Annotated in this window: 48 protein-coding genes (2 of these 48 only partly in view); 35 read left to right on the top strand and 13 right to left on the bottom strand. The window is 31.6% G+C overall.

Features of this window, described 5'->3' with window-relative positions; all coding sequences use genetic code 11:
- The 7 genes from EOV51_RS05990 to EOV51_RS14955 all read left to right on the top strand — a co-directional run.
- On the top strand, window positions 1-1,392 hold the 3' portion of the coding sequence (locus tag EOV51_RS05990; protein WP_128150883.1) for a M13 family metallopeptidase. Its footprint begins 630 nt before the window's first position; only the last 1,392 of its 2,022 coding nucleotides appear in the window; its start codon lies beyond the left edge, outside the window; its stop codon occupies window positions 1,390-1,392.
- Window positions 1,393-1,396: 4 nt separating this feature from the next.
- Window positions 1,397-1,681, top strand: a complete 285-nt coding sequence (locus EOV51_RS05985; RefSeq protein WP_128150881.1) for a rhodanese-like domain-containing protein — start codon at window positions 1,397-1,399, stop codon at window positions 1,679-1,681.
- Window positions 1,682-1,747: 66 nt separating this feature from the next.
- Complete coding sequence (locus EOV51_RS05980; protein ID WP_128150878.1) at window positions 1,748-2,206, top strand: META domain-containing protein; 459 nt, start codon at window positions 1,748-1,750, stop codon at window positions 2,204-2,206.
- A 141-nt stretch (window positions 2,207-2,347) separates the two neighbouring features.
- The gene (gene rpsO / locus EOV51_RS05975) at window positions 2,348-2,617 is read left to right on the top strand and encodes a 30S ribosomal protein S15 (protein ID WP_128150875.1); all 270 of its coding nucleotides are present in this window, start codon (window positions 2,348-2,350) and stop codon (window positions 2,615-2,617) included.
- Window positions 2,618-2,892: 275 nt separating this feature from the next.
- Window positions 2,893-5,049, top strand: coding sequence for a polyribonucleotide nucleotidyltransferase (gene pnp, locus EOV51_RS05970; protein WP_128150873.1), 2,157 nt, complete (start codon window positions 2,893-2,895; stop codon window positions 5,047-5,049).
- 124 nt (window positions 5,050-5,173) lie between these two features.
- Complete coding sequence (gene xrtF, locus EOV51_RS05965) at window positions 5,174-5,710, top strand: exosortase family protein XrtF (protein ID WP_128150871.1); 537 nt, start codon at window positions 5,174-5,176, stop codon at window positions 5,708-5,710.
- The gene (locus EOV51_RS14955) at window positions 5,700-6,146 is read left to right on the top strand and encodes an exosortase F system-associated membrane protein (protein WP_128150869.1); all 447 of its coding nucleotides are present in this window, start codon (window positions 5,700-5,702) and stop codon (window positions 6,144-6,146) included. Before xrtF ends, EOV51_RS14955 begins: the two co-directional genes overlap by 11 nt.
- Here EOV51_RS14955 and EOV51_RS05955 read toward each other — a convergent pair.
- From EOV51_RS05955 to EOV51_RS05940, 4 genes are all read right to left on the bottom strand, one after another.
- Window positions 6,136-6,405 carry a hypothetical protein gene (locus EOV51_RS05955; RefSeq protein ID WP_128150867.1) on the bottom strand — a complete coding sequence of 90 codons (270 nt, stop codon included), beginning with the start codon at window positions 6,403-6,405 and terminating at the stop codon, window positions 6,136-6,138. The two genes, EOV51_RS14955 and EOV51_RS05955, sit on opposite strands and share 11 nt — an antisense overlap.
- Before the next feature lie 27 nt (window positions 6,406-6,432).
- A complete protein-coding gene (rlmB, locus tag EOV51_RS05950) occupies window positions 6,433-7,176 on the bottom strand; it encodes a 23S rRNA (guanosine(2251)-2'-O)-methyltransferase RlmB (protein ID WP_128150865.1) in 744 nt (247 codons plus the stop codon).
- A gap of 178 nt (window positions 7,177-7,354) precedes the next feature.
- The gene (yihA, locus tag EOV51_RS05945) at window positions 7,355-7,972 is read right to left on the bottom strand and encodes a ribosome biogenesis GTP-binding protein YihA/YsxC (RefSeq protein WP_128150863.1); all 618 of its coding nucleotides are present in this window, start codon (window positions 7,970-7,972) and stop codon (window positions 7,355-7,357) included.
- A gap of 5 nt (window positions 7,973-7,977) precedes the next feature.
- Window positions 7,978-8,742 carry an alpha/beta fold hydrolase gene (locus EOV51_RS05940; protein ID WP_128150861.1) on the bottom strand — a complete coding sequence of 255 codons (765 nt, stop codon included), beginning with the start codon at window positions 8,740-8,742 and terminating at the stop codon, window positions 7,978-7,980.
- A gap of 186 nt (window positions 8,743-8,928) precedes the next feature.
- On the opposite strand from EOV51_RS05940, the gene mraZ reads away from it, so the two are divergent.
- Genes mraZ through EOV51_RS05870 form a run of 14 tightly spaced genes read left to right on the top strand, consistent with a single transcriptional unit; the run spans window position 8,929 to window position 24,698 of the window.
- Entirely contained in the window at window positions 8,929-9,396 is a 468-nt protein-coding gene (mraZ, locus tag EOV51_RS05935) for a division/cell wall cluster transcriptional repressor MraZ (protein ID WP_128150858.1), read from the top strand.
- Window positions 9,383-10,297, top strand: coding sequence for a 16S rRNA (cytosine(1402)-N(4))-methyltransferase RsmH (rsmH, locus tag EOV51_RS05930; RefSeq protein WP_128150856.1), 915 nt, complete (start codon window positions 9,383-9,385; stop codon window positions 10,295-10,297). Before mraZ ends, rsmH begins: the two co-directional genes overlap by 14 nt.
- Complete coding sequence (locus EOV51_RS05925) at window positions 10,281-10,631, top strand: FtsL-like putative cell division protein (RefSeq protein ID WP_128150854.1); 351 nt, start codon at window positions 10,281-10,283, stop codon at window positions 10,629-10,631. Before rsmH ends, EOV51_RS05925 begins: the two co-directional genes overlap by 17 nt.
- A complete protein-coding gene (locus EOV51_RS05920; protein WP_128150852.1) occupies window positions 10,624-12,588 on the top strand; it encodes a penicillin-binding protein in 1,965 nt (654 codons plus the stop codon). Before EOV51_RS05925 ends, EOV51_RS05920 begins: the two co-directional genes overlap by 8 nt.
- The gene (locus tag EOV51_RS05915) at window positions 12,585-14,045 is read left to right on the top strand and encodes a UDP-N-acetylmuramoyl-L-alanyl-D-glutamate--2,6-diaminopimelate ligase (protein ID WP_128150850.1); all 1,461 of its coding nucleotides are present in this window, start codon (window positions 12,585-12,587) and stop codon (window positions 14,043-14,045) included. The genes EOV51_RS05920 and EOV51_RS05915 overlap by 4 nt, the downstream gene beginning before the upstream one ends.
- The gene (mraY, locus tag EOV51_RS05910; RefSeq protein ID WP_128150848.1) at window positions 14,046-15,269 is read left to right on the top strand and encodes a phospho-N-acetylmuramoyl-pentapeptide-transferase; all 1,224 of its coding nucleotides are present in this window, start codon (window positions 14,046-14,048) and stop codon (window positions 15,267-15,269) included.
- A 1-nt stretch (window position 15,270) separates the two neighbouring features.
- Window positions 15,271-16,605: a UDP-N-acetylmuramoyl-L-alanine--D-glutamate ligase gene (murD, locus tag EOV51_RS05905; protein WP_128150846.1), complete on the top strand. Its 1,335-nt coding sequence runs from the start codon at window positions 15,271-15,273 to the stop codon at window positions 16,603-16,605.
- 15 nt (window positions 16,606-16,620) lie between these two features.
- Window positions 16,621-17,814 (top strand): FtsW/RodA/SpoVE family cell cycle protein, encoded by a 1,194-nt coding sequence (locus EOV51_RS05900; RefSeq protein WP_181951013.1) that lies wholly within the window; start codon window positions 16,621-16,623, stop codon window positions 17,812-17,814.
- A complete protein-coding gene (gene murG / locus EOV51_RS05895) occupies window positions 17,801-18,907 on the top strand; it encodes an undecaprenyldiphospho-muramoylpentapeptide beta-N-acetylglucosaminyltransferase (RefSeq protein ID WP_128150842.1) in 1,107 nt (368 codons plus the stop codon). The genes EOV51_RS05900 and murG overlap by 14 nt, the downstream gene beginning before the upstream one ends.
- A 4-nt stretch (window positions 18,908-18,911) precedes the next feature.
- Window positions 18,912-20,273: a UDP-N-acetylmuramate--L-alanine ligase gene (gene murC / locus EOV51_RS05890; RefSeq protein ID WP_128150840.1), complete on the top strand. Its 1,362-nt coding sequence runs from the start codon at window positions 18,912-18,914 to the stop codon at window positions 20,271-20,273.
- Window positions 20,257-20,985, top strand: a complete 729-nt coding sequence (locus tag EOV51_RS05885) for a cell division protein FtsQ/DivIB (RefSeq protein ID WP_128150838.1) — start codon at window positions 20,257-20,259, stop codon at window positions 20,983-20,985. The genes murC and EOV51_RS05885 overlap by 17 nt, the downstream gene beginning before the upstream one ends.
- Window positions 20,986-20,987: 2 nt before the next feature.
- Window positions 20,988-22,376, top strand: a complete 1,389-nt coding sequence (gene ftsA / locus EOV51_RS05880; protein ID WP_128150836.1) for a cell division protein FtsA — start codon at window positions 20,988-20,990, stop codon at window positions 22,374-22,376.
- A gap of 12 nt (window positions 22,377-22,388) precedes the next feature.
- The gene (ftsZ, locus tag EOV51_RS05875) at window positions 22,389-24,224 is read left to right on the top strand and encodes a cell division protein FtsZ (protein WP_128150834.1); all 1,836 of its coding nucleotides are present in this window, start codon (window positions 22,389-22,391) and stop codon (window positions 24,222-24,224) included.
- 27 nt (window positions 24,225-24,251) lie between these two features.
- Entirely contained in the window at window positions 24,252-24,698 is a 447-nt protein-coding gene (locus tag EOV51_RS05870) for a GatB/YqeY domain-containing protein (RefSeq protein ID WP_128150832.1), read from the top strand.
- A gap of 99 nt (window positions 24,699-24,797) precedes the next feature.
- Here the strand turns inward: EOV51_RS05870 and EOV51_RS05865 are convergent, their stop codons facing one another.
- Window positions 24,798-31,178 carry a T9SS type B sorting domain-containing protein gene (locus EOV51_RS05865; protein ID WP_128150830.1) on the bottom strand — a complete coding sequence of 2,127 codons (6,381 nt, stop codon included), beginning with the start codon at window positions 31,176-31,178 and terminating at the stop codon, window positions 24,798-24,800.
- Window positions 31,179-31,435: 257 nt separating this feature from the next.
- On the bottom strand, window positions 31,436-33,565 hold the full coding sequence (locus EOV51_RS05860) for a Tex family protein (RefSeq protein WP_128150828.1): 2,130 nt from the start codon (window positions 33,563-33,565) through the stop codon (window positions 31,436-31,438).
- Window positions 33,566-34,340: 775 nt separating this feature from the next.
- On the opposite strand from EOV51_RS05860, the gene EOV51_RS05855 reads away from it, so the two are divergent.
- From EOV51_RS05855 to EOV51_RS05830, 6 genes are all read left to right on the top strand, one after another.
- Window positions 34,341-35,093 carry a carbonic anhydrase gene (locus tag EOV51_RS05855; protein ID WP_128150826.1) on the top strand — a complete coding sequence of 251 codons (753 nt, stop codon included), beginning with the start codon at window positions 34,341-34,343 and terminating at the stop codon, window positions 35,091-35,093.
- Between the two features lie 176 nt (window positions 35,094-35,269).
- Window positions 35,270-35,890 (top strand): 16S rRNA (guanine(527)-N(7))-methyltransferase RsmG, encoded by a 621-nt coding sequence (gene rsmG, locus EOV51_RS05850; RefSeq protein WP_181951012.1) that lies wholly within the window; start codon window positions 35,270-35,272, stop codon window positions 35,888-35,890.
- Window positions 35,891-35,908: 18 nt separating this feature from the next.
- Window positions 35,909-38,884, top strand: coding sequence for a tetratricopeptide repeat protein (locus EOV51_RS05845; protein ID WP_128150822.1), 2,976 nt, complete (start codon window positions 35,909-35,911; stop codon window positions 38,882-38,884).
- 27 nt (window positions 38,885-38,911) lie between these two features.
- Window positions 38,912-40,654 carry a TonB-dependent receptor gene (locus EOV51_RS05840; protein ID WP_128150820.1) on the top strand — a complete coding sequence of 581 codons (1,743 nt, stop codon included), beginning with the start codon at window positions 38,912-38,914 and terminating at the stop codon, window positions 40,652-40,654.
- A 159-nt stretch (window positions 40,655-40,813) separates the two neighbouring features.
- The gene (locus tag EOV51_RS05835) at window positions 40,814-42,499 is read left to right on the top strand and encodes a GH32 C-terminal domain-containing protein (RefSeq protein ID WP_128150818.1); all 1,686 of its coding nucleotides are present in this window, start codon (window positions 40,814-40,816) and stop codon (window positions 42,497-42,499) included.
- Window positions 42,500-42,586: 87 nt separating this feature from the next.
- Window positions 42,587-42,808: a PspC family transcriptional regulator gene (locus tag EOV51_RS05830; protein WP_128150816.1), complete on the top strand. Its 222-nt coding sequence runs from the start codon at window positions 42,587-42,589 to the stop codon at window positions 42,806-42,808.
- 12 nt (window positions 42,809-42,820) lie between these two features.
- Here the strand turns inward: EOV51_RS05830 and EOV51_RS05825 are convergent, their stop codons facing one another.
- Genes EOV51_RS05825 through EOV51_RS05800 form a run of 6 tightly spaced genes read right to left on the bottom strand, consistent with a single transcriptional unit; the run spans window position 42,821 to window position 49,789 of the window.
- Window positions 42,821-44,008 (bottom strand): glycoside hydrolase family 26 protein, encoded by a 1,188-nt coding sequence (locus tag EOV51_RS05825; RefSeq protein ID WP_128150814.1) that lies wholly within the window; start codon window positions 44,006-44,008, stop codon window positions 42,821-42,823.
- Window positions 44,005-44,916: an NAD-dependent epimerase/dehydratase family protein gene (locus EOV51_RS05820; protein ID WP_128150812.1), complete on the bottom strand. Its 912-nt coding sequence runs from the start codon at window positions 44,914-44,916 to the stop codon at window positions 44,005-44,007. The genes EOV51_RS05825 and EOV51_RS05820 overlap by 4 nt, the downstream gene beginning before the upstream one ends.
- Complete coding sequence (gene rfbG, locus EOV51_RS05815; protein ID WP_128150810.1) at window positions 44,907-46,019, bottom strand: CDP-glucose 4,6-dehydratase; 1,113 nt, start codon at window positions 46,017-46,019, stop codon at window positions 44,907-44,909. Before rfbG ends, EOV51_RS05820 begins: the two co-directional genes overlap by 10 nt.
- The gene (rfbF, locus tag EOV51_RS05810; protein WP_128150808.1) at window positions 46,004-46,780 is read right to left on the bottom strand and encodes a glucose-1-phosphate cytidylyltransferase; all 777 of its coding nucleotides are present in this window, start codon (window positions 46,778-46,780) and stop codon (window positions 46,004-46,006) included. The genes rfbG and rfbF overlap by 16 nt, the downstream gene beginning before the upstream one ends.
- Window positions 46,777-48,381, bottom strand: coding sequence for a glycosyltransferase family 2 protein (locus tag EOV51_RS05805; RefSeq protein ID WP_128150806.1), 1,605 nt, complete (start codon window positions 48,379-48,381; stop codon window positions 46,777-46,779). Before EOV51_RS05805 ends, rfbF begins: the two co-directional genes overlap by 4 nt.
- Before the next feature lie 4 nt (window positions 48,382-48,385).
- Window positions 48,386-49,789: a tetratricopeptide repeat protein gene (locus tag EOV51_RS05800; RefSeq protein WP_128150804.1), complete on the bottom strand. Its 1,404-nt coding sequence runs from the start codon at window positions 49,787-49,789 to the stop codon at window positions 48,386-48,388.
- Between the two features lie 333 nt (window positions 49,790-50,122).
- Here EOV51_RS05800 and EOV51_RS05795 point away from each other — a divergent pair, with 333 nt between their 5' ends.
- Both EOV51_RS05795 and EOV51_RS05790 read left to right on the top strand, forming a co-directional pair.
- The gene (locus EOV51_RS05795; RefSeq protein WP_128150802.1) at window positions 50,123-50,803 is read left to right on the top strand and encodes a response regulator transcription factor; all 681 of its coding nucleotides are present in this window, start codon (window positions 50,123-50,125) and stop codon (window positions 50,801-50,803) included.
- The gene (locus EOV51_RS05790; RefSeq protein WP_128150800.1) at window positions 50,800-52,065 is read left to right on the top strand and encodes a sensor histidine kinase; all 1,266 of its coding nucleotides are present in this window, start codon (window positions 50,800-50,802) and stop codon (window positions 52,063-52,065) included. The genes EOV51_RS05795 and EOV51_RS05790 overlap by 4 nt, the downstream gene beginning before the upstream one ends.
- Here EOV51_RS05790 and EOV51_RS05785 read toward each other — a convergent pair.
- The gene (locus EOV51_RS05785; RefSeq protein ID WP_128150798.1) at window positions 52,058-52,870 is read right to left on the bottom strand and encodes a rhomboid family intramembrane serine protease; all 813 of its coding nucleotides are present in this window, start codon (window positions 52,868-52,870) and stop codon (window positions 52,058-52,060) included. The genes EOV51_RS05790 and EOV51_RS05785 overlap by 8 nt on opposite strands.
- 433 nt (window positions 52,871-53,303) lie before the next feature.
- On the opposite strand from EOV51_RS05785, the gene EOV51_RS05780 reads away from it, so the two are divergent.
- From EOV51_RS05780 to EOV51_RS05755, 6 genes are all read left to right on the top strand, one after another.
- Window positions 53,304-54,281, top strand: coding sequence for a hypothetical protein (locus tag EOV51_RS05780; protein ID WP_128150796.1), 978 nt, complete (start codon window positions 53,304-53,306; stop codon window positions 54,279-54,281).
- Between the two features lie 10 nt (window positions 54,282-54,291).
- Window positions 54,292-55,191 (top strand): hypothetical protein, encoded by a 900-nt coding sequence (locus tag EOV51_RS05775; protein ID WP_128150794.1) that lies wholly within the window; start codon window positions 54,292-54,294, stop codon window positions 55,189-55,191.
- An 11-nt stretch (window positions 55,192-55,202) separates the two neighbouring features.
- Window positions 55,203-56,348 carry a hypothetical protein gene (locus EOV51_RS05770; RefSeq protein ID WP_128150792.1) on the top strand — a complete coding sequence of 382 codons (1,146 nt, stop codon included), beginning with the start codon at window positions 55,203-55,205 and terminating at the stop codon, window positions 56,346-56,348.
- 83 nt (window positions 56,349-56,431) lie between these two features.
- A complete protein-coding gene (locus tag EOV51_RS05765) occupies window positions 56,432-56,866 on the top strand; it encodes a transposase (protein ID WP_128150789.1) in 435 nt (144 codons plus the stop codon).
- A 21-nt stretch (window positions 56,867-56,887) separates the two neighbouring features.
- Window positions 56,888-57,208 (top strand): helix-turn-helix domain-containing protein, encoded by a 321-nt coding sequence (locus EOV51_RS05760; protein WP_128150787.1) that lies wholly within the window; start codon window positions 56,888-56,890, stop codon window positions 57,206-57,208.
- A 215-nt stretch (window positions 57,209-57,423) separates the two neighbouring features.
- A protein-coding gene (locus EOV51_RS05755; RefSeq protein WP_128150785.1) for a helix-turn-helix domain-containing protein crosses the window boundary here: on the top strand, window positions 57,424-57,671 show its start. 679 nt of this gene lie beyond the right edge of the window; only the first 248 of its 927 coding nucleotides appear in the window; the start codon lies at window positions 57,424-57,426; the stop codon falls past the right edge of the window.

The raw sequence follows: 57,671 nt of genomic DNA, 5'->3' as shown, positions 1-57,671 counted from the left end.
GAAGATAAAGCTAGACAAATTACCAATTTTGAAAAGGAATTAGCATCAGAACTATTAACAGTTGAAAAAATTAGAAACTCTCAACTTTTAAATAATCCTTATACACTAACTGAACTAAAAAAAATTTCTAATAACGTTAATTTACCTGCCTACTTGTCAAAATTAGGAATCAAAACAGATAAAGTAATTATTCCTGAAAAAAATTATTATGAAAATCTGGACAAACACATCAACCCTCAAAATCTTGCCCTGCTTAAAGACTATCTTAAGGCTTATATCATTAGAAGTGCTGCTTCCTGTTTAACAGAAGAATTAGACGAAATAGATTTTGATTTTTATGGCAGAACATTGAACGGACAAAAAGAACAAAGAGCCTTAGACAAAAGAGCCCTTTCACATATAAATCATTCAATGGGAGAAGCATTTGGGAAATTATATGTAGCCGAAGTTTTTCCTGAAGAGGCTAAAGCTAATGCTAAAGAACTTATAGACTATCTGGAAAGATCTTTTGTTATTCATATTAAAAATTTGTCATGGATGTCTGAACCTACGAAGAAAAAAGCATTGGAAAAACTTAACCAATTTTCAGTCAAAATAGGTTATCCGGATAAATGGAGAGATTACTCTAAACTGGAAATTAAATCAATAAAAAACGGCGGTTCATTCTTTCAAAACAACCTTAACACCATAATATTTAATTATAATAAAGAAAAAAATAAAATAGGTAAGCCCGTGGATAAAAGCGAATGGTTCATGGCTCCGCAAACAGTAAATGCTTACTACAACCCTATGTATAACGAAATTGTTTTCCCTGCAGCTATTCTGCAACCACCTTTTTACGATTATAAGGCAGATGCTGCTTTAAATTTTGGAGGTATTGGAGCTGTAATCGGACATGAAATGTCACATGGTTTTGATGATAGCGGATCTCAATTTGACGGAGAAGGAAATTTAAAAGACTGGTGGACCCCTGAAGATAAAAAGAAATTTGAAACAGCAACTCAGGCCCTTGTAGAACAATTCAATATGTTCGAACCCTTACCAGGTGCAAATATAAACGGACAACTTACACTGGGTGAAAATATTGCTGATTTGGGCGGACTAACCATATCCTTTGATGCGTTAGAACTTTATTTAGCAGATAAAGGTAGACCTAAAAAAATTGATAATTTTACTCCTGAACAGAGATACTTCATATCTTGGGCTACCATTTGGAGAACCAAAATAACAGATGAAGCACTCAGCAATCAAATAAAAACAGATCCTCATGCACCAGGATATTACCGTGCAATCGCTCCTTTGGAAAACATAGATGGTTTCTATAAAGCTTTCAAAGTAAAAAAAGGAGATAAAATGTTTAAGCCTAAAAATAAAAGAATTATAATTTGGTAATAAAATGAATTTAAAAGAAATTATTAATCATCCGAATGTTACGCTTTTGGATGTAAGAGAAGAAGAAGAATTAATTAACGAAGGAAAGGTACCGAATGCCATACTTATTCCAATGAATGAAATACCAGAGAAAATTGAAGAAATAAAAAAATTCAGCACTCCTTTAGTTGTTTTCTGCAGGTCTGGTAATAGATCAGGTAAAGTTGTGGAATATCTTACCTCACAAGGTTTTTCCGATATTTATAACGGAGGAGGTTTTAAAGATGTAAACGAACTTTTAGATAAATAAGCAAACTGGAAATTTTCTCATTTTGGCAAACTATTTGAATTAAGCATATTACTTAAATACAAAAAAATGAAAAATTTAATTAAATTTAGTTTTATTGGGATATTTTTAACTTGCATATCCTTTACTTTACAAAATTGCGACACTGCTAAAACAGTATCCGATAAAGTAGAAAATAAAGAAATAGCATCAAAACTTAAAGGTACTTGGGTTTTAAAATCAATTAATGGAGTTGATGCAGGCACAGCTTTTAAAGGTACAATTCCTAACATTACATTTGACTTCAATGAACATAGAGTATACGGTAATGGAGGTTGCAATCAATTTAATGGAGGTTTCGCCTTAATTGGAAATATGTTTACCCCTACCCCTATGGCATCAACTATGATGGCATGTGCTCAAAAAAATAAAGAATCTGACTTATTAACTTTATTAGGACAAAAAAGTACTCTTGTTTTTAACAATTATACCCTTCAAATGGTACAGAACGGCAAAGTTGTTCTGGAGTACACTCCTTTAGCCAGATAGTTTACCTTTTTTATATAACAAAAAAGCAGAGAGATATGAAATTTTCATATCTCTCTGCTTTATATAATAGTTTTGTGTTTTGCAATAATTGTTATATATTTGCAGGACAATACATAATAATCATTCAAAATTAATATTGGCATGTATCTGACAACAGAAATTAAAAAAGAAATTTTCGCTAAACACGGTAAAGACGAAAAAAATACCGGAAGCGCAGAAGGGCAGGTTGCTCTTTTTACTTTTAGAATCAACCATTTAACTCAGCACTTAAAAAGAAATCATAAAGATTTCAATACTGAAAGAGCTCTAGTAACTCTAGTAGGTAAAAGAAAAAGATTGCTTGATTACCTTAAGAAAAAAGACATCACAAGGTATAGAGCTATTATTGCGGAATTAGGAATTCGTAAGTAAATGCAGAATATTAAAAAAGGCAATTATAAAATTGCCTTTTTTACATTTTTTTCGAAACAAGTTAAAAAAGAAGAAAGTTTCATTTAATATTCTAATCGTTAATTACTTCTCAATAAAAACACAAAGAGCACTGAATTCCATTAATCTGACTATTTTAATGGACTTGAGTGTTCTCTGAATGTTTATTTCAAAAGAGTTAACTATTGATTTAAATGTAATCGTCTTCTTTTTTACTTTATATAAATAAAGTATTAATTATAATTTTTGAATTTTTTATGGAAATTCCAAAAGCAATTACAGAAAAAATTATTTTAGAAGATGGCCGGGAAATAATTCTGGAAACAGGAAAACTGGCGAAACAAGCGGATGGTTCTGTTGTAGTAAAATGTGGTGGTACTATGTTACTAGCTGCAGTAGTAGCTGCAAAAGAGGCAAAACCAGGAACAGATTTTTTACCTTTAACTGTTGATTACAGAGATAAATTTTCTTCCGGTGGACGTATTCCGGGAGGCTTTATGAAAAGAGAAGGCCGACCTACAGATGAAGAAATTTTAACCATGAGATTGGTTGACAGAGTATTGAGACCTTTATTCCCTGATGATTTCCACGCAGAAATCCAAGTAATGATTCAGCTCATTTCATATGATGATTCCGTACTTCCTGATTCTTTAGCCGGTTTGGCTGCCTCTGCAGCAATAGCTGTTACAGATTTGCCTTTTAATGGCCCTATTTCAGAAGTACGAGTAATCCGTAAAGATGGAAAGCTTATTATAAATCCAAGTTTTGAACAAATGAAAAATGGTTTTGACTTAGATATTATGGTAGGTGCATCTAAAGATTCTATCGTAATGATTGAAGGTGAAATGAGTGAAATTTCAGAAAAAGAAATGATTGATGCAATAGGCTATGCTCACGAATCTATAAAGAAACAAATTGAGGCCATTGAAAAATTAGCTTCTCAGGTTGAAAAATCATTAGTTAAAAGAGAATACTGTCATGAAGAACATGATGAAGATCTAAGAAAAGAAATTACGGATTATGCCTATCAAAAAGTTTATGATATAGCAAAAAATCCATCTGACAAACATGAAAGAAGTGAAAAGTTTAAGGCGGTTTTAGAAGACTTTCTTGCTTCCAAATATACTGAAGACGAACAGGAGTTAAGAGAAGAAAAAGAATCTCTGGCAAAAACTTATTTTCACGATGTGCAAAAAGAAGCTGTCAGACAACTTATTCTTAATGAAGGAATACGTTTAGATGGACGTGATACAAAAACTATTCGTCCTATCTGGTGTGAGGTTAATTATTTACCTGGCTCCCATGGTTCAGCAGTATTTACAAGAGGTGAAACTCAGTCTTTAACTACAGTTACTTTAGGTTCTTCTTTAGATGCTAACCGAGTGGATAATGTAATTTCTCAACATGAAGAAAAATTCTATTTACATTATAATTTCCCTCCTTTCTCTACCGGTGAAGTAAAACCCATAAGAGGTGTTTCAAGGAGAGAAATTGGACATGGAAATTTAGCTCAAAGAGCTCTTAAAAAAGTTATCCCTGAAGATTCTCCTTATACTATCAGAGTAGTTTCTGATATCTTGGAATCAAATGGTTCCTCATCTATGGCTACGGTTTGTGCCGGAACATTAGCACTAATGGATGCAGGTATTCAAATTAAAAAACCTGTATCCGGAATAGCGATGGGGTTAATTACAGATAAATCTTCAGGAAAATGGAGTGTTCTTTCAGACATTCTAGGAGACGAAGATCATTTAGGAGACATGGATTTTAAAGTAACCGGAACAGCAGATGGAATTACTGCTTGTCAAATGGATATAAAAATTCAGGGGTTATCATTTGAAATCATGGAACAGGCACTTAATCAGGCAAAAGAGGGAAGATTACATATACTTGGTAAAATTCTGGAAACATTACCTGCTCCTAACGAGCACTTAAAACCAAATGCGCCTAAATTAATTTCGCTAGATATTCCTAAAGAGTTTATTGGAGCAGTTATAGGCCCTGGTGGAAAAATAATACAACAACTTCAGAAAGATACAGATACTATCATCACTATTGAAGAAACTGATGATGTGGGTAGAGTTGAAATTTCCGGTGTAGATCAGGCAAAAATTGATGATGCAATTGCACGAATCAAACAAATTGCCTTCGTTCCGGAAGTAGGAACAATATACAAAGCTAAAGTTGTATCCATTAAGCCTTTCGGAGCATTTGTTGAAATATCAAAAGGTGTAGAAGGTCTAGTACATATTTCTGAACTGGAGTGGAGAAGACTTGAAAAAGTAGAAGAATCCGTTAACCTAGGAGATATCATTGAAGTCAAATATCTGGGAACTGATGACAAAAAGAAAATGAAATTATCCCGTAAAGTTTTATTACCAAGACCTGAAAAAAAGGAAGGAAATAAAGATTAAAAATAATAAAACAATAATAAAAAACAGGTTTCACTTTTGTAAAACCTGTTTTTTATTTTCAATTCTTATCTAATTACTAATTTTAATATATGTACATTTGTAAACTATTTACCAGCAATTAATTATGAAGGAATATAAACCAATTATTCTAAGTCTTATTAAATTTTTTGCAGTATATATTGTACTCATAGCAATCTATTATTTGTATTTAAATTACTATCAAGACATATTAAAAACTTGCGATCCTTTTACAGAAGTGGTGGCAAAGCAATCCAGTTTATTGTTAAATCTTGTAGGTTTTCCAAGTGAAACACATCATTTCAATCAAGAAAATTACATGCATTTTTCAATCAATAATAAGTATATAAGTGGTGTAAATGAGGGCTGTAATGCTATTTCTGTGATTATACTTTTTTTATCATTTGTTATCGCTTTTTCTTCAGGAAAAATAAAAACGCTATTGTACATATTAGTAACACTTCCAATAATTCATTTTGCAAATATTATTCGTATTGCTTTCATTAATTATGTATTTTACTACTATCCTCAGTACGGTAAAGATGTACATGATTATATTTTCCCAGCAATTATTTATGGACTTATTATTATACTATGGATTATATGGATAAAATATTTTGTATTTGTAAAAAATGAAAAATAAAATACGAATATTAGGAATAATTTTTTGTTTTATCTTATTGATAACTATCCGCAGACTTGAAGTTGTTTTATTTTATGATCCTCTACTTGCTTTTTATAAGCAAACAAAATTTAATCATTTACCTGTTCCTGATTTTAACATTATAAAACTCATATTATCACTAATATTTAGATATACTTTAAATACATTTCTAAGCCTCCTAATATTAAAATTATGGTTTAATAATAAAAACATACTTAAATTATCCTTATATATCTACATAATTGGATTTATAATTTTTACAATATTATATATTGGTTCGCTTTATACTAATTTCGGATTAGGGTATATGCCTACATTCTATATAAGAAGAATTCTTATACAACCCGTAATATTACTTATACTAATTCCATCAGTGTATTATTATAAATACACAAAGAATAAATCTACAAATTAGTATTTTCTGAAGTATTTTCACTTTCAGCCTTAATAACCGGAGCTTCTTGTTTAATTTTCGCCTGTTTTAATTTGACACTTCTGGCTTTACTATTATAACCCATTATAGACCCTACAATTAATCCTAGGCCAGCACCAAAAAGCACCCCAATAATCATAGGAAAAGTTATAAAAGACTCACTGGAACTATTATTTTGAATATATGTAATAGCACCTCCAAAAATCATGAATACTATACCAACAATTAACGCTGTTCTCATTATTATTTAATTTTTAAATATTATTAATTAACGATTATTTGACAAATTTTGTCTGACTACTTCATAAAGAAAAGCTCCACATGCAACAGAAACATTTAAGGATTCTGTTTTGCCATAAACAGGAAGTTTTAATTTACTATCAGCATTTTTGAGTAAATCCTTGGAAATCCCCCTTTCTTCATTTCCCATAATAATAGTTAATGGCAAAGATAATTCATCATCGTATATAAACTTATCTGTTTTCTCAGTAGCACACACAATTTTTATTCCACTTAGCTTTAAAAAGTCTAATACTTTCAATAAATTTTTTTCTTTGCAAATTTTCAGATTAAAAATAGCTCCGGCAGAAGTCTTTATTGAATCGGAATTTATGGGAGCTGTACCCTCTTCAGGAATAACTATGGCATCTACACCAACTATTTCTGCAGTTCTGCAAATCGCTCCAAAGTTCCGTACATCAGTAAGATGATCCAACATTAATATAAAAGGCATTTTACCTTCATCAAACAGCTGAGGCACAACATCTTCAATACTAAAAAACTGAATAGGGGAAAGAAAAGCACAAATTCCCTGATGATTCTTCCGGGTTAGTCTGTTTAATTTTTCTATAGGAACGTATTTAATATGAATACCTGCCTGAGAAAATTTTTGTTTTAATACCTTAATATTTTCTCCTAATAAACCATTTTGCAAGAAAACCTTATCAAAAGTTTTACCTGCCTCTAGAGCTTCCATTACCGGATGAATGCCAAATATAAAATCCTTTTCCATTTAGACAAATATACTAATAACTTGAATTAAATAATACTATTTATGTAGGAAAGTCGTTTTCTGAAAAACAAAACTAACATATTTAGCCTAGTACGAAGTAACATAAATTTTATCACATTCTAATTGAAAATATTTCAGGATGTTGATAAGATATCAGAATTTAAAACCTATCTGTTTTTTAAAAATATACCTTATTTCTAATTAACATCTTATTGGTATCTTCTATATATGACAAAATTTCTTCCTTACCAATCTTTTTTTCTGATGAAGTTTTAAACATCTCTGGAAGTTCATCCCAGTTTTTTCTAAGCTCTTGAGAGTATTTTTTAAAGTTGTAAGAAAATTCTCTTTGATTAATTTTATCAATTTTAGTAAAAACAATGGTAAAAGGAATTCCTTCCTCACCTAACCAATTAATAAAATCTAAATCTATTTGCATAGGTGAATGCCTACCATCCACTAAAATGAAGAGATTCACTAAATTCTTTCTTCCTAAAATGTAATTTTCAATCATCTTTGAAAATGAAGCACGGTCACTTTTAGAAACCTTAGCATAACCATAACCTGGCAAGTCAGTTAAATACCAATTATTATTAATGATAAAATGATTAATTAATTGGGTTTTACCAGGAGTAGATGACGTTTTAGCCAATCCTTTTCTACTGGTTAGCATATTTATTAAAGAAGACTTTCCAACATTAGATCTTCCAATAAAAGCATATTCAGGCTTGTTATCCTCCGGACAATCATCTAAATATTTACTACTTTTAACAAATTCAGCTGAAAGTATATTCATTCTTATTATTTTTTATTTTCTTTCAGCCAATTAAACAATAACTGATTAAATTCTTCTGGTTTTTCCATCATTGCCGAGTGACCACATTTATCAACCCAGAATAATGTTGAATTTGGAATAAATTCATCAAATTCTTCAGCTACTTCCGGAGGTGTAACATTATCTTGCTTTCCCCATATAATACAGGTGGGCTGAATAATATCTTTTAAATCTTTCGATAAATTATGCTTGATTGCACTTCTCGCGATATGTATGGTTTTTATGGCTTTTACTCGATCGGTTACTGTTTCATACACCTGATCAACTAATTCTTTGGTGGCAACAGAAGGATCATAAAAAACTTCTTCCGCTTTTTTCTTTATGTAATCATAACTTCCCCTTCTGGGATAAGTATCACCAAAGCTTCTTTCATACAATCCTGAACTACCTGTTAAAACCAGAGCATCCACATAATGAGGCTTTTTCAATGATATCATTAAAGCTAAATGTCCTCCTAATGAATTTCCAATAATAATAGAAGGTTCTTTAACCACTCTTCTCAGAAAACTTATAACATAATTAGTAAGACCTATTATATTTGTTTTTAATGGAGGTAAAGAATATAATGGAAGTTCAATCGAGTAAACTTTATATCCGTTTTTGGAAAAAAAATCTACCTGATCCTTAAAATTACTTAATCCACCCATTAATCCATGTAATAAAACAATAGGTTTTCCTTCTCCTGCCTCTGTATATATGAATTTTTTTTCTCTACGAAAGTTAAAAATCATTGGTTAATCTTAAAGCTTGTGTATAATTGCAAAAGTACATCATTTTTACCAAATAATAATATATTTTAATAATACTTTACTAATTAAGCCATTGAGTTTCTTTTCGGCCTGAAATTTGAAAGTTATCAACAAAAGTGGGTAGAAGTGGAGGAAAGTGGATTTTATTTTTTATTTTTGATGATTATTATGGTTAACTTTATAGGAACATATGAATGCACCCTTGATTCAAAAGGCAGAATGCTTCTTCCGTCAGGACTTAAGAAGCAAATAGATAGCCTTTTGCACGAAGGTTTTGTTCTTAAAAGATCTGTCTTCCAACCTTGCCTGGAACTTCATCCAATGTGTGAATGGAATATTACCATGAATAAAATAAACAAACTTAACCGTTTTGTTAAAAAAAACAATGACTTTATAAGGCAATTCACAGCCGGCCTGAAAAATGTGGAAATAGATACTAGCGGAAGACTTCAGGTAAGTAAAGATTTGATTCAGTTTGCCAAACTTGAAAAAAATATTGTTGTTGCTGCATCTATCAACGTGATTGAAATTTGGGATAAATCACTTTACGAAAATGCAGTATGTGTTAATGATGAAGACTTTGCCCTGCTGGCAGAGGATGTAATGGGAAATATCTCTGAAGATGAGCTATCATAATTCTGTATTATTAAATCAAAGCGTTGAAGCCTTAATACATAATCCGGATGGAATCTATGTAGATTGCACTTTTGGAGGAGGGGGGCATTCAAGGCTTATTTTGGATAAACTTTCTGAGAAAGGTAAATTGTTTGCTTTTGATCAAGACTCAGATGCCATACAAAATACAATTGAAGATTTTCGTTTTACCCTGATACAACAAAATTTCAGGTTTATAAAAAATTTTCTTCGATTTTATAAAATAGAGCAAATTGATGGAATATTAGCCGATTTAGGTGTTTCTTCGCATCAGTTTGATATTCCTGAAAGAGGTTTTTCAATACGTTTTGAAGGCCCTTTGGATATGAGGATGAACACCAGCCAGCCTTTATCCGCTAAAGAAATTATAAATACCTATACTGAAGAACAGCTGGCAGAAATATTCTATTATTACGGTGAACTCTCACAGTCCAGAAAAATCGCAAAAGAGATAGCTTCAAAAAGAAATGAACAATCAATTGAAACTACTGATCAGTTAAAAGAACTATTTAAAAATACGATTCCTCAACATAAACAAAATAAATTTTACGCACAATTATTTCAGGCGTTGAGAATTGAAGTTAACGATGAATTAAGTTCACTTAAAGAACTTTTAACACAAAGTTATGAATTACTCAAACCTGGTGGAACCCTGGTATTTATTTCATACCACTCTCTGGAAGACCGTTTGGTAAAAAAATTCATTAAAACCGGTTTATTTGAAGGTGAACCAGAAAGAGACATCTTTGGAAACTGGCACAAACCATTTGATTTAGTTTCATCAAAAGCTATAATTCCAGCAGAAAATGAAATTATGGAAAACCCAAGAGCCCGCAGTGCAAAAATGAGAATTGCAATTAAAAGAAATGGCGAGAAGAAGTAAAAATAAAAATAGAACCCGAACTTTATCAGATATACTGAGAGGGAAATTTTTAGTTGAAGGAGATGCTTTTTCAGCTTGGAAGTTTATACTCTTTATTGTGGTGTTATCACTTATATCTATCTCTTCTTCTCATATAGTTGATGAAAAAGTAGTAGAAATATCTTCTTTGAAAGAGAAAGCAGAAGAATATAAAGCTAGATACGCTTTAATACACAGCAAATTAATGAAATTAAAAGTTGAATCTGAACTAGAAAATATGGTAATCGCAGACTCACTTTTTGCTTTAGATAAACAACCATATAAAATTTTGGTACCTAAAACTGAAAATGAATAAAGAACGAAAAAACATATTAGCCCGAGCTTATCTTGTTGCCGCATTTATCTTATTATTTGCAGTACTTGTATTTGCACGTCTAATCTTTATTCAGACTCATGACACAGAGAAATATAAAAACCTGGCCCAGACAACTAATTTCAGAAATGTTGAGGTAAAAGCGGCCCGAGGCAATCTGTATGCTTCAGACGGAATTCTTCTAGCCACTTCAATCACTAAATATGATATTTACTTGGATATGAAAACTATCCGAAATGAATTATATCAAAACAATGTCACAATTCTTTGCGATTCGCTTCAAAAAATGTTTGGTAAACCCAGCCATTACTATTATAAAGTGCTAAACGAGGGAAGAAGATCTAAAAATCAATACATGAAACTGGCTAAAGGGCTAGACTATGAGCAATTTGCCAGATTAAGAAATTTCCCTATTTTGAATAAAGGTCAAAATAAAGGTGGTTTTATTGTAGAGAGAAGAATTGAAAGAATAAAAACAATTACCGGATTTGGAAACCGTACATTAGGTTTTGATAATGAAAAAGGAAAGTCTGGTCTTGAAGGTGCTTTTTCATCCTATCTAAAAGGTAAAAACGGGCGGGAGATTCAACAGAGGATTAACCAGAAACAGTGGAAACCTATTAATATAGAAATGGAACCTCTGGATGGGGATGATGTTTACACTACCATAGATATGAGAATTCAGGATATTGCTTATTCTGCTCTTCAGGATCAACTGGAAAAATCAGAAGCCAATCATGGATGTGCTGTAGTTATGGATGTTAAGACAGGTAAAATTGTAGCCATGACTAATTTACAAAGAACCAAAAACGGAGATTACGATGATCTCAGAAATTTTGCTGTATGGGAAGCTGCAGAACCTGGTTCTACCTTTAAGTCTATATCTATGCTTGCTTTGTTAGATGACGGATACGTTGGCCCTGAAACAACTGTCGATATAGGAACCGGCTCATGGAATTATTACAAGCATGTAGTCCGAGACGATCATGGGCACGGTACGATTACTCTTTCACAGGTACTTTCACAATCCAGTAACGTTGGAATAGCAAAAACAGTCACCAAATATTACTCTAAAAATCCAAAAGATTTTTTAAATAAAGTTAATTCTTGGGGAATCAATACTAAAACGGGAATAGATATACCAGGAGAAAGCTCTCCTTTCATTCCTAAATATGATAAAACATGGAGTCCTGTAACGCTTGCATGGATGTCTTTCGGATATGGAGTAAAATTAACCCCTTTGCAAATACTTACTTTTTATAACGGTATAGCGAATAATGGTGTATTAATGAAACCCCAGCTATTAGATAAAATAGAAAGAAAGGGAGAAACGGTGAGAAAATTTACACCGGAAATTTTAGATAAAAAAATGGCATCTGAAAAAGCGATTTCAGATCTAAAAAAAATGCTGACTTATGCTGTTGAAACAGGAACTTCACGAAGTATTTACACTCCTAACTTATCAATGGCTGGAAAAACCGGAACTGCCCAAGTAGAATATTGGAATAAAGGTAAAGGAAGACTCTATCAGGCTTCGTTTTGTGGATTCTTTCCGGCAGAAAATCCGGAATATTCTTGCATTGTCGTAATAAATAAACCCAAAAAAGGCTTTTACGGAGCACAAGTTGCTGCTCCGGTATTTAAAGAAATTGCAGGTAAAGTATATTTAAAAAAACCATTAAACTTACCTAAAGAAGATAATACAAAACAATCTGTAAATATTGAAAGTCTGATAACTAAAGTTAATAAACCTACTATTAATACTGCAACAACTCTGGTACCTAATGTAGTTGGTTATTATGGAAAAGATGCAATACCAGCACTGGAAAATTTAGGCTTAAAAGTCGTATATACAGGACAGGGAAAAGTTAAAGAACAATCAATCACAGGATATCCTCTGAAAAAGGGAATGACCATATATTTAAAACTTGGGGCATGAAAAAACTTTCAGACATATTATACAAAGTAGCTATTGAAAAAGTTATAGGAAATGTTAACATTCCTATCAATTCATTATCTTTTAATTCCAGAACAGTCCAACATGGCCACACTTTCTTTGCAATCAGGGGCTACGATCTTGATGGACACAAATATATTTCAGCAGCTACCGAAAATGGTGCTGTAGCAATAGTTTGTGAGGCACTTCCTGAAGAGCTGTATGATCATATAACTTACATTCAGGTAAAAGATTCATCCATAGCATTAGGAATTTGTGCATCCAACTTTTATGACAATCCTTCTGAAAAATTAACTCTAGTGGGGGTAACAGGTACTAACGGGAAAACAACCACAACCACTTTATTATTTAATCTTTTTTCACAATTTGGTTATTCATGTGCTTTGTTATCAACCATTGAAAATATAATAGGAGAAATAAAACTTACATCAAATCATACAACACCAGATCCGATTACCATCAACCAAATCTTATCGCAGGCGGTTGAAAATGATTGTAAATATGCATTTATGGAAGTGAGTTCGCATGGAATACAACAAAACAGATTAGCGGGTCTTACTTTTAAAATTGCAGCGTTCACTAACATAACCCACGATCACTTAGACTATCATAAAACTTTTGCAAACTACTTAGCTGCGAAAAAGAAATTTTTTGACGAATTACCTAAAACAGCAATAGCTATTACAAATATTGATGATAAGAATGGCTGGGTAATGTTACAAAATACATCAGCAAAAAAAGTTTCTTATGCTTTAAAATCCAACTCAGACTATAAAGGGAAAATTATAGAAAATCGGTTAGACGGAATGCTTTTACAATTTAACGGGCAGGAATTCTGGACTTCACTAGCCGGTAAATTTAATGCATATAATGAGCTATTAGCTTATGCAATAGCTATGGAGCTTGGTTTCGAATCCATCATAATACTTACTGAGCTTAGCAAATTACAAAGAGTAAAAGGACGATTTGAAACTTTTGTTTCTGATAATGGAGTTTTTGTAATTGTAGATTACGCACACACACCAGATGCTCTAAAAAACATTTTGGATGCAGTTAATCAAATTAGAACCAGAAATGAACAACTTATTACTGTTTTTGGTTGTGGCGGACACCGGGATAAACAAAAAAGACCGGAGATGGGAAAAATAGCAACTCAATTATCTGATTACACCATTATAACATCAGATAATCCAAGAGATGAACAGCCCGATGAAATTATTAAAGAAATTGAAGCTGGTATAGAACCACAAAATACAAATAAGTATTTGTCTGTTTCCGACAGAAAACAAGCGATAAAAACTGCTATTAAAATAGCTAAATCTAAAGATATTATACTTATAGCAGGAAAAGGACATGAAAATTATCAAGAAATCAATGGTGAGAAATTTCCTTTTGATGATATGGTTATAACTCAACAATTATTAAAAAATATAAATTAAATGTTATATTATTTATTTCAATATTTAAATGAACATTACTACTTCTCCGGAAGCGGATTATATAAGTATATAACTTTTCGTGCTCTTGCGGCGGTTATTACCTCATTATTTATTTCCCTAATTATTGGGAAAAAAATTATTATAGCATTAAGAAAAAAACAATTAGGAGAAACTGTACGGGAACTAGGTCTTTCCGGACAAAAAGAAAAAGAAGGAACACCAACCATGGGAGGAGTGATCATTATACTGGCTACTTTAGTACCTGTATTATTATTCTGCCGTTTAGAAAATATATATGTAATTATTCTGGTAGTTTCTACCGTATGGATGGGTATTATAGGATTTTTAGATGATTTTTTAAAAATTCACAAAAAGAATAAAGAAGGTCTAAAAGGCAAATTTAAAGTACTTGGACAAATAGGACTTGGTATTTTTGTTGGAGTTACCTTATATCTTAATCAGGATATTGTAATACGAGAAAAAATTGAAGATGTTCACAGTACGGAATTTACCAAGGATTTTTATCCTAATGAAAAATCATTTAAAACCACTATTCCCTTTTTTAAAAATAATCAGTTTGATTATGGTAAAATATTGACATGGGCAGGGGTAAGTGATGAAGAATCAGAAAAAATGGTTTGGATAATTCTCATCCCTATAGTTATAACCATTGTAACAGCAGTATCTAACGGCGCTAATTTAACTGACGGTATCGATGGCCTTGCCGCCGGAAGTTCAGCCATCATAGTACTAACTTTGGCTTTATTTGCCTATGTATCCGGAAATATCATGATGGCAGATTACCTTAATCTCATGTACATCCCTAATTCCGGCGAAATAGTTATTTTCTCTGCTGCATTTGCAGGAGCACTCATCGGATTCCTTTGGTATAATACGTATCCGGCCCAGGTATTTATGGGTGATACGGGCAGCCTTACCATTGGAGGTGTTATTGCTGTCCTGGCAATAGTATTAAGAAAGGAATTATTAATACCCGTATTATGCGGAATATTTTTAGTTGAAAACTTATCAGTAATAATACAAGTTGCTTATTTTAAATATACTAAGAAAAAATATGGAGAAGGAAAAAGAATTTTCTTAATGTCTCCCCTACACCACCATTTTCAAAAACTGGGATACCACGAAAGTAAAATCGTTACAAGATTTTGGATCGTAGGAATTATGCTTGCCATTATTTGTATAATAACTTTAAAAGTCAGATAACATGAAAAAGTTAGTAGTATTAGGTGGAGGCGAAAGCGGTATAGGAGCAGCTATTTTAGGAAAAAAAGAAGGGTTTGATGTTTTCTTATCTGATTCAGGCCCGATTAAAGAAGACTACAAAAGAGAATTGATTGAAAGAGGGATCAATTTTGAAGAAAAAATTCACTCAGAGGAAATTATACTGAGTGCCGACTGGATTATAAAAAGTCCGGGAGTTCCTAAAAAAGCAGATATAATAAAAAAGATAAATGATAAAAATATACCGATTTCATCTGAGATAGAATTCGCATCAAGGTATACATCCGCCATTCTAATTGCTATTACAGGTTCTAACGGAAAAACTACCACTACCTCACTCACCTACCACATATTTAAAACTGCTGGTCACAACACGGGATTAGCAGGAAATATAGGTAAAAGTTTTGCCTGGCAGGTTGCGGAAGACAATTATGAATATTATATACTTGAAATCAGCAGCTTTCAATTAGATGATGTTCAAAATTTCAAACCACATATAGCGATGGTTTTAAATTTAAGTCCTGATCATTTAGATCAGTATGATTATAACTATCAAAACTATGCAGATGCTAAATTTAAAATTACAGAGCATCAAAATACAGAAGACTATTTCATCTATAATTTAGATGATGAAATGACAAAAAAATGGTTGATTGATAATAAAACTCAAGCAAATATAATTCCTTTTTCTTTAAAAGAAATTGTAGAAAAAGGAGCCTATAGTGACGAAGAAAATATATACATAAATATAAACGAAGACAAACTAAAAATGAAGATAAACGAATTAGCATTAGCAGGAAAACATAATGTTGCAAATTCTATGGCTGCAGGTATAGCAGGGAAATTGTCTAAAATTAAAAATGACTTTATTAAACAAAGTTTAATGGATTTTGAAGCCGTTGAACACCGCCTTGAGTTTGTCTTGAAAATTAATGGAATTAATTTTATTAACGATAGCAAGGCTACCAATGTAAATTCTGTTTACTATGCTTTGGAAAGCATGAAAACTCAGGTTGTCTGGATTGTAGGCGGTACTGATAAAGGTAACGATTATGCAGAGCTAATACCTTTCGTAAGACAAAAAGTCAAAGCTATTGTTTGCCTTGGACTGGATAACAGCAAACTTATTGAAACTTTTAAGGACATAGTACCCAACATGACGGAAACACAATCAATGAAAGATGCTGTAAACGCCGCTTACCTATATGGTAAAAAAGGAGATACAGTTTTACTTTCACCAGCATGTGCTAGTTTTGATTTGTTTAAAAATTACGAAGAAAGAGGAAAACAATTTAAAGAAGAAGTTAGAAAATTGTAATTACTTACAATAAACATGAGAAAAATAAAACAAAAATTTAAAGGTGACCCGATTTTATGGGCAGCAATATTTTTAATATCGCTGGCATCTTTCTTACCGGTTTATTCTGCAAGCTCAAATTTACAATATGTAGTTGGGCAAGGTTCGGTAATGGGGCACTTTGCAAAACATGCAGGATTTATAATGGTTGGCATCTGCATAGTTTTTATTTTTCAAAAGATTGATTACAAATATTTTGGAGGATTTTCCAAACTTCTACTCCCTGTTGTTATTTTTCTATTAGTTTTAACATTAATGCAGGGAAATAACATTGATGGTGCAAATGCTTCCCGTTGGCTCAAACTGCCAGGAGTTCCATTTGCTTTTCAAACCTCTGTTTTCGCTGCACTTATATTAAATATTTATGTCGCAAGATATCTGGATAGAAATAAAGATAAAGAAATAACATTTAATAATAGTTTCGTACCCATTTTATTACCTGTTTTCTTAGTAGTAGGACTCATATTTCCTGCAAATGGTTCCACCGGAATTATGATTTTTTTAATGGTGTTGGCGTTACTGTTTATAGGTGGTTATCCAATCAAAATATTACTATCAATCATTGGTGTGGGAATTATCGTAGCATTTATTTTCATTACGTTGGTTTTAAAATTTCCTGATGCATTTCCCAGCCATCGTGTACATACATGGAAAAGCCGTATTGAAAATTTTACAGGAGAAGATAAAGAAGAAAGCTATCAGGTACAACAAGCCAAAGCTGCAATTGTACAGGGAGGCATTATTCCCAGAGGACCAGGTAAAAGTGCATTTAAGCAATCATTACCGCAGTCTTCTTCAGACTTTATATTTGCTATAATTGTAGAAGAATATGGATACGGAGGCGTATTTATATGCTTTTTCTTATATCTGCTTATTTTATGGAGAATTATAGTAATAGCAACAAAAGTAGAACATATATTCGGTACACTTTTAGTCATAGGTGTAGGAATTCCCATAATATTTCAGGCATTTTCCAATATGGCTGTAGCTGTAAATCTCATTCCGGTCACCGGACAGCCGTTGCCTATACTAAGTTACGGAGGTACATCCATGTGGGTTACCTATATGGCTTTTGGTATTATTATAAGTGTAAGCAGGGAAATAGTACCAAAAAAAACAGAGCAAAACGATAATAAAACAAGTGAAGAGGTAAATTATGAAATCGCCTAAATTTTTAATAAGCGGAGGAGGAACCGGTGGACATATTTTCCCAGCCATTGCAATTGCGGATGAGTTGAGAAAACGACTTCCTGATGCGGAAATACTTTTTGTAGGCGCTCAGGATAAAATGGAAATGGAAAAAGTTCCGCAGGCAGGATATAATATCGAAGGCCTTTGGATTTCAGGCATATCCAGAACTTCAATTTTTTCGAATTTTAAATTTCCTTTTAAAATTATTTCCAGTTTACTTAAATCCAGAAAAATTATAAATAAATTCAAGCCAGATGCTGCTATAGGTACCGGAGGATTTGCATCAGGGCCAGCATTATATGCTGCATCCAGAGCAGGAATACCGACTTTTATACAGGAACAAAACTCGTTTCCGGGAATTACCAATAAAAAACTGGCGGCGAAAGCCTCAGCCATTTATGTGGCTTATGAAGGAATGAATCAATATTTTCCTGAATCAAAAGTTAAACTTACAGGAAATCCTGTCAGAACATCACTTTTTACAGACATTCCGGATACCCAGGAAGCAAAAAAAATATTAGGACTTAATCCCGGGAACTTAACAATTCTTTCTGTAGGAGGATCATTAGGTTCAAGAACAATGAATAATTTCTGGAAAGAAAATGCAATACATTTTGCTGAACAAAACATTCAAATTATATGGCAGACAGGAAAATTGGATTTCCCTACTCTATCTAAAGACACTAGTCTGAAAAATAAAAATATCCATATCAATGAATTTATTAAAGATATGTCCAATGCCTATGCGGCTGCAGATATAATCATATCAAGGGCGGGTGCTATTGCCATTTCTGAATTATGTTTAGCCGGAAAGCCAACGATATTGATACCGTTTCCTTATGCTGCAGAAGATCATCAAACGAAAAATGCAGAACAGTTAGTTTCTAAAAATGCTGCAATTATGGTTAAAGATCAGGAAGTACCTGTTGTTTTATCAGAAAAAATTCAAAATTTAATTGATGATAAAAACATAAGAGAACAACTTAGCATAGAAATTCTTAAATTAGGAAAACCCCATGCGGTTAAAGATATAGTTAGCGACATACTTAAAAAACTAAAATTCGACAATTAAATAAATGACAGATATTCATACATATAAGAATTATTATTTTCTAGGCATTGGTGGAATTGGAATGAGTGCCCTTGCACGTTATTTCAAATTTTCAGGCTCACAGGTTTATGGATACGATAGAACCCGTACTCAGCTTACGCAAACGCTGGAGAAAGAAAATATAAACATTATATATGATGATGAAATATCATTATTAGTACCTGGAATCAATCCAGAAAACACACTAGTTGTTTACACTCCGGCAGTATCTAATCAATTAAAAATTAAAAACTATTTTACAGAACAAGGATTTACAATACTTAAAAGATCTCAGGTATTAGGAGAAATTACACAAACGTCTCAATGCCTTGCTATAGCCGGAACGCATGGTAAAACCACAACAACAACTTTATTAGGTCATATATGCAAATATGCTGATGTACCTGCCACCGCTTTTTTAGGAGGAATATCTGCAAATTATAAAAGCAATTTCATATATAACGGAACTCAAATATCAATAGTTGAAGCGGATGAATTTGATCGTTCATTTTTAACCCTTTCACCTAATATGGCTGTAATCACCTCCACCGATGCAGATCATCTGGATATTTATGAAGATTCGAATCAAATTATAAAATCATTTAATGATTTTGCCAGCTTGGTTCCAGAAAACGGTTTTCTTTTAGTTAAAAAAGGTCTTCCTATTGAAGCTAAACATCATACTTATTCAGCGTACGAAAAAGCAGAATTTTATTCAGATAACATCAGAATTATTGATAACACATTTATTTTTGACTTGATAACACCGGATAAATCGATTAAAGATTTAATTATACATCTTCCGGGAAAACACAATATTGAAAATGCAGTTGCGGCATTAACTATAGCTCTTCAATTAGGAATTGAACCTGAAATTTTAAGAAAAGCTCTTGAGGAATTTAAAGGTGTAGGAAGAAGATTTATACAAACGAAATACAGCAATGGAAAAATTTATATTGATGATTATGCACATCATCCTACCGAGCTCAATGCTGCAATAGACACGGTAAGAAATTTGTATCCGGGTAAAAAGCTGTTAACATTATTTCAACCACATTTATTTTCCAGAACAAGAGATTTTGCCAGTGATTTTGCCAGAAGTCTGGAAAAAACAGACGAGCTGTTATTATTGGAAATATATCCTGCAAGAGAAGAACCTATTTCAGGGATAACTTCAAGCTGGTTAAGTGACATGATAAATTTAAAAGCAAAAGAAGTGACATCTTTAGAGCATGCACTCGATGTTTTAAAAACTAAAGATTTTGACGTGCTTCTAACCGTAGGAGCTGGTAATATAGACACATTATATGAACCTATTAATGATTATTTAAATGAAATTAAAGTATAGATTTTTAAAAATATTTCTGTTAATTATTTCTTTAGGTTTCTTAATGAATTTTGCCACCCAAAGACATAACAACAAGGAGATACACAAAATACAAATCCATATTGAAAACTCTGATAAAGTACATTTTGTAACAGAGCCCATGGTGAAAAATATAATCAATATTTCATCAAAAAACGGAAAAAAGGCTTTAAAGATTAAAGATATAGATATAATAAAAACTGAACAAAATTTAGATGCAAATCCATTTGTAATACAGAGTAATGTGTATATTGACTTGGAAGGTATTGTTAATGTAACTGTTAGTCAAAAAATCCCAGTAGTACGGATTAAAACAGCAAACGAAGAGTTTTATTTAGATCAACAAGGAAATAAATTTCCATTGTCTAAAAATTTTTCTTTTCCTTGCCTAATGGTTTCCGGAGATATAAAACCTGATGAGTATGCAAATTTAACTTATCTGTGCAAACTCATCTCTGTTGATAACTTGTTTAAAAATCATATTATAGCAATAGAAAAAGACAAAAGAAAATCCTATAACTTTCTTTTGAATATTCCTGGAGTCTATATAGAATATGGCGATCTCGCAAATAGCCCTCAAAAACTGACCAACCTGAAAGAATTTTACAAGCAATACTTGGACTATGTAGGTTTTAATGCCTATAAAAAAATTAGTTTAAAATATGACAATCAAATAGTTGCAACAAAAAGATAAATATGAACAACAACAACATTGCAGTAGGTTTAGACATAGGTACAACAAAAATTGTAGCTATAGTCGGTCAGCGGAATGAGCATGGAAAATTGGAAATCCTGGGAATGGGAAGAGCCAAAAGTTTAGGTGTTCACCGTGGTGTAGTCAATAATATTACCCAAACTATTGATTCTATAAAAAAAGCTGTTGCAGAAGCGGAAAAAGCAGCAAATTATAAAATTACAGATGTTACAGTAGGTATTGCAGGACAACATATAAGAAGTCTGCAACACAGTGATTATATTTCACGTCCTAATTTTGACGATGTTATAGACGACACTGATCTAGAAAGACTTAAAGAGCAGGTACATAAACTGGTTATGCTTCCGGGAGAAGAGATAATACATGTTTTACCTCAGGAATATAAAGTAGATTCACAAACAGAAATTATAGAACCCCGAGGTTTTCATGGAAGCAGACTTGAAGCCAATTTTCATGTTGTAGTGGGACAAATTTCATTAATCCGGAATATTGCCCGTTGCGTAAAAGAAGCCGGATTGAATCTTGTAGGTATAACGCTGGAGCCTTTAGCTTCTTCTGACGCAGTGCTCAGCCAGGAAGAAAAAGAAGCTGGTGTAGCCCTTATTGATGTTGGAGGTGGTACTACCGATATTGCTATATTTAAAGATAATATCATCCGTCACACAGCGGTTATTCCCTTCGGAGGAAATGTAATTACTGATGATATAAAAACGGGATGTTCCATTATTGAAAGACAAGCAGAAATATTGAAGGTAAAATATGGCTCTGCCTGGCCTTCCGAAAATAAAGAAATTGAAGTTATAAGCATTCCTGGATTGCATGGAAGAGAACCTAAGGAAATTACGGTAAAGAAACTATCACAAATCATACATGCCCGCATTGAGGAAATCATTTCATTATCGTATATTGAATTACGAAATTACGGAAATGAAGAGCAGAAGAAAAAGCTAATAGCAGGAATTGTAATGACCGGTGGAGGATCTAAGCTTAAACATCTGCGTCAGTTAACTGAGTATACAACAGGTATGGATGTAAGAATAGGCTATTGTAATGAACACCTGGCAAGCGGTCAGCCTGAAGAACTGGCTAGTCCCGAATATGCTACAGCTATTGGTTTATTGATGACTGGTCTGGACAATCTGGAAATACAAAAAGAAAAACAACAAAAAGTTCAACCTTCCATACAACCTGCACAAAACGTTGTTAGTGCGAAAGAAGAAAATTCAGGAAATGTAAGTGCTGAAACTATTATAGAAAAGAAAAAAGAAGAAAAAACTCCTGAAAAAGAGAAAAAAGTACGAGAAAAGAAAAAATCAATCTTTTCTACTTTTCAGGAAAAATTTATTAAATACATTAACGATACAGAATAAACCTAAAAAACGATGAATAATACAACCGACAATAACAAGTTATTTTTCGAGCTACCTAAAAACAGGCCTTCTGCTATCAAAGTGATAGGTGTAGGAGGCGGAGGTAACAATGCTGTGGGATACATGTACGACCAAGGAATAACAGGAGTAGATTTTATTGTATGTAATACAGATGCTCAGGCATTAATCAGTAATCCTATTCCCAACAAAATACAATTAGGAAATACCCTGACGGAAGGATTGGGTGCTGGTGCTAATCCTGAAATTGGAGAGCAGGCTGCTCTTGAAAGCATGGATGATATAAAAAATGCTTTGGGGGAACAAACCAAAATGGTATTTATAACTGCAGGAATGGGCGGAGGAACCGGAACCGGAGCAGCGCCTATTATAGCAGGAATTGCTAAGGAAATGGGGATACTGACCGTTGGTATTGTTACCATTCCTTTTTCTTTTGAGGGACGTGCACGTTTGGAGCAGGCTGAAAAGGGACTTGAAAAAATAAGAAAAAGTGTAGACTCTTTAATCGTTGTAAAAAACGATAAATTAAGAGAATTATACGGAAACTTAGGATACAAATCTGGTTTCTCAAAATCGAATGAAGTATTAAGTACTGCAGCTAAAGGAATTGCAGAAGTAATTACAAAAAATTACTCTATAAATATAGATTTAAGGGATGCTAAAACCGTTTTAGCAGATAGCGGAACAGCGATTATGGGCTCTGCTATAGCCTCTGGACCTAACAAAGCTCAGGAAGCTATTATGGCTGCACTTGATTCTCCATTATTGAATGACAATAAAATAACTGGTGCCAAAAACGTATTATTACTAATTGTTTCGGGAGACGATGAAATTACCGTTGATGAAATTGGTATAATCAATGATCATATTCAGTCTGAAGCAGGAAACAGTACGAATATTATCATGGGTATTGGTGAAGATGAAAGTCTTGGAGATAATATCAGCGTAACTGTCATTGCTACAGGTTTTCCTGTAGATGATGAGAGACACAGCGGAAAAGAACAGGAAAAAATAGTCCATACATTAACCGATGATATGCTTACTTCAGGAACTTTAAACATTAGTTCAAGAAATCTTTCTTCAGATACGAAAAAAAATGATGAGCCTCAAATTATTTCCAGCCCTGTAAAGCAACAAGTTCAGCCATCTAAGCAAGACGAGGAACCACCACAAAGAATAATTACACTTGAAGATGAAGAAGAAATCACAACATTCGGTATTTCTAATCGTCCTGACCCTATTATCCCATCTTTCAATTTTGAAGATGAAATGAATATTATAAAAAAAGAATTTCCTACAAATAATACTTCTGTAGGACAGGGACCAGCAACTTCCTCTTTTAGTACTGAAAATAGAGAAGATACTCCTCCCGAACCCACGGTAACTAATCAAACAACTATTTTTACTCTTGATGAAGCTGACGATTTTACGCAAAAAATAAATTTACAGGCTGAAATAGAAAAAAACATACAACCGGTAGAGGTTAAAGAGGAACCTAAAACCGAATACATCAGAACAGAAGAGATTCAAACTAAACATCCGATACAGGAAACAGATAGTCAAAATCCTCAAAGTTCAGAAGAACTGAATTTCTTAATGGAAAGAAAAATTCAGGAAAGAAGAGAAAGATTAAAAAAATTAAACAGTAAATTTCAGGGTCTTGCTAAACAAAATGTTGATGAAGTGGAAAAAGTTCCTGCCTATTTAAGACAGGGAATTGATTTAGATGAAACTATAGATTCTAATCAAAATTCGGATATATATTTCAATAAAAAATCGAATGAAATACAGATTCGTCCTAATAACTTTTTTCATGACAATGTTGACTAATATTAAGACTACTAAAAAAAAAATTTTATGAGTTTAGAAAGTAAAATAATGGATGCGATGAAAATCGCAATGAAAGAAAAGGATAAAGTAGCTCTTGAGTCCCTGCGTGCAATTAAGTCTCAACTATTACTTTTAAAAACGGATGGTACAACAAGCGAAGTTTCACCGGAACAGGAAATTGCCCTATTACAAAGGCTAGTGAAGCAAAGAAAAGAGGCTTACGAGCAATTTAAAGCTAATCAAAGGGAGGAATTAGCAGAAAACGAACTTGCTCAATCAAAAGTTATAGAACAATTTTTACCTGCTCAGTTATCAGTTGAAGATCTGGAAACTGAACTAAAAAAAATTATAGAAGAAACTGAGGCCAAAGACATTAAAGATCTTGGAAAGGTAATGGGTGCTGCAACCAAAAAATTACAAGGTAAAGCAGATGGAAAAATAATTTCAGAAACTGTTAGGAAGTTGTTGTCCTAATATTATCTTTTGTTTTTAAAGCCGGTCTAGTACCGGCTTTATTATTTATTACAAAAAAAATCAGGATTGTATATCCTGATTTTTTGTTGTTATTTTCGGTTATCTTGTGTTCTCATTAAAATTTCTGAGCATAATCCAGCCTGTATATTGTCTTCCATCTGAAATTGTTACAATATACCAATAAGAAGCAGTCGGTAACACCCTTCCTAAATATTTACCATCCCAGACAAAACAAGTATGAGACTTTTCTTCAAATACCAACTTACCATATCTGTCAAATATTTTTACATGAGATGGCTCTTTTATCAGTTGTAATCCGCACATCCTCCAAACATCATTATAACCATCATTATTAGGAGTAATGACATTATAAATACCAAAAATTATACCCTGAGAAGTTAGGGATTCACAACCATTTGCTTTCGAACGGACATAAAAAGTGTAAATACCCGGTTCCAAATTCGAAAATGTATTACTCAACTGCCAATTGATATTGTCAATTGAATATTCTAAAGGAGCCGGACCTTTAGCTATTACTGTAATATAATCTTTACCCTGATTCAAATCTATTATCACAGGTTTTTCTAGTTCTTTAACTTCAATAGTGAAGGTCAGTGTACAAGATAATCCATAGTTCAAATTTTTAGTAACCGTTAATTTATAAATTCCAAACTGATTTACATTTACATATCTTGAATTACCTATAATTCTACCATTAAACTCCCAAACGTATTGGTCGAAATTTCCTCCGTCCAGGTTTGTCTCGGTATCCGGACACATGTAAACCGTTTGTTCCGGAACCTCTGGTGAATACGCTTTAAGTTTTATTTTAGCAACCGAAGGACAATAAGTACCGTCTAAGTCTTCAACTCTTACATAAACATAGTCTTCATATTTAATAACATTAAAGTAGTTAGATAATTCAGGTTCTTGAATACTCGTATCACTTCCGGAGACCTCATCCTTGTTTGCATTTTTAGCATTTTTTTCATTTTTATAATATTTTATTGAAGCCTTTGGCAAGACCTTATATTCAGGGGTAAGCAAATTTAAATTAAATGATGTAAAACCGTCTAAGTCACTATCGCAGGCTTCAAGCTCACCATCTTTTAAAGAGATTACCGGATGTGTCACGAACTTTAATGTATTAATACCGATACAACTGGTTGTACTATCTTCTACTCTGAAATAATAAACATGTTCCAGATTTATCTCAAAGTACTTATTTTTGTCAATGGAAGATGTCCCATTTAAAGCATCTTCTTTTGCTAAATAATAAGATATTTTATTTCGTGTTAAGTCCGATACTATCAAAAGATCTATATCTTTTAATAAAACATCGTCATATTTTCCATTCAAATCAGCATCGCAAGTTACATAAACCAATGCATCTGGTTTTGGAGTATTTTTTTGTTCTATAGTAATTAAACCATCATAATAACAAGTCAGGTCTTTATATTCAAATCTAACTTTTATAATTTCTTTCAATTTCCCTGCTAGTGGTGAGTATTTTGTTATAGTTTCGGGTATTGTCGCCTGTGTATCTTCTACTCTTCCAATTTCTACATCTGCATCGTTAAAGAAAATTATACGGATTTGTTTATATATAATTTCTAATTTTTCTTTATCAGTAATACCTATTGAGGCTAACATCTGTTTTTGTAATGCCCATAAATCTACTATAGTTTTATTTCCTTCAGAAGTATACTCACAGATTTCTGTGGTCTGATTTTCAATATTAATAAATGGATATACTTTAATTTTTATTTTAGCCAGGTTATCACATAAGTGTTCTTTTGAATCATTAATTCTAACAAAAACCTCATCAACCGGATAAATACTTTCTTTGCGTACTACTTTAGTTGTATAATTTGATGGATTTAATATTGGGTTTTTAGCAGCTCTTGCATCATCTTCATTTTGATAATATGTGAAAGCTGCGTCTTTTGAATTAATTATCTGTTTAGCAAATGCTGTTAAATCTACACTGTTAACAATACCGTTTAAATCTTTATTTTCACAAACAGATACATCGATTTCTTCATTATCTAAAAGTATTTTTAAAGTTACATTTACAGATAAAAAGCTCACTGTACTACATTTACCATCTTTTCGATCTATTTTAATATAGATACGATAAAATAAAGGATCTGTAGGTGATGACGGTTTTTCCAACTCTTCCTGTTTAATGGTAAAATTTATCGGGCTCTCTGCTTTTCCCGCTGTTGCATTTACCGCATCTTCATATTCTCTATAATATGTAAAATTATAATGCTCTTCGATATACGCCGGGTCTTCCCTAACCACTTCACTTTTGTATTTGTCTAGATCAGCAATTACATAGGTATTATCCAAAATTCCATCTGACTCATCACAAATATTTATGAAACCGCCAACTTCTTTAGGTATTAAAGGAACGCTAAAACTTATTTTTCGGATAATAAAGCAACAACCCGAGGTTTCACAATTTAGCTTATAAACAAATTTTACCCATACTTCACTTCCTTCACTTACCTCATATTCTTCAGGAGTATTGATTAATACATTATTAATGGCATTAGATTTTGTAGAATGAAATGTTATGTTAAAATCCGTTAAGTTATATTCGGATCCAATCATCTGAGCCGGTAAGGTATTTAAATCAACATATACTCTTTTTTCATCGTTACAAATTTCATCGGTAATATTGTTCACATTTAATTCAGGATAAGCCTCTATCTTCAGAGAAACAATACTAAAGCACCCGTTTTTATCCTCCACTCTGACCCAAAACACTATAGGTAGTTGATTTATTACAGTTGTCCCAGCAGAAATTTTAGAAGTATCGCTATATGCCTGATCATAAGATTTGTAATATTTAAATATAAAATCATCAACCTTCTGAGAATCTGTTAAAAATTTACTATTGAAGTTATTTAAATTCACAACTTCATTAACTGTTGTCTCATCACTGTTTTTTGTGTTATTATTACAAATTTTTACTGAAATATTAGAATTCAGCTTTGGAGATTCTGCTAGTGAAAATGTTAATTTGTATACCTTAAAACAATTATTATAGATGATTTTAACCCAAATTTCAGTATTTTGATTTATCCAGAAAGAACTAAGTTTATCTGTACCTTCATTTGCCTGACTTTCTGTATAATAAAATTCAAACAACATGGTATTATTTAATTCGGGATTATTTTTAATCAAAGGATCAATTATGTATTGTTTTATGTTCGAAGAAGTGATAAGTTCTTTTCCATCATTTTCAAAATCACAAATTGTTAAACTTGTATTGGGTACATCAGGAGCCATTACCAGTGTTATATCTACAGGTAAAACTTTAAAACAGCTGGTTTCGCCATCATCAACTCTCATGTAAATTTTTAAAGGATTAGATAATCCTGCATCTGCATTAAAATAAACAGGAGTACTTTCATCTGTATATTTCCCAATATATGCGGAACTTCCAATATCATTATTTTCAGCCTCTTTCTGACTCGTAAAAAATTTGATTACGGCTCCATTTGAACTTTCAATAATTTCAGAGAGATCAACTTTTTCTTTATTATCTCTATCTAAATCGCAAACAATCAAATTTTTATATTTAGGTAGTTTTACAGCCGTAGTAAATTTAAAATTTATCTTGACTATTATCTGACATTGATTTTTAAAATCTAATCTCACGTAAGCAGACATCTGAGATGGTATGAGATTTTGATTAAGTTCAAATTTCCTTGGGTCTGCAGCTGATTCTATATTCCCCGCATGAGCAAGATTTAAAGTTGAATAATAACTAAGTGTATATAAATCACTAATTGGATTTTTTAGATCTTCTAATTGTTCTTTAGTTAATAATAATTCAATATCATTTAAATCTGATGCATTTTTCTTATTTTTAAGAATAAGCTCTACAATATTTATAGTTTCTACTTTATCATCGTTAAAATCACATACAATATATTCTGGCGTTTCTTTAACATCAATCGACGCAAGGTAAAATTGAATATCATAGGGATAACTACACCTATTAAATCTTACAACCGCATAAAGAAATTTAGGATTATCAGATAGCTTTAAAGTATAATAGCTATCTTTAATCATTCCATTCAGATGCTTATCATCAGCTAGAAATAAATCTCTATCCTCTTTATTATCAAAAAATATAACTTCATCATACGGATCTTCTCCAAAAGTAGGTGCAGGCTTACTGTACTTATATAAGCCTGATAACATTTTTTTGTAAATATCTAAATCAATTCTTTCCTCTCCATCGTTAAATGTGTCACATATTGTAAAGAGTTTAACATCAAAATTTTCATATTTTGAAACCAAGAATGTTAATGAATTAACTCCTATGGTACCTGAGGGTAGTTTATATTTTAAATAGACAGTAAAATTAGATGGAGGAGTAATACTATATAAATATTTTGGTGCTGTACCTGTTATAGGTAAAGCTACAGTACAAGCTGCATTTTTATAAAAACCTAAAATTTCTACCGAACTCCAGGAAATGGAAGTTTTTTGAAAGAATAAAGGTAAGTATCCACCGGATCCCAAATCTATAATTTCCGGGTCTTTAACATCACATAAATAAGGGGTTAAACCTCCGGGAATTGGTTCTGGATCTTTCTGGTCGTCACAATCTGTTCCTTCCATAAATATCAATTCCGTTCTGCTATCCTGACAAAAATCCGGATGAGAAGCTTTTACATAAATAACTTTATTTAATTTTAATAAATAGTTTTCCGGATCATATATTTTTTGGGTATAAGTCGAATTTTCATAAAATTCCCAAACAATTGAATTTAGTGCGGGATTATCAGATGCATCTGTTAGTAATAAGTTTCGGTATTTAGTTAGATTTTCAATTACCAGCTGTCCTTCTTTTATAGAACATATATAGACTTTATCGGATTTTAATTGAATTTTTTTAACTAATCTGATTGTAAAGGGTACTATTGTGTAACACTCTTTATCATTTATATTTTTGTCCCATGCTTTTATATAAAACGTTTGGCTTTTAGTTACTGAAGATGTTACATCTACCAAATAATTACTCGCAGACGTACTTGATAATTCAACCTGATTACTATCTAAAAAAACATAGCTTACATTTGAAGGTACTCCATGTGCAAATGAATACAAATTTACCACCTCTTTATTGTCATTACCTATATCGCAAACTTTAAATTCTTTTCCGCTAACTAAAACGGGACGTTTATTTAATTTTAAATTTATTGATCCAATACTATAACAAATTCCGCTTTTTAAAACTTTAACAGATACTGTCTGATCGGATGAAAAAGAATAGCTAACAGCTTCTTCATCAGATATAGGTATGGTTAAATTTGAGTCTTTATAGTAGGTAAATGTCATTTTATTATCAGAATTGATTTTATCTTCATAGGATTTTAAGTTAATTGTATAACTTTCACCTTGATTAATACAGAATGGACCTACATTAACTTGATTAGCTGTAGGAAATTCATCTGAAAATTTCACATTTATAATATCTTCAACTGTAATGTTTGTACATCCATTATAAGAAACCTGTACTTTATATGATGTATCAGCAGATGGAGAAACATCAATAGAGTTACCTGTACCAATATTGACATTATTACTATTAAACCATTTTACTGAAATGTCTGTTTTTCCGTTAGGGGTAAATCTCCAAGCTTCTTTACTGGCTTCCCATTCACCTGTATTTCTATCGGGTGGAGAAACACCCAAGTTTCCTGTAGAATTCATAATTCCTATAACCGAACGCTTTTCCTTTCGGGTATTAGGATTTAATTTTTTCTCACCCACGTAAACATCTATTACATTTAGTGTTTCATATAAAACTATTTGAGAAGATGAATAAATAGTTTCGTTTATAGGGGTAAATTGAGGTACATTATCATAACTTACAGTAAACTTTCTATAGGGAGCTGTTCCTTCCTGATGAATTCTAATTTTACCGTTTTGATCTTTACCTCCACCTATAAACATATCATGGTAAACACCAAAAATAGCACTTCTTGGCAAACCTGAACTCGGAACATTTCCTGCTATTCTATAAGAACAATCCTTTTTTGCCTGAGAAATATCAAAACTAACAACACCATTATCACTTATAATAATATAGTTATATTTAACTCCATAAAAGCAAAATTCAAAAGGAAGCTTTATTTTATCACTAAAAATATCATCTTGTTTAGAACCCGGACCTTGAGTTATATCTATAGCGGTTCCTTTGGAAAAATCTATATCTGATGGATAGTTTATTGATGTTACCTCATATGTATTTGTTTGTTTTAAAACAGGATATTGGGCTGTTAACCTAATAGTTTTACCATTGTAATATTCATAATCACAATCAACATCTATATTATCAGACGTTCCATTGTGATCGATAATTTTAACCCATGGATTCTCAACTAATTGAGAATAGGAATAGGCAGCAGTAAATACTACGAGCAATAACGAATAAATGCATTTAATTTTCATAACAGATAATTTATCCGAATTATTAAAAAGTATAATTATATATACTTTATTATAATTGGAATTAAATATCTGTAAATATACGTTTTTTATCTTAATATATACTTTTACAAGCTTTTAATAAAAAAAACTATTATAAATTAAAAATTACATTTAAAAAATTAAGATAATTTACCTATATTAATTATAACCATACTTTACGCTCCCATTCATTTAGGTGAAAAATGTTTATGTTCCATCAAACAGATAAAAAAATGTACTTAATCTATTAATGAAAGCTGTATTCTTTTTCTTGGTAAATCCACTTCGATAATCTTAGCTTCAACATGCTGGTTTAAACGTACAACTGAATTTATGTCTGAAACAAACTCTTTAGCAACCTTCGAAATATGCACTAAACCACTCTCTTTAATCCCTATATCTACAAAACATCCAAAATTGGTAATATTATTAACTATACCCGGTACTTTCATTCCAATTTTTAAATCTTCTATAGATTTTAGTGAAGGATCAAAACTAAAAATTTTAACTTGCTTACGAGGGTCTAATCCGGGTTTTTCGAGCTCTTTAATAATATCTTTTAAGGTAGGTAATCCCACTTGCTCTGAAATATAATTCTCGACATTTATCTTCTTTATTTCTTCTTTATTTTTAACCAACTGTTCAATTTTTACACCTAGATCTTTTGCCATTTTGTTAACTAAGGAATAGCTTTCCGGGTGTACGGCAGAATTATCCAACGGATTTTCTGAGGCAGGTATCCGTAAGAAGGCTGAAGCCTGCTGAAATGCTTTTTCTCCTAAACGAGGAACTTTTTTTAATTCTTGCCGGGATGTAAATGAGCCGTGTTCTTGCCTGTAAGCAACAATGTTTTCTGCAAGTTTTTCTCCTATACCTGAAACGTACGATAATAAAAATTTACCTGCCGTATTTAGATTAACTCCTACATTATTAACACTGGAAACTACTACGGCATCCAACTCACTTTTAAGAAGTCCTTGATCTACATCGTGTTGGTATTGCCCAACACCAATTGATTTTGGCTCTATTTTTACGAGCTCTGCCAATGGATCTGATAGTCTTCGTCCAATAGAAACAGCCCCCCTGACTGTTACGTCGAAAGAAGGATATTCTTCTCTTGCTATTTTAGATGCTGAATATACTGAAGCTCCTGCCTCACTAACTACGAAAACCTTAAGTTCTCTATCAAAAGCTATCGACTGAATCAAGCGCTCAGTTTCTCTGGAGGCTGTACCATTACCAATAGAAATCGCTTCAATTTTATATGCATTTACCATTGACTTTATTTTTTTTACAGCTTCCTTAGCTTCTCTTTGAGGTGGATGAGGATATATAGTATCATTATGGAGCAAATCTCCCTGCTCGCTTAAGCATACTATTTTACAACCCGATTTAAATCCCGGATCTATAGCTAGAATTCTTTTTTCACCCAAAGGTGGTTGAAGCAGTAATTGCTCAAGATTAGATGAAAAAACCTGAATTGCAGTTTGATCAGCTTTAAGTTTAGCCTCCTGAAAAACTTCGTTGCTTAAAGCCGGCTCAAGCAAACGATTATAAGAATCTTTTACAGCCGTTGCAATTTGTTCAGCAATTTCTTTTTGACGGGTTTTTAAATAGAATCTTTCCATCATTTCAAAAACCTCTTCTGTATCTACCTTAATTTTTATTCTTAAAAACCCTTCATTAGAACCCCGAATCATAGCCAGTAAACGATGAGAAGGGGATTTTTTAAGTGGTTCTGAAAAATCAAAATAATTAGAAAATTTCTGAGCTTCTTCTTCCTTTTCTTTAGATTTGATCAGTTTGGATTCTATAATTGCAGATTGTCGGAAAAGCCCCCTTATTCGCGCACGAATAGTTTCATTTTCGTTGATCCACTCCGAAATAATATCTCTTGCTCCCTGCAAAGCATCCTGAACCGTTGAAACCTTGTCCGACAAATATTTAAAAGCTATTGCTTCCAAATCGTTGATTGGATTTTGCTTCATTATAATTTTAGCTAAAGGTTCCAATCCGTTTTCTTTTGCCGTTACTGAACGGGTTTTCCGTTTCTTTTTATAGGGAAGATAATAATCTTCTAACTGATTTTTATCAAAACAATGAAGGATCTTATCCTTTAATTCCTCAGTTAAAGCATCCTGTTCTTCAATACTCTTAAGAATAGTTTCCTTTCTCTTTTCAATTTCTTCAAACTCAGTTTTCAATTTTACTATTTTTTGTATCTGGACTTCATCCATATTCCCTGTCATTTCCTTTCTATATCTAGATATAAAAGGGACTGTGGAATCTTCTTCCAACAATTTCACTGTGTTTTCGATACCTTTTGATGTAAAACCGGTAGCACTTTTAATAAAAGAAACTAAATTCATGTATAAAAAATTATTGAACAAAGATATTACTTTAGATATTAATCTGCCTTTACAGAATAACACTAAGAACTATTTTATCATTCAAGATAAACCTATCAATGAAATAATAATCTTTATATTTCTAAATTATCATTAACCTTATATTTTGATAAATCATAGATTAGATACTTAAACTTATATATAAGAAATTTTAAACAAAGACTGTAATCTCTTCCTGCCTTATTGACACTTATGGACTTATATTAAACTAAATATGGATTTATTTTATCCATCAAATAATTTTTTTAAAAAATTATTTAAAATAACAAAAGCAATATAAGTATTACTATTTAATTGATTATAAAAACTAAAAATTAAGATTTATTTAACAGTATTTAGCTGGGTATTTTATATAAATACCAACTTTTCAGCATTAAATATAAAAAAAAGCAATTAGACGAAATGAACAAAAACAAATGCAATTGACTATATACAAAATACATATAAGTAAATATATGTTAATAATTACTTAATATTAAGAATTAATTATTTTTTTAATATTAATTCATGATTGTACTATTAAAAAAATTTATAACCATAGCTTTTATAACCATCTAATTTATTTTTTTAAAGAATTAATAAAATACATTACTATAATTATTTTTATTAAATGATAGAAATATAGATATTATTTATCCCTATATAGCATATAGTTAGTGTAATAATTAAGAAATTTATCTCATTTGTGGTATAACTTTTGAAACAGAGTGCGTCAAATAAATTTATAATTAAAAAGATGAAAAAACATTTATTAAACATTCCTTTTTTATTCGCTTTATTATTTCTTATTAATTGTTCAAGCGATGATACTTTAATAGACAACACTGCTAACAACTCTTCTGAATGGAATTATGAAAACACCAATTGGGGAGAAACGTGTAATTGCGGAAAATCTCAATCACCAATTAACATTACAGGTTACACTTTAGGAACACAAAATTACAACCTTACATTTGACTATAAAGATGGGGATGTAGAAGAAATAATGGATAACGGTCATACTTTGGAATTTGTATTTAAAGAAGGTGCTTATGCGACCTTTAATGGTAAAAAATACCATTTAAAACAATTTCATGCACACCACAGATCTGAACATACTGTAAGTGGTATAAGCTACCCAATGGAACTGCACTTTGTTCATACTGCTGATGACGGAACAAATTTAGTAGTTGCCGCTTTCATTAAAGAAGGTATTGAAGACAATTTAGCTTTCGAAACTTTAAATGTATTTAAAGACTTGAAAAAGAATCAGGCAATCAATGTTGACATCAAATTTGATCCGGAAAACATTTATCCAAAAGAAAGAGGATATTATTACTATGGAGGTTCTTTAACTACACCTCCATGTACTGAAAATGTTAGCTGGGTTATATTTTCTCAGGCAACTGCTTTAACTTCAACTGAAATACGTGAAATTGAAAATCACTTACCTTATTTAAATAACAGACCTTTACAAGCATTAAACGGTCGTGTTATTGAAAAATACTAAAATATAATACTTTAACCGATTTTTAGCCGGCCTTTACCTCTAGTAAGGCTGGCTTTTTTATTAACTTCTCTTTCCACTTATCTTAGATTTATTTGACTTCTGACAAACTAATAATAAAAATCTTTTAACATTCTAAATAAAAATCTCATTAATTTTACAGCCAATACTTTATATTAATGGACATAATAAATAAATATTTTCCGGATATAACTGATATACAAAAAAAAAGATTCAATAGTTTACCGGAACTTTATTCATATTGGAATGAAAAAATAAATGTTATTTCCCGTAAAGACATAGATGCTTTAAGCGAGAAACATGTTCTTCACTCTTTAGGAATTGCCAAAGTAATTTCTTTCTCACCTTCAACTAAAATTCTGGACATAGGTACCGGTGGTGGTTTTCCTGGCATTCCGCTTGCTATACTTTTTCCTGATTGTGAGTTTCTTTTGGTTGACTCTATCGGAAAAAAAATAAAGGTAGTTGAAGAAATAGCCGCAGAACTAGGTTTAAATAATGTAAGAGCAACTCATTCAAGGGCTGAAAAGATAAAAGAAAAATTTGATTTTGTTGTAAGCCGTGCAGTGACTCAAATGCCGGTTTTCATGACTTGGATCAAAGATAAATTTTTACAAAAAAATAACAATTTACTTGAAAACGGCGTTTTGTATTTAAAAGGTGGTGATTTAAGTGAGGAGCTGAAAAGTTTTTCCAGTGCTAAGATTTATAATCTATCAGATTATTTTACCGAAGAATTTTTTGAAACCAAAAAAGTAGTTCACATTAAAAGAAAATAACAGTTTTTACTATTGATTATGCAAAAAAACATCAAATGGCTTATTCCTTTATTAGGAGCTAATTTATTCGTAAATGGCCAACTATCGGAAATCTACTATGACAAAAATTTTAAACTTACTACTGCCAAAGAATTATACTCCGATGAAGCATATAGAGGAACTCAGTATATTCTTAATGATTTACTTAATTTTTATCATTTAGAATTCTATCAGCAGGAGATTGCAAGCTTTTATGATGCTTTAATTGGACTAATTCTTCAGGATGAAGGTGCTGAAAGTAATTATGATGCTTTTACTGTAAAATATCCTCAGAGCGCTTTAGCTGAAAGTGCTCATTTACAGTTAGGAAACTATTATTTATACCATCAGGATTACTCAAGAGCTGTTCAAGAGCTAAGTCAGATCAACATTGAAAATCTACCTTCGGAAAAAAGAGCAAATCAATATATTAAGCTTGGCTATGCTCAATTCATGAATCAGGATTATGCAGCCGCCGAGAAAAATCTTCAGAAAGGTTCTGCCACAGATAAATATAAAGATCAGGTAACTTATCTGCTGGGACATATAGCCTATACTAATGGAGAGCATATTGTGGCTAAAGAAAAATTCACATCTCTAATAAATAACCCTGATTTTACAGAGAGAATCAAGCCATATCTGGTTCAGATTTATTTTAATGATGGTGAGTATGATTCTGCTATTTCAGAAGGAAAATCACTTTTATCTACTAATAAATATCCGGAATTGAATACGGAAATATCAAAAATCATAGGAGAAAGCTATTTCAGACAAAAAAATTATTCTGCTGCTGAACCTTATTTAAAAACTTATGTCTCCCGTTCTAAAAACCCATCTTTGTCGGATTATTATCAAATGGGATATGTACTATACCATGATAAAAAATATGATGAAGCAGTTAATTATTTTAATAAAATTACTGTCGGAAGCTTATCTCCTATATCTCAAAATGCATATTACCAATTAGGCAACTCTTATTTAAAAACATATAGAAAAAAAGAAGCACTTACGGCTTTCAAAGCAGCTTCTGAAATGGATTTTGATAAAACTATTCAGGAAAATGCCTATCTTAACTATGCTAAGCTAAGTTATGAAGTAGGTAATCCATATGAATCTACTCCTAAGGTCTTAAGTAATTATCTTCGTTTATATCCGAAATCTCAAAATACATCAGAAATAAACGAATTACTTTTAAAATCGTTTATAAATTCAGGGAATTTTGCTGAAGCTTCAGAGCTTATTTCTAAAATTAAAAACAAATCACCTGAGATAAAACTAAAAGAGCAAGAAGTTGCTTATGCATACGGAATTCAATTATACAATCAAGGGAAAATTCAGGAAGCCTCTCAAGAATTCAATAAAGCTAAAAGTTTAAAAAATGGTTCTGAATTTTACGCCCGTTCCTTATACTGGAGTGCAGAATGCCAATATCTATCAGGAAATTATAAAACAGCAATTGAAGATCTTCAGAACCTCCGTAATTCTGGTATTACAATCCCTGAGTCGCAGCAAATATCTTATCAGGAAGGTTATTCATATTTGAAACTTAAAGACTTTAGCTCAGCAGTCACTTCTTTTCAGGAATATCTAAAAAAACCCAAAGAGGAATATAAATCAGATGCACAACTCAGACTTGCTGACGCACAACTGGGAAACAATAATCTGGATCAGGCTATTTCGCTTTACAACCAGGTATCACAGTCTAACAATAATGACAGCGAATATTCACAATACCAAAAAGCGATTATTTACGGATTAAAAAACGAACAAAAAAATAAGATTTCCGAACTTGAGAAATTTATCAAAAATTATCCTAAGAGTGATAAATTAACGGATGCGTATTTTGAATTGGGAACAGCTTATGCTGACGTGGAAGATTTTACAAATTCAAATAGTTACTTTCAAAAAGTAATTGATATATCTCAGAACAACGATTTAGTTGCAAGTGCATATTTAAATAAAGCAGATAATTACTCAGGTCTTAAACAATATGATAGAGCAATTTCCGAATACAGCCGTATCGCAGATCAATATCCTAAAACGCTTTATGCACAACAAGCGGTTAACGGAGCTAAATCATCGTTTATAGATAGTGGTAGAAGTTCGGAATACGAAAATTGGGTTAAACAAAAAGGATATACACTTACAAAATCAGATGCTGAAGAAATCACTTTCATTTCCGCTCAAAAAGAGTTTTTGAATAAGAACTATGCAGCATCCGCAAAAAATTTCGAAACTTTTTTGAAAAAATATCCGGATACCAGTCGGGAAATTACTTCACGATATTATTTAGGAGAAAGTTATTTTCAGTTAAATCAGACAGAGAATGCTTTAAATCAACTTAAACCTGTAGCTTCTGTAGCCAATGAAAACCAGGAGGAAGCTTTAGTTCGTATATCCCAAATCTTCTTAAAACAGGAAAAACAGGAAGAAGCGCAAGCTTATCTTGAAAATCTATACCGCATAACTGACAATAGTTCGTATAAATCTTATGCCGAGTTAGAATTAATGTATATTTATTCTGATAATAAAGAATACTCTAAAGCCAATGATATGGCGACACGGGTGCTGGGAAATTCAAAAAATCCGGCAACTGTGATGGAACAAGCTAATCTTATAAAAGCCAGAAGCTTATACTTTACAGGAAAGACTAAAGAAGCCCGTAATTTATTTACTACTCTGGAAACATCTAAAAATAATGCAGTTAAAGCTGAAGCACTATATTATAATGCAATGTTTAAAAATAAAGATAAAAAATATGATGCAAGTAACACTCTGGTCTTTACTCTGACTTCCAAGTTGTCAGATCAACAGTACTGGGGTGCTAAAGCTTTGTTAATTATGAGTGACAACTATTATAACCTTAAAGATAATTATCAGGCTACTTACATTCTGGAACAGATAATTGATAATTATAAGGAATTTCCGGATGTTACTGAAGAAGCACAAGCTGCATTAACCAAAATAAAAAAATAAACTTGATTCATCTTAGAACGTAATTTTATGAATACTCATTATAAAACACTATTCACTCTTTCATTTCTGGTCTCTCCTTTAGTATTTTTTTCACAAATAAAAGAAGAAGTACTAAATGTAGGAAAAAAGAAACAACCGGAAGTGAATGTTAAAAATATTCAAAAGAAAAAAACTAATCCGGAGAGATACCCTCCTTCCGAAAAAACAGATGATAAACCAGTTGATACACTTCAGTATTCAATTGTTGATGTACCCGCAGCTTCTGAGTTTCAAACCTCACAACTCCCTCCACAACCTCTTAATACGGACTTCAAAGAAACATATTATGATAATTATGCGAAAATCGGATATGGAAATCGTAATACCCTCCTTGCAGATGCTTACGTCAGTTATCCTATAGATAATAACAGAGTAGGTATTAAATTTTCCGCATTGTCAACTGATGGACCCAAAAATAAATATGATTGGAAAACATCTTCCTCGACCATTGATGCCGAAGCATTTTATGAATTAAAGTTAAAAACAGGAAAATTACATTTAGCTGGAAACTATCTATACAATGGCTCCAATTATTATGGACTCAATATCCCTGAGTTGTTTGCTACTCCAGACATGGATTTAAAACAAAATACAAATAAAATTACATTTAAATCCGATTATGACCTATACTCTAACAACTATCTGGATAAGGCATCTTTACAAACAGGATACTGGTGGGATAAATTCGGTTCGAAAGAGAGCTTTGTTGATATAAAGGCTAAGCTGGCAAAAAGTGACGAAAGTGCGTCTTTAATGCTTCCCGGATTAAATTTTGCTGTTGAAGCCGATGTCTTATTTAACTATACTAACACACGTTTTGGACTGGATACTGAAAATAAATATTCCTATTTAACTGCAGGATTTTCACCTGTACTGAGAATTTTCAGTCAGGGTTCCTACCTTAAAATTGGTGGAAACATTGCCTATAATGGTGAGTTGGAAAGCAACAATACCAAATTCTTTTTCCACCCAAAGGCTGAATTTCTTTTTCATGCATTTAAAGAGTTAAAATTTTATGCAGGCATAGATGGAGGACTTAAACTTAATAATATGGCTGAGCTATCTCAAAGTAATCCTTATTTGTTATCTAATCAAACATTGCGACCGACCAATACTTTATATAAAATATATACCGGAATCAAAGGGGATGTTGGTGAAAATTTTAAATATGAAGCTGAAACTTCATTCAGTAAAGTTGAAAACTTTTTAGTTTACGTTCGCTCTCCTTATGATGTGACTGCTACATCTCTAAAAGCTTACAACAGGCTTAATACATTTAGTGCTATCTATGACGACGGAAACATCTTCACGATTAGAGGTTCTATGCAATACTTTTTAAATGGAGATCTATATCTGGGACTTGACGGTGAATTTAACCATTACGATATGGAAAACTTAAAAGAAGCTTATCATCTTCCCAGAATAAAGATAGGTATTGATGGAGGCTATAAAACTTTAGGAGATAAACTTAGACTTAATGCTAAACTATTTTTAGTAGGAGACAGAAAAAGTAATTATTATTATTACGATCCTACAACTTCTAATTATTATGAAGGAATTATTTCACTTGATAACTATGTTGATTTGAATTTATCTGCGTCTTATCAAATTATTGACCAATTCTCTGTTTTTATTAACGGAAATAATCTGTTTAGTAAAAATTATGAGAGATTTCAGGGTTATAAAGTTTTAGGTGCTCAGATTATGGGAGGTGTACTAGTTAAATTTTAACTTACATAAAAAAACAGCTATATAAGCTCATAAAAGAGCCCCGGAATTTTCCGGGGCTCTTTTTAATATTACTTTATTATTTTTTTATTTAAATTTTTAAAATCGATTAAAAGAGGAACATATTTTGATGATTCATAGAAAAAACACTAAAAAAAGTATATGATACATACAATAGATATAAATACTTCTGATAAATTTCTCTTACTACCTATTGAAAATAGTGCCCCCGAAATAAAAATTTATTTTGAAATTGATGGTAACCAAATTATTTTTCCTTTAAGTGCACGTTTAGCCTTAACGCAGGTTGACTATTGGATTCCGGTAAACATAGAAAGATTTACCGGTCACAAAATATCGATCCTATTAAATGAAATTAATGAACAATATTCCAGTCATTTAAAAATAACTACCGCTAACAACTTCGATTTTAATTATGATGAGTCTTATCGCCCACGATATCACTTTTCCCCATATTACGGATGGGCAAATGATCCCAATGGGATGGTTTATTACGAAGGATACTATCATCTTTTTTATCAATTTAATCCGTTTGGAACCACCTGGGGGAATATGACCTGGGGGCATGCTGTAAGCCAAGATTTACTTAACTGGGAACATTTACCTGAAGGACTTTCTCCCGATGAGAGGGGAACTATTTTTTCTGGTAGTGCTGTAGTTGATGTCAATAATACGGCAGGTTTTGGTAATAATGCCTTAATTGCTATATATACAAATAGCGGAGAAATTCAAACCCAAAATTTAGCCTTTAGTTTAGATAATGGTAAATCATTTAGTAAATATTCTAATAATCCTGTACTTTCAGATTCTTCTTTGGTTGATTTCAGAGACCCTAAAGTTTTCTGGCATAAGGCCAGCAAACGATGGATTATGTCTTTAGCAACCAGTCAAGCTATACGTTTTTATAGTTCCACTGATCTAAAAACCTGGTCTAAGTTGAGTGAATTCGGACAAGATGTAGGTGCTCATGATGGCGTTTGGGAATGCCCTGATTTGTTTCCTTTACTTTTTGAAGATAGAGTTTTTTGGGTGCTTCTTGTGAGCATTAACCCGGGAGGTCCTAACGGAGGAAGTGCAACTCAATATTTTCTTGGAAATTTTGATGGGAATAAGTTTACGCCTTTAGATCTTCCCTATCCTTTGTGGCTGGATTATGGCAAAGATAATTATGCAGGTGTATGCTGGAATAATACTCTGAATGAGGAAATATTGTTTATCGGATGGATGAGTAACTGGGAATATGCAAATCTGGTTCCTTCGGTGAATTTTAAAAACGCAATGACCCTGCCTCGAAATTTAAGGTTATTTAATAATGGCATTCATTTAGCTATTGCATCATATCCTATTCATGCTGTTGAAAAATTAAGAAAATCAGTTACAGAGTATGAATTAAAAAATATTACTCAGCCCTCAGTTTCCTACCAATTACCTAAAGATTCTCAGGGGTGTGTAGAGATAGAGCTAGTCTTAAAGTTACAAACCTCATCAAAATTTGAAATTTCACTTTCCAATGACCTGGGAGAAAATACTATTTATTTTTTCCTTATAAATGAAAACCGTATATATATGGATCGTTCTAAAAGCGGAATTACTAATTTCAGCTCAGACTTTATAACTACCATTCACGCACCATTTGCAACACAAGAAATAATTACAATTAATCTATTTCTTGATAAGGCTTCTGTCGAGTTATTTGTGAATAAAGGAGAAAGCTCAATAACATCCGTAGTCTTTCCGAAGAATCCTTATAACACTTTGACTTTAAAATCTGAAAAAAGAATTCCGGAAATTCAACGTTTAATAGCTTATACATTAGATAAGGATTAAGAATTAATTTTAAAACACCTTGTTAATTTTATTTGCTTTGAAACTGAGTATTTTATAGATTTGTTAAAATTAAACTATTCCTCAATTATGATTGAAAAATTGAGAACTTTTTTAGAAGCTAATGGTTTTGAAGTAATTTCCCGTGTTTCTGAAAAATTCGGAATAAGAGCATCAAAACTCAGATTGTTATTTATATATCTATCTTTTATTACATTAGGAGGTATTTTTGCGATATATTTAATTGGCGCTTTTTTCCTCTGGTTAAAAGATAATATAAAAACAAAGAGACGATCAGTATTTGATTTATAATCATTTAATCCATCAGTATTTTTTTTCTTCTAAATTAAATTTCAATATATCTTTAAATTCTTTTTTTATTGCTTTTAATGCTTCTGAATCTTTTTTAATTTGCCAGTTAACAATCCTGTTTGTCACAGTATGATCTTCCGGATAATGGTAAAAAATGATAGATGTTACTGAAGGATATTTTTCTGGAAGTCTATGAAGGGCATCAGCAAACCATTGTGCTCTGTCTCCTCCATCTTCGAGTGATCCGAATTCTGAAATCATTATCGGCTTTTTAAACTTATCCAGCTCTTCATAATGATTACCAAAAAGTTCATCAAAAGACCACCATTTACTCCATATAGCTACCGTTCCGTAATTGAGTATTCCCGTTGAGACGATGTCTACATAGGCATCTCCAGGATAATAGTTATCAATATGGGTATAGGCAACATGTGGACTCCAAACCCAGATAATATTATCTGCTTGCTGTTGTGAAAAAACTTTATGAATATGCTGCCATGCCTTTATATAATCAGATGGGCGATTTTTCCCCATCGGCCCCCAAGGATAACGGTAAGGATCATTCATTTCATGACCAAATCTTATATACACCGGATGACCAAACTTTTTTGCTTTTATTGCCCATTCTTTTACGTAGCTATCGTACACTCCTTCAGAAACATCCAGCATGGAACGATCTTGTCTTTCCTTTAAAGGTTTCAAATTATATGCTTTTTCATCAAAATCACTAATCCAAGGTTCCCAGGTTATGACAGGGATAGATCCTAGCTCGTATATAGCTTTTACCGATGCTTCAGGAAACTGCTGCTCTGGTTTACTTCCCCAGGCAGAAAAGATGTGTATTAATGGAAAGCTAATCTTTAACGAATCTTCTAAGTTTATTATATTTTCAAATGAATTTTTACTACTTGCATCTGAAGCTCCTAACAATATAAATTTAGGTTTTATTAATTTTTGTTTATCATTTTTATATTTAGCAAACCACTTAAATTCACTATTTCGATGTTTCTCCCTTTTATTGAGAATAATCTGATGTTCAACTCCATTAATTGCTTCCTCTACTCTATCGAATAAAGTGGTGAAGGGACCTTTTGATTTTTCACTGATAGATGATATAGCATATGTTAAACAAAAGGCTATAACCAGCGCAAGGCTAAAATATAAAATACGACTTATTTTTTTTAGAAAATTTTTCATCATAAGTAATTTTTTAAGCACTCTTCAAGGGCATTTTCCAAACTGAATTTTATTGAAAACCCTAATTTGTTCTTGATTTTCGCATTACTACCCACCATTTCCCAAATTTCATTTTCCCTGTAGGGAATTGCTCCAAACCTAACGTTTCCTTGGGTGGATATTTTATCAGTGACCAGTTGAGCCAAACTTTTTAAAGAAACTCCATTTCCGCTGCAAACATTAAATGTTTCACGATATGCATCTTTGTTTAATGAACATTTTAGTAAAGCCTGAACCACATCTTCAACATAAAGAAAGTCTCGTATCTGTTCTCCTTCTGTCATCAGAAAATCTTCATTTCTTTTTAATGTGTTAATGAGTTGTGGTATAAAAAAATTCTCCGGCATATCATTTCCGAAAAAATTAAAAATCCTCAAAATAGTATAATTTTTATCGTGAATAGTACTGAAGGTACGGATCAAATTTTCTGCATATACTTTGCTTAAAGAGTAAGGAGAAGCTGGATAAACAGCTTGTTCTTCTATAAAAGGAGAATTAAAATCGCCATAAACTTCACTACTTGAAGTAAATATAAAATTTTGATATGTACCGTTCTTCAAAGCTTTCAAAAGATTATATGTTCCGTTTAAGTTGCATTCTACTATAGCTTCATATTGACCAAAATCCCTGTTTCTGTCTATATTGGCAGCCAAATGATAAATTATATCAGGATTTAAGCATCCTAATGCTTCTTCCACTTGTTTATAATCTGAAATATCTACTTTGAAATGGTTACTAGCATTGTTGTCTTGTAAAGAAAAAATAAATATTTCGGACTCTTCTTGCAGTAATTTTGAAACTAAATGTTTTCCTAAATATCCGTTACCACCGGTAACCAATATTTTCTTTCCTTTAAGGCTCATTATGTCCATATAATATTATTTTTATGCGCATCAGTAATATAATCTTGTAAATCTTCTTCAGTGTTAATCTTTCCTTTTAAATAATAATCTTTATACCATCCTACGGTTTTATTAATAGTTTTTTTTATTTCCCAAACCGGATACCATTTCATAATTTTATTAGCTTTTGAACAATCCAGCATTAACAAATTAGCTTCATGGTGATCTGCTAAATTTTCATTGTACTGAACATTAATTGAGTTCCACTCTTTCTTACACAAAAAGATCAGATCTTCTACTGACAGATTACTTTTACTTTCAGGCCCCAGATTCCATCCTTCGGCAAAGCTATCGTCTTCTAATAATAGCCTCCACCCCAAAGTCAAATATCCACTCAATGGTTCCAGGACATGTTGCCAGGGACGGGTTGCTTTAGGATTTCTAATTTTAACCTGTTCATTCTGCATAACCCCTTTAACCATATCCGGTATTAATCGGTCATGTGCCCAATCTCCTCCTCCAATTACATTTCCGGCTCTTGCACTAGCCAACAAAACCTCATGTTTCTTTTTGTATTCTGAATTTTTAAAAAAAGAATTTCTGTAGGAAGAGGTTACTAATTCTGCACAGCCTTTAGATGCACTATAAGGATCATATCCCCCCATCGGATCATTTTCCCGGTATCCCCATATCCATTCTTTATTTTCGTAACATTTATCGCTCGTAACATTAATAATACCTTTAACTGAACTAACCTGCCTACAGGCTTCCAAAAGGTGTAAAGTCCCCATTACATTAGTCGAAAATGTGTCAACAACATGAACATATGATTCTCTTACTAAAGCTTGCGCTGCTAGATGAAAAACCAGCTCTGGCTGAATTTCTTTAATATACTTTTTGAGAACTTCGAAATTTCTTATATCTCCAATATGCTCGTTTATTGAAAGATTCAACAAATTTACATGAGCATTTTCAAATTCTGGTGAAAGTGAAAATCCGTAGACATCTGCGCCCATTTTTTGCAGCCACAGGACAAGCCAGGATCCTTTAAATCCGCTATGTCCAGTAACCAGTACCTTTTTACCTTTATAAACTCCTCCGAAAAGTGACTTATAATTTACCATATTTTCCATGCTGCTTGTTTATTTTGCCACATTTCATTTAACTGCTTATTATCTCTAAGTGTATCCATTGGTTTCCAAAATCCTTTATGTTTATAGGCATAAAGCTCACCGTCTTCTGCTAATTTTTCTAACGGTTCTTTTTCCCATATCGTTGATGGACCATCAGTTATGTAATCGAAAATTTTAGGTTCACATACAAAGAATCCAGCATTAATCCATCCCCCATCGCCTATAGGCTTTTCTACAAAACTTTTAACATTTCCTTTTTCTGATTCAAAATCAACGCCACCAAAACGACCTTCGGGCTGTACGGTAGTCATCGTCAAAGCTCCTCCATGACTGTTGTGAAATGCTAATAAATCTTTGATATTAACATCACCTACCCCATCACCATAAGTAAGCATAAATGGTTCATCTCCAACCGTATCTTTTGCTTGTAAGATTCTACCTCCTGTCATTGAGTTTAACCCTGTATCTAATAAAGTAATTTTCCATTTCTCACATTTATTATTTAATATATCTACCTGATTATTAAATACATCTATAGTTATATCACTGTTATACATAAAATAATTCACAAAATATTCCTTGATTACATTTCCTTTGTAACCTAATAAGATAACAAAATCATCAAATCCATACCTGGAATAAATTTTCATTATATGCCAAAGAATCGGATAGGCTCCTATTTGAATCATAGGTTTAGGTTTTAAATCTGTTTCTTCACTTAGTCTGGTTCCAAAACCACCTGCAAGAATTAAAGTTTTCATATTATTTCGATTTTATTGTTAGTAATATTGATTTTCTCCCAAGGATTATCTTCTTTTAGAAAAATTGCTTCCAACGCAGCCATAATTCCTAAAATTGATTGAAGGAATGCAATAAAAGAGAACGCGACCATTCCCCAGGTTTCCTGTATAGTTAAATAGAGTTCGCTTTCCGGTAAATAATATCTTCTGCCAATGTAAATAAGGGTAACTCCAAGTATAAAAAAAATGCAGTATAGAAACAGGGGTTTAACAAAAGGGGTAAAAAATTGATTTTGTGCTGTTTTAGCTGTTGGAATGTAAGGGATTTTTTTATTAAACAAAGCTAATAGGAAAGCATAAGTAAATACGGGCCAACAAGCATATTTAAGAATCATTCCTCTCCAATGAAACCCTCTTTCAGTAACAGGATCACATAAATATTTCTGCGCAAATGCATAAATTATGATGGCTATAGCTAGTATGGGTATAAATTTCACAAGAAATTCAGAAAAAACCATATTAGCCGGAATAATATATGCGAAGAAATACAGCAGTGGAACCAGTATAAAGAAAAAGGTTGTAAGTCCACAGAAATAATAAGTTCCGATTGAAAAATACGATATTTTCTGCCAAAAAGTAAATTTACCGGCAACTTGAGGTAAGTCTTCAAATAGAACTTCAAAAACACCTCGTGCCCATTTTAGTTGCTGTTTGCAAAACGAACCAAAATCTTCCGGAACTAATCCTCTGCTAACAATCACCGGGTTGTATACAGATTTCCAACCTTGAGCATGAATTCGCAGTGACGTCTGTAAATCTTCCGCCAGTCCCTGAGCATGTCCTCCGATACTCTCCAGAGCTTTACGCCTAAACGTACAATTTGCACCTATGGCCACTGCCCCTCCGTAGCCAAAAAAGCCCATCTGTGTAGGTCCATAAAATGTATAGGTCTGCTCTGCTGCTCCTTTTGCCACAAAAGAACGATATTGATTATAATATCCTTGACTAACCTGAACAAATCCTACATTATCATCTTCAAAAAATCCAAGGGTCTGGTTTAAAAAATTTGGAAAAACTATATGATCAGGATCTAATATTAATATGAATTCTTCCTGAGTTCTTTTTAGAGCTTCATTAACCTTTCCTGCTTTGGCTCCCGGAATATTAGATAAATCCATAAATACTATCTTGTATTTTTCAGCAAGAATCTTGAAATTTTCGTCCTGTGTACTATCCAATAAATATGTGGTATGTGGATATTCTAAGTTTTGCAATGCTTTGAATGTGTTTTCAAACATTGAAATTGGTTCACCAGGAGCACTCGTAGTGAAAACCGCAACAGACAATCCTTTTTTAGGTTCAGGTACTATCACTGGTTTTTTTATTCGTAAATAATTTATCCAGATAAGTATGATTCGGATCATTTCATACCAGAAAAAAGTGCTTAATATTACAAATAAATATGTATAAGCAACATGAAACTCGGTAAACCACCATTCACCCAAATTAATCATCAGCAATATTCCCGTAAGGGTAAGTACCAGTAAAATAAACCGACTAAATTTACTAACGTTTTTAGCGTTTTTACTTTTCCACAAATCGTTATGCAATGAGGTTCTCATATATTTAAAATCTATAATAAAATGTTAGACCCGCTTTATCCTGACTATAAAATGAATTTTCCTGATATTGATAATGCCCACTTAGTACTGTATTTTCAGAAATTTTATAATTTAATCCGGCTTTTAAACTAAAAGGCAGATTTTTATCTGTATAATAATATCTCTGAAAAACATATTGACCTTCGGCATTAACACCACCAAAAACAACCGGGCTTTCATTTTGGGCTTTAAATGCGTAGTTTCCGGATATATCCAATATAAAGCTGGGAGTTAAAGAAATGCTTATAACACCTAATATTGAATGAGTAATTTGTTGTTTAGGCGTAAAGTAAGGGTCATATACTCCTTTTACTTCCCCCCAGCTGTTGATTAAATTTGAAGTTGTTTGTGGATAATATAATATAGTTTTAGAATCAGAAAAACTGAATCCATATCCTGCTCTTATCTGAACTTTGAATAAGTTAAACGGCTTGCTTAAAACCCAGCCTCCCCAATTATTTACATAATTATCTTTATAAAATTTATGTTGATATATTGCTTTAATCGAAAATATCTGTTTATTTTCATATTCTACCGATCCTGATAAAATATTCTCAAATACTTGTTTTTGCGTACTTCGTAAGGTATATGCGTATGACAATCTGCTAGCAGAAACTGCAAAATTTAAATGTCTGCCTATTTTCCTTTGAATGTTTAATTCACCCAGCCAACCTGTAGATTCTGAAAAATGTTTAGAAATACCCAGAGCAGAGTATATAATAAATTTGGATTTATCTACATAAAATGTATTCCCTATTTTAATCGTAGCTATTTGCTTATCAGTACTGAAATTTTGATTTTCAATTAAGATTTTGGGATTAAGATTTTTATTTCTATGAATACCTACTTCAATCAATTCAGAATATGTGGTTAAAACCTGGTTATCCGAGGTGTAGTCAAAATTAATTTTCAGATATGGCTTTGATGAATTTTGGAGTTGTTTCTCTAATTCTTTTACAGCTTTATTTTCATGATCAGATTCTTTAATTTTATTTATGCAGATTCTAGTTTTATTATAGTCATTTCTCCATAAATTTATATATCCTAACATCAGATATGCTTCTGTATAGATAAAATCTTTAATATCCGATTTTAATAAATAATTCAATTCTGATTCTGCCTCCTGTAAATTTACTGAATTATATAATGTTTTTGCATAATTAAGTCTTAATTCTCTATTATCTGAGTTGTTAGCTATTGCTTTATTGTATAAGGTTCTGGAGAGTTTACCATTACCCAGTTCATAGGCTATTTGACCTCCCAACCAATTTGCATAAACATCATCAGGATATTTAACTAAATATTCTTTTAAAACAACCATGGATTCATAGTATTTTTTATGTTTAAAAAAATATTCCACTTTTTGCATTTCAATATTATTTTGGCCTTTTACAAATAAATTTACCATAATAGAAAATACTAAAATGATTTTATTTACTCGCATTTGATGTTTTTATTTTAAATTAGTATACAAATCTATAAACCAAATCTGAAGTAATCCTGAAGATTTTATCTTATTAAGGTTCGATTAACCTATCAATCTAGTAGCCAATAAGATAAAAAAGTAGAGAATAAAAAAATTTTAGTTTTTCACTATTATTCTTATTTTTACTCAATAATATCATATAAATATTTAGCTTAATTTAATTAAGTTATCTCAAATTTTTATTCCATATGATATATTAAATTGTAAATTTAAACTATGAAATTATTATTAATTGAAGATGAAATTGATCTTCAAGATTCAATTGTTAAATTATTAATATCCGAAGGTTTTTCAGTTGAAACTGCCTCAGATTACAATCATGCGGAAGAAAAAATTCATCTTTATAATTATGATTGCGTCATTGTTGACATTACTTTACCCGATGGTAGTGGATTAGATATTATTAAATCATTAAAAAAAAATAATTCTAAAGTAGGTATCATCATCATCTCGGCCAAAAATTCTCTGGATGATAAACTGACCGGTTTAGATATTGGAGCCGATGATTATCTGACCAAGCCTTTTCATTTATCTGAATTAAATGCACGTATAAAATCTATTATACGAAGAAGAGGACTGGAAGGAAGTAATGAATTATTGTTTAATGAAATTACGATCATATTTGACAGCCGTAAGGTTTTGATTAATCAACATGAAATAATTTTGACTAAGAAAGAATACGACCTTTTATTATTTTTTATGATGAATAAGGAAAAAGTGCTTAGTAAAGAAGTTATAGCTGAACATTTATGGGGGGATGATATGAGTATTTCCGCCGATTCTTTTGATTTTATTTATACACATATAAAAAATCTCAGAAAGAAACTTATTGATAAGGGCTGTAATGATTATATTAAAAGTGTTTACGGAATAGGATACATATTTTCTGAAGAATGAAATTAAGTCAGGTTATACGCAGACATTTCATCTTAGGAGTCTTTATTGTCATGATTCTTGGATGCATTTCGCATTATTTTATTTTTGAGTTTTTTATAAATTATTCTGCTGATAAGGTTCTTTATGATTATAAGGCTAAAATTGAACGTTATGTTAAAGACTATAAAACCCTTCCTACTTTTCCTAGCTCTATATTACCTTCTCGTATAGATTCCGAACCGATTGAAAACCCGGAAATGCATCCTGAGTATATTAATGATACCATAATATACAATCCTATATCGGGAGAAAAATACTCTTACCGACAGCTTCATTTTCCTATTTACTACGATAATCACTGGTACGTAGTAACTATTAATCGTCAAATGCTCAAGTCCAACGATATGATGTTTGTAATCGTATCCTCTTTAATGGTACTGTTTTTATTATTTGTATTATTTTCTTTTTTTATTAATTTTTATATGAAAAGGAATATCTGGAATACTTTTTATAAAAATTTATCTAAACTGGATCATTATGACTTAAAGGCTAATACAGTTCTAAAACTTACAGATCCTGGAATTAAAGAATTTGACAAACTGAATGAAGTGATCATGCAAATGGTAAAAAAAATTAATCAGGACTATGAAAACTCCAGAAAATTCATAGAAGATTCTTCTCATGAAATGCAAACGCCTTTGTCTATTATCAAATCTAAACTTGAACATTTTATTCAAGATAATGCGTTTAAAAATAAAGAGCAGGCTAAAGATATACAAGCAATGCTACGGGCTGTAAACCGACTTTCGAAAATCACACATTCTTTAACTCTAATTAATAAGATTAATAATAATCAGTTTAGTTCTAAAAAAAGCATCAACATTCCTGAATTAGTTAAAAATTTCATTGAAGATTTCCAGGAATTAATTGATATTAAAGATATTTCACTTAATTACGATTTAAAATCTTTTTATTCAGAAATTAATCCTGAATTATCAGAAATTCTGGTATCTAACCTTATAAACAATTCAATTAAACATAATTTTAATGGTGGTTTTATAATTATTGAAGCTAAGGAGAATTACCTTTTAATAGAAAACAGCTGTAATTATATCCCTTCTGACGAAAATTTATTCAACAGGTTTGTATACAACAATAAATCTAAAGATTCTTCCGGTTTAGGATTGAACATTGTAAAATCTATTTGCGATACCAATAACCTGCAGGTTGAGTACAAATATTTATCAAATGAAGTATTTAAAATTAAAGTCTGGTTTATTTAGAGTCTGTACTTTTTAAATCATTCCCTTGGTCCTTTGATTTACAATCGCAAATATTTATATTATTAGAATCTTTTAAATCTTTATTCATACTATTATTCAGATAATTATTATCAAATTCTTCCGGATACTCTTCCTTATACCTTTCCCATAGCTCATCATCAGCTAAAGAATCGTATTCTTTTCTTTCCCATGAGGACTTATGCTTAAGGCGTCCTGTTTTCCGTAAAAGAAAAGCCAGAATAAAACCAATTAAAGCACCAGACAAATGGCTTTCCCAGGAAATTTTATTTTCTGTCTGAATTCCAAAAAACTCCTGAGGTAATACTCCCCAAACAATACCTCCATATAGAAAAACAACAACTAAAGAGACTGCCCTAAGCGCTCTTTCCTTCCTAAACACTCCGCTAAAAAATAAAAAAAAAGCCAAGACATAAATAACTCCACTGGCACCTATATGACAACTTAGTATTGATGAATTAGCGAAAGCAAAATCCGGAAGCATCCAAACTACCAGACCAGAAAATATCCACCCATTAACTAATACAAAATAAGCTAATTTATCATAAAATTGAAATATTAAAAATGTAAGAACAAGCAATGGAATAGAGTTATTAAATATATGCTGAAAACTACCATGAAACAATGGCGCTAATAAAACCCCTCTTAGACCTTTAAAACTTAAAGGAATTATACCATAGCATTCACGTAACCCTATAAATGACTGAATAAAGAAAACAGCCCATATTACTAATATTAGTAACAAGGGTATAATTATTGCTTCTTTTTTTATTGAAATCTTTTTCATTTATTGGATTTGACAATTGTATTGACAATTATCAGACCTATTTATTAATAACAGACAAATTTTCTGAATTGCAAATAATCTTAACAAATAATAATTTTTTAAAAATTAATTTCATTTATAAATTAAAAGATTTGAAATTCTTATTAACACTATAAGCTTTTGAACTTTTTTACAGGTAGCATAATTAAGTAATTAAATTAAATACTGTTTTAAGTTTATATATAGATCTCATTTAAAATTACTTGCATAAATTTAGTTAATTATTGTTTTAAACTTCTCTTATTTAATTTCTTTTTACTAAATGCCTCAAATTAGCATTAAAATAAAATTTATTTCAGGAAGCATATAAAAACCAACTCCTTATATCAATTGTTCATAAAGGTTTTATAGCTCCTATTATAATAAATTGTATAACTTATAAAGATTAACTATTATGAAAAAAATCGTATCATCGGCAATATTTTGCTGTATGTTCCTGATTTGCTATTCTCAAGTAGGGTTAGGAACTGAAAGTCCCGACAGTAACTCTGTTTTAACTATAGAGGGAAATAAGGATGAAAGTAATAATCCGTCAGAAGATTTTGTAATGAGATTTACTGGAATAAAAGTAACTCAATACGATGCAACTAAACAACATTATTTATTAGGATTAGATGAGATCCAACAATCCGGAACCTTTCCATTAACTGTTTTTAATTCGGTAACAAATCACTATGCAATTCCTCCTTGCACCAATTGTGTATCTGTTCCCCATTTTGGATGGCAAAATGCAAATGCTACTTTAGGTGCTACTCCAAGTTATTATGGAGTTAACACACATGGCTTACTTGGATGGACATGGCCTAATAGTGCCAGCCAGGCAAATTCATCTCCCTCTTTCGGAGCATCCTACACTTATCAGTCAGGATTTACTTATCCAAATGCGACCTTGTACTATATGAGAGGACAAGGCTCAAATACTACTTGGAATGATTTTTTTTCAGAAACATTTACCCTTAAAACTACTACTGACGTTTTTATAACATTTAATCTAGCTAACAACGTATACGCTACAAATCCTGGAGTTATGGATGTAATACGAAATGCTCCCTGCACAAAATATGCTGCTGTTTTAGCTGATAATTTAGGGAATCTTTACAATAAAAACGGAGAAGTTATTACAGGAGGTAATACGGTTCCGCATACGGGTATTATGGCACAATTTACCCGATTAGCTTCTATGACATCAGGAAGTGGATTTTCAACCGGAGTTGTTAAAAATGTACCGCCCGGAACTTACCGAGTATTACTTTTATATGGCAACGGATGTACTAATGAAACCTATTTAGGTTCTACAATCATTAATACTAATTATGATGAACATGGCTACAGCTACAATATTAGTGTTTATTATGACGACTTTTCCAAATAAATGATCAATAATGAAAAAGAATATTTTTATAACATTACTTTTAGCTACTGTATTTGCAAATGGGCAGCTAGGAGTTAATCAAACAGATGCTACTTATAAGCTAGAAATTACTGCAACAAGGGATGGCGAAGTTTTAATTCTGAACGGATTAAATACAGATATAACTAAAAGTGCAGGAAAACAACTTTGGTTTAGACCTGATACACCCATAACAGAAACTACTGAAAAAGTTAATGGTACCGTATTTCTAGGACCAACTTTAAGCAAAAGGTCTACGGCTACTTATTCATTTTATGCAGATGGGATAAATACCGGAGACACTACTTATCAGGGAGCTCAAAGTACTAAAGGAATTTCGTTTACCTCACCTACCGCTGATTATCAGGAATTTCCAAACGATTTAAATGGTAACAATACAGCAAGTATCGCCTTCAGATCAGCTGAAGAAGCTATTTCCCCATTTGTATTCTCAATTCAGGTTTCTGATATTCCCGTAGCTACCGGAGAAAAAGATGGTAGATATAGAATGGGTAATGATTCATATATAATAATTCAAAATTATATGTATGTGCAGTACGAACTTTTTATTGTAGATCCTGATGGAGAAGAATTAAGCGTATCTAATTATTACAATAAATATGGTGTTGCTAACCAAAAAAATATAAAAGCTTATACTAAAGCTTTTAAAGGAAATAATATAATCGTTGACCTATGTGGTGCTGTAACTATACTAAAATCTGGAAACTACATATTTAAACTAAAGTATAAATTGATGCCGGATGCTCCATCTTTCATGGATGGCATTACTTATGGGAGTAATGGATTTCCTACTACAGTTTTAAATACACCTTTATCCTGGACCCCTAATTATTTAGTTATGGCCTCCAATAATTGGGTAAAGTATAATTAATTTAAAAAGACATGAAAAAATATATACTATTACTAATATGCAATGTTGTAACTTCTACAATATTATGCAATTCAGCTTTATCGCAAGTTTTAATTTCGACTGATCCTAGTATTGTATCGCCCAGTGGTAAGGCTTCTTTAGAACTTACTCCGACTAGTGGATCATTACCCTATACTATTAGAGATTTTAAAAGGTTGGAAGTACTTGCAGGGGACCAGCCCATTGAGTTTAACAATGACACAAAAACAATAAGTATTTTAAATGCTGCTGGCCAAAAATATGAAAGTAAATATTTTACTTCTTCAACTACTGTAGACAGTTATACAGAGCTAGGTACAAATACAAAATCATTAAATACTCCCTTTATGCCTTATGGAGGAGGCTCCAATAGCACATACACTACAACTTATGGCGGATGTGTACAAATGAATGCTATTTTGATACCTAACGATACTAGTTGTAAAGAACAAATAGATGGTAGCGATTACACAACTCCTGGTTACCAGAAGGCAAAATTGGGTACTGATAATGATATCATAAAAATTACTACTAATTTCCCTCAAAAACTATTTACTTTTATATTTATAAATGGTACCGTTTATCCTAATATTGAATCGATTGCAACAGGTGCTGCTGGAACTGCCGGTCAATACACTAATATAATCCGTGATTATCTTTCTTCAATTTCATACCCTGATGGAAATACAAAAGAATATTGGCTGAGTGGTTCTGTAAACGGAACTTGGACCGGATATTCGCAAACTTTTTATGACAATCAAGGTTCTTATGCTAATGGCTATATTGAAGATCACGGACCAACAGTACTATCGGAAATTGTTTACTCGTATGATGACGGAGCTACTTGGTATCATGGAGGTATTATGCAGAATTCGGAATTTACTAAAGGTGCACCGATTAATATAACACTTGCAGGCGCAATTGACATTCCTCAATCTGTATTTCCAAATTATCCAGATTCTTTAACGGATGTAACTATAACATTAAAAGTAATACACCATGCAAGAACTCGGGGACATTCAGGTACTACAGGGCAAGTGTACGGAGGACCTATATCTGGGAGAGTTGTATTAAATGATGCCTATACATTTAGAGTAAACTCTGTAAATACTCTAGTTGAATATAAAGTTGCTCATTAAATTGAGTACTTAATTTTAATATTAAAATGTTATTATAAATGAAGATTGTTAATCTTCATTTATAATAACACTTGAAAAAACCAATGAATTTAGATTACAAAAATATAAATATTGGCAAATTAATTAAATCCAGAGTAGATGAACTTCAATTACCTGAATTAAGAATTTGTACATACTTTGGATGTGAGGAAACGAAAATACATGAGTATTATAACTCAACCAGTATTGACACTAATATTTTATTAAAATGGTGTAAACTTTTAGAATACGACTTTTTCAGAATATACACCCAACATATTATACTTTATGCCCCACTACTTAAAAATTTAGAAAATACCAATCTTTCATCTTCAAAACTTCCAAATTTTAGAAAAAATATCTACACAGATGAAATAAAAGATTTTATCTTAAGCCTTGTAAACGAAAAAAAATTATCTTGTAAACAGATCACTGATATGTATGGAATACCTAAGACTACTATCCACAGATGGATAAATAAACAATTTAGTGATCAATAACAAGAATAAAACTCTACTAAAATGACCAAACCTAATTATAAAAAAATTTTTATTGATATTATTAAAAAAAAGTGTCCTGAAAAATTAACAGATTCAATAGTTCTGAATAGACTGAACAACCTTAACTCTTCTTTAGATATAATTGAATTTAATGAATACCTTTTCCCTGTTGCAAACGTAAAATCAATTAAATCAAATCAACGGTTGAAATCATTTGACGATAAAAGTATTATGAAAATCTTAGTTTATCAAAAACAAAATGAATTAAGCAACTCAGAATTGGCAAACAAATTTAAATTAAGTAGAAATTCAATACAAAAATGGAAAAAAATTTTCAAATAATTAACAAAAGTAGTAATCTGTAATTTTTATACAGAATAACAAAAAAAACACAATATTTGAATACTAATTTAAGTGCACTAATAAGAAAATTCATAAAATATTAAAATAAAACCAATAATATTTATTCAATATTACAATTTTAATACAATCATTTTATATTTATATTTTTGCAGGAACCACATTAAAAAATTTAATAAGATTAAGAGAATAATTATATGTTAAAAAAATTTTCACAAAATTTTCTACTAACAATTATCTTTACATTATTTTCTGTATCTATATTGTACTATGTTTTAGATATCAAATTACTATTTATAATTTCTTTATTTGGTCTTGCAATAAATTTGGTATGTTATGCAATTATATTTCGATTAAATGAAAATTCAATAAAGCTTCTAATAGACTTATATGTATTAGTTATAACATCTTACTTATTTTTACATGCACTGATTCTATTATATAA

The organism is Apibacter raozihei (genome assembly GCF_004014855.1).
Classification (GTDB): domain Bacteria; phylum Bacteroidota; class Bacteroidia; order Flavobacteriales; family Weeksellaceae; genus Apibacter; species Apibacter raozihei.
The sequence above is the reverse complement of the archived record's forward strand: the minus strand, read 5'-3'. Positions and strand labels throughout refer to the sequence as shown.

Bases quoted from the DNA above. Each gene is read 5' to 3' on its own strand.
- EOV51_RS05985 (WP_128150881.1), top strand. From the start codon at position 1,397: ATGAATTTAAAAGAAATTATTAATCATCCGAATGTTACGCTTTTGGAT.
- EOV51_RS05980 (WP_128150878.1), top strand. From the start codon at position 1,748: ATGAAAAATTTAATTAAATTTAGTTTTATTGGGATATTTTTAACTTGC.
- rpsO (WP_128150875.1), top strand. From the start codon at position 2,348: ATGTATCTGACAACAGAAATTAAAAAAGAAATTTTCGCTAAACACGGT.
- pnp (WP_128150873.1), top strand. From the start codon at position 2,893: ATGGAAATTCCAAAAGCAATTACAGAAAAAATTATTTTAGAAGATGGC.
- xrtF (WP_128150871.1), top strand. From the start codon at position 5,174: ATGAAGGAATATAAACCAATTATTCTAAGTCTTATTAAATTTTTTGCA.
- EOV51_RS14955 (WP_128150869.1), top strand. From the start codon at position 5,700: ATGAAAAATAAAATACGAATATTAGGAATAATTTTTTGTTTTATCTTA.
- EOV51_RS05955 (WP_128150867.1), bottom strand. From the start codon at position 6,405: ATGAGAACAGCGTTAATTGTTGGTATAGTATTCATGATTTTTGGAGGT.
- rlmB (WP_128150865.1), bottom strand. From the start codon at position 7,176: ATGGAAAAGGATTTTATATTTGGCATTCATCCGGTAATGGAAGCTCTA.
- yihA (WP_128150863.1), bottom strand. From the start codon at position 7,972: ATGAATATACTTTCAGCTGAATTTGTTAAAAGTAGTAAATATTTAGAT.
- EOV51_RS05940 (WP_128150861.1), bottom strand. From the start codon at position 8,742: ATGATTTTTAACTTTCGTAGAGAAAAAAAATTCATATATACAGAGGCA.
- mraZ (WP_128150858.1), top strand. From the start codon at position 8,929: ATGGTTAACTTTATAGGAACATATGAATGCACCCTTGATTCAAAAGGC.
- rsmH (WP_128150856.1), top strand. From the start codon at position 9,383: ATGAGCTATCATAATTCTGTATTATTAAATCAAAGCGTTGAAGCCTTA.
- EOV51_RS05925 (WP_128150854.1), top strand. From the start codon at position 10,281: ATGGCGAGAAGAAGTAAAAATAAAAATAGAACCCGAACTTTATCAGAT.
- EOV51_RS05920 (WP_128150852.1), top strand. From the start codon at position 10,624: ATGAATAAAGAACGAAAAAACATATTAGCCCGAGCTTATCTTGTTGCC.
- EOV51_RS05915 (WP_128150850.1), top strand. From the start codon at position 12,585: ATGAAAAAACTTTCAGACATATTATACAAAGTAGCTATTGAAAAAGTT.
- mraY (WP_128150848.1), top strand. From the start codon at position 14,046: ATGTTATATTATTTATTTCAATATTTAAATGAACATTACTACTTCTCC.
- murD (WP_128150846.1), top strand. From the start codon at position 15,271: ATGAAAAAGTTAGTAGTATTAGGTGGAGGCGAAAGCGGTATAGGAGCA.
- EOV51_RS05900 (WP_181951013.1), top strand. From the start codon at position 16,621: ATGAGAAAAATAAAACAAAAATTTAAAGGTGACCCGATTTTATGGGCA.
- murG (WP_128150842.1), top strand. From the start codon at position 17,801: ATGAAATCGCCTAAATTTTTAATAAGCGGAGGAGGAACCGGTGGACAT.
- murC (WP_128150840.1), top strand. From the start codon at position 18,912: ATGACAGATATTCATACATATAAGAATTATTATTTTCTAGGCATTGGT.
- EOV51_RS05885 (WP_128150838.1), top strand. From the start codon at position 20,257: ATGAAATTAAAGTATAGATTTTTAAAAATATTTCTGTTAATTATTTCT.
- ftsA (WP_128150836.1), top strand. From the start codon at position 20,988: ATGAACAACAACAACATTGCAGTAGGTTTAGACATAGGTACAACAAAA.
- ftsZ (WP_128150834.1), top strand. From the start codon at position 22,389: ATGAATAATACAACCGACAATAACAAGTTATTTTTCGAGCTACCTAAA.
- EOV51_RS05870 (WP_128150832.1), top strand. From the start codon at position 24,252: ATGAGTTTAGAAAGTAAAATAATGGATGCGATGAAAATCGCAATGAAA.
- EOV51_RS05865 (WP_128150830.1), bottom strand. From the start codon at position 31,178: ATGAAAATTAAATGCATTTATTCGTTATTGCTCGTAGTATTTACTGCT.
- EOV51_RS05860 (WP_128150828.1), bottom strand. From the start codon at position 33,565: ATGAATTTAGTTTCTTTTATTAAAAGTGCTACCGGTTTTACATCAAAA.
- EOV51_RS05855 (WP_128150826.1), top strand. From the start codon at position 34,341: ATGAAAAAACATTTATTAAACATTCCTTTTTTATTCGCTTTATTATTT.
- rsmG (WP_181951012.1), top strand. From the start codon at position 35,270: ATGGACATAATAAATAAATATTTTCCGGATATAACTGATATACAAAAA.
- EOV51_RS05845 (WP_128150822.1), top strand. From the start codon at position 35,909: ATGCAAAAAAACATCAAATGGCTTATTCCTTTATTAGGAGCTAATTTA.
- EOV51_RS05840 (WP_128150820.1), top strand. From the start codon at position 38,912: ATGAATACTCATTATAAAACACTATTCACTCTTTCATTTCTGGTCTCT.
- EOV51_RS05835 (WP_128150818.1), top strand. From the start codon at position 40,814: ATGATACATACAATAGATATAAATACTTCTGATAAATTTCTCTTACTA.
- EOV51_RS05830 (WP_128150816.1), top strand. From the start codon at position 42,587: ATGATTGAAAAATTGAGAACTTTTTTAGAAGCTAATGGTTTTGAAGTA.
- EOV51_RS05825 (WP_128150814.1), bottom strand. From the start codon at position 44,008: ATGATGAAAAATTTTCTAAAAAAAATAAGTCGTATTTTATATTTTAGC.
- EOV51_RS05820 (WP_128150812.1), bottom strand. From the start codon at position 44,916: ATGGACATAATGAGCCTTAAAGGAAAGAAAATATTGGTTACCGGTGGT.
- rfbG (WP_128150810.1), bottom strand. From the start codon at position 46,019: ATGGAAAATATGGTAAATTATAAGTCACTTTTCGGAGGAGTTTATAAA.
- rfbF (WP_128150808.1), bottom strand. From the start codon at position 46,780: ATGAAAACTTTAATTCTTGCAGGTGGTTTTGGAACCAGACTAAGTGAA.
- EOV51_RS05805 (WP_128150806.1), bottom strand. From the start codon at position 48,381: ATGAGAACCTCATTGCATAACGATTTGTGGAAAAGTAAAAACGCTAAA.
- EOV51_RS05800 (WP_128150804.1), bottom strand. From the start codon at position 49,789: ATGCAAAAAGTGGAATATTTTTTTAAACATAAAAAATACTATGAATCC.
- EOV51_RS05795 (WP_128150802.1), top strand. From the start codon at position 50,123: ATGAAATTATTATTAATTGAAGATGAAATTGATCTTCAAGATTCAATT.
- EOV51_RS05790 (WP_128150800.1), top strand. From the start codon at position 50,800: ATGAAATTAAGTCAGGTTATACGCAGACATTTCATCTTAGGAGTCTTT.
- EOV51_RS05785 (WP_128150798.1), bottom strand. From the start codon at position 52,870: ATGAAAAAGATTTCAATAAAAAAAGAAGCAATAATTATACCCTTGTTA.
- EOV51_RS05780 (WP_128150796.1), top strand. From the start codon at position 53,304: ATGAAAAAAATCGTATCATCGGCAATATTTTGCTGTATGTTCCTGATT.
- EOV51_RS05775 (WP_128150794.1), top strand. From the start codon at position 54,292: ATGAAAAAGAATATTTTTATAACATTACTTTTAGCTACTGTATTTGCA.
- EOV51_RS05770 (WP_128150792.1), top strand. From the start codon at position 55,203: ATGAAAAAATATATACTATTACTAATATGCAATGTTGTAACTTCTACA.
- EOV51_RS05765 (WP_128150789.1), top strand. From the start codon at position 56,432: ATGAATTTAGATTACAAAAATATAAATATTGGCAAATTAATTAAATCC.
- EOV51_RS05760 (WP_128150787.1), top strand. From the start codon at position 56,888: ATGACCAAACCTAATTATAAAAAAATTTTTATTGATATTATTAAAAAA.